General features: G+C 31.6%; 54 protein-coding genes and 1 tRNA gene (2 of these 55 cut by a window edge). 11 read left to right on the top strand and 44 right to left on the bottom strand.

All coding sequences use genetic code 11. The annotated features are described in order from the left end of the window. Nucleotides 1-787 carry the 3' portion of an MBL fold metallo-hydrolase gene (locus ACQYZ7_RS14605; protein WP_430730456.1) on the top strand. 95 nt of this gene lie to the left of the window's left edge, so the window shows 787 of its 882 coding nt (coding positions 96-882); its start codon lies beyond the left edge, outside the window; its stop codon occupies nucleotides 785-787. 34 nt (nucleotides 788-821) lie between these two features. On the opposite strand, the gene ACQYZ7_RS14600 is transcribed toward ACQYZ7_RS14605, so the two are convergent. Then, nucleotides 822-895: transfer RNA gene (locus tag ACQYZ7_RS14600), tRNA-Met, on the bottom strand. 104 nt (nucleotides 896-999) lie between these two features. On the opposite strand from ACQYZ7_RS14600, the gene ACQYZ7_RS14595 reads away from it, so the two are divergent. Together ACQYZ7_RS14595 and ACQYZ7_RS14590 are read left to right on the top strand one after the other, a co-directional pair. Further along, nucleotides 1,000-1,383: an START-like domain-containing protein gene (locus tag ACQYZ7_RS14595; protein ID WP_430730455.1), complete on the top strand. Its 384-nt coding sequence runs from the start codon at nucleotides 1,000-1,002 to the stop codon at nucleotides 1,381-1,383. Between the two features lie 104 nt (nucleotides 1,384-1,487). Then, nucleotides 1,488-2,318, top strand: a complete 831-nt coding sequence (locus ACQYZ7_RS14590) for an aminotransferase class IV (RefSeq protein WP_430730454.1) — start codon at nucleotides 1,488-1,490, stop codon at nucleotides 2,316-2,318. Nucleotides 2,319-2,320: 2 nt separating this feature from the next. Here the strand turns inward: ACQYZ7_RS14590 and ACQYZ7_RS14585 are convergent, their stop codons facing one another. From ACQYZ7_RS14585 to ACQYZ7_RS14540, 10 genes are all read right to left on the bottom strand, one after another. Next, nucleotides 2,321-2,878, bottom strand: a complete 558-nt coding sequence (locus tag ACQYZ7_RS14585; RefSeq protein WP_430730453.1) for a YqgE/AlgH family protein — start codon at nucleotides 2,876-2,878, stop codon at nucleotides 2,321-2,323. 95 nt (nucleotides 2,879-2,973) lie between these two features. Then, complete coding sequence (locus ACQYZ7_RS14580; RefSeq protein WP_430730452.1) at nucleotides 2,974-3,723, bottom strand: LytR/AlgR family response regulator transcription factor; 750 nt, start codon at nucleotides 3,721-3,723, stop codon at nucleotides 2,974-2,976. Between the two features lie 6 nt (nucleotides 3,724-3,729). Further along, complete coding sequence (locus tag ACQYZ7_RS14575) at nucleotides 3,730-4,566, bottom strand: metallophosphoesterase (RefSeq protein ID WP_430730451.1); 837 nt, start codon at nucleotides 4,564-4,566, stop codon at nucleotides 3,730-3,732. A gap of 18 nt (nucleotides 4,567-4,584) precedes the next feature. Further along, entirely contained in the window at nucleotides 4,585-6,615 is a 2,031-nt protein-coding gene (locus ACQYZ7_RS14570; protein WP_430730450.1) for a sensor histidine kinase, read from the bottom strand. A 146-nt stretch (nucleotides 6,616-6,761) separates the two neighbouring features. Beyond that, the gene (locus ACQYZ7_RS14565; protein WP_430730449.1) at nucleotides 6,762-7,856 is read right to left on the bottom strand and encodes a hypothetical protein; all 1,095 of its coding nucleotides are present in this window, start codon (nucleotides 7,854-7,856) and stop codon (nucleotides 6,762-6,764) included. A gap of 31 nt (nucleotides 7,857-7,887) precedes the next feature. Next, complete coding sequence (locus ACQYZ7_RS14560) at nucleotides 7,888-8,103, bottom strand: hypothetical protein (RefSeq protein WP_430730448.1); 216 nt, start codon at nucleotides 8,101-8,103, stop codon at nucleotides 7,888-7,890. A gap of 213 nt (nucleotides 8,104-8,316) precedes the next feature. Then, on the bottom strand, nucleotides 8,317-10,494 hold the full coding sequence (locus ACQYZ7_RS14555; protein ID WP_430730447.1) for a PepSY domain-containing protein: 2,178 nt from the start codon (nucleotides 10,492-10,494) through the stop codon (nucleotides 8,317-8,319). A gap of 28 nt (nucleotides 10,495-10,522) precedes the next feature. Next, nucleotides 10,523-10,996 carry a DUF2271 domain-containing protein gene (locus ACQYZ7_RS14550; RefSeq protein ID WP_430730446.1) on the bottom strand — a complete coding sequence of 158 codons (474 nt, stop codon included), beginning with the start codon at nucleotides 10,994-10,996 and terminating at the stop codon, nucleotides 10,523-10,525. Between the two features lie 11 nt (nucleotides 10,997-11,007). Further along, nucleotides 11,008-12,501, bottom strand: a complete 1,494-nt coding sequence (locus tag ACQYZ7_RS14545; protein ID WP_430730445.1) for an ankyrin repeat domain-containing protein — start codon at nucleotides 12,499-12,501, stop codon at nucleotides 11,008-11,010. Nucleotides 12,502-12,508: 7 nt separating this feature from the next. Next, nucleotides 12,509-13,411, bottom strand: a complete 903-nt coding sequence (locus ACQYZ7_RS14540) for a DUF6607 family protein (protein WP_430730444.1) — start codon at nucleotides 13,409-13,411, stop codon at nucleotides 12,509-12,511. Nucleotides 13,412-13,506: 95 nt separating this feature from the next. Between ACQYZ7_RS14540 and ACQYZ7_RS14535 the strand changes: the two genes are divergently transcribed. Continuing rightward, nucleotides 13,507-15,642 (top strand): TonB-dependent receptor plug domain-containing protein, encoded by a 2,136-nt coding sequence (locus tag ACQYZ7_RS14535; protein ID WP_430730443.1) that lies wholly within the window; start codon nucleotides 13,507-13,509, stop codon nucleotides 15,640-15,642. Between the two features lie 11 nt (nucleotides 15,643-15,653). Beyond that, a complete protein-coding gene (locus tag ACQYZ7_RS14530; RefSeq protein WP_430730442.1) occupies nucleotides 15,654-16,739 on the top strand; it encodes an HmuY family protein in 1,086 nt (361 codons plus the stop codon). A gap of 74 nt (nucleotides 16,740-16,813) precedes the next feature. Here ACQYZ7_RS14530 and uvrA read toward each other — a convergent pair whose 3' ends face one another. Beyond that, nucleotides 16,814-19,606 carry an excinuclease ABC subunit UvrA gene (gene uvrA / locus ACQYZ7_RS14525; protein ID WP_430730441.1) on the bottom strand — a complete coding sequence of 931 codons (2,793 nt, stop codon included), beginning with the start codon at nucleotides 19,604-19,606 and terminating at the stop codon, nucleotides 16,814-16,816. 233 nt (nucleotides 19,607-19,839) lie between these two features. On the opposite strand from uvrA, the gene ACQYZ7_RS14520 reads away from it, so the two are divergent. Next, the gene (locus tag ACQYZ7_RS14520) at nucleotides 19,840-20,421 is read left to right on the top strand and encodes an RNA polymerase sigma factor (protein WP_417786276.1); all 582 of its coding nucleotides are present in this window, start codon (nucleotides 19,840-19,842) and stop codon (nucleotides 20,419-20,421) included. 240 nt (nucleotides 20,422-20,661) lie between these two features. Here the strand turns inward: ACQYZ7_RS14520 and ACQYZ7_RS14515 are convergent, their stop codons facing one another. Continuing rightward, nucleotides 20,662-21,318, bottom strand: coding sequence for an endonuclease III domain-containing protein (locus tag ACQYZ7_RS14515; RefSeq protein WP_430730440.1), 657 nt, complete (start codon nucleotides 21,316-21,318; stop codon nucleotides 20,662-20,664). A 109-nt stretch (nucleotides 21,319-21,427) separates the two neighbouring features. Here ACQYZ7_RS14515 and bcp point away from each other — a divergent pair, with 109 nt between their 5' ends. Continuing rightward, nucleotides 21,428-21,880: a thioredoxin-dependent thiol peroxidase gene (gene bcp / locus ACQYZ7_RS14510; protein WP_430730439.1), complete on the top strand. Its 453-nt coding sequence runs from the start codon at nucleotides 21,428-21,430 to the stop codon at nucleotides 21,878-21,880. 39 nt (nucleotides 21,881-21,919) lie between these two features. On the opposite strand, the gene ACQYZ7_RS14505 is transcribed toward bcp, so the two are convergent. Genes ACQYZ7_RS14505 through ACQYZ7_RS14485 form a run of 5 tightly spaced genes read right to left on the bottom strand, consistent with a single transcriptional unit; the run spans nucleotide 21,920 to nucleotide 27,089 of the window. Further along, a complete protein-coding gene (locus tag ACQYZ7_RS14505) occupies nucleotides 21,920-22,870 on the bottom strand; it encodes a sterol desaturase family protein (RefSeq protein ID WP_430730438.1) in 951 nt (316 codons plus the stop codon). A 55-nt stretch (nucleotides 22,871-22,925) separates the two neighbouring features. Next, nucleotides 22,926-23,564, bottom strand: coding sequence for an alpha/beta hydrolase (locus ACQYZ7_RS14500; protein WP_430730437.1), 639 nt, complete (start codon nucleotides 23,562-23,564; stop codon nucleotides 22,926-22,928). Between the two features lie 3 nt (nucleotides 23,565-23,567). Further along, complete coding sequence (locus ACQYZ7_RS14495) at nucleotides 23,568-23,894, bottom strand: hypothetical protein (RefSeq protein ID WP_430730436.1); 327 nt, start codon at nucleotides 23,892-23,894, stop codon at nucleotides 23,568-23,570. A 4-nt stretch (nucleotides 23,895-23,898) separates the two neighbouring features. Continuing rightward, entirely contained in the window at nucleotides 23,899-25,158 is a 1,260-nt protein-coding gene (locus tag ACQYZ7_RS14490) for a dihydroorotase (protein WP_430730435.1), read from the bottom strand. Continuing rightward, nucleotides 25,155-27,089 carry a BatA domain-containing protein gene (locus ACQYZ7_RS14485; protein ID WP_430730434.1) on the bottom strand — a complete coding sequence of 645 codons (1,935 nt, stop codon included), beginning with the start codon at nucleotides 27,087-27,089 and terminating at the stop codon, nucleotides 25,155-25,157. The genes ACQYZ7_RS14490 and ACQYZ7_RS14485 overlap by 4 nt, the downstream gene beginning before the upstream one ends. 121 nt (nucleotides 27,090-27,210) lie before the next feature. Between ACQYZ7_RS14485 and ACQYZ7_RS14480 the strand changes: the two genes are divergently transcribed. The 3 genes from ACQYZ7_RS14480 to rlmF are packed head-to-tail and all read left to right on the top strand — an operon-like array spanning nucleotide 27,211 to nucleotide 30,325. Beyond that, on the top strand, nucleotides 27,211-27,876 hold the full coding sequence (locus ACQYZ7_RS14480) for a class I SAM-dependent methyltransferase (RefSeq protein ID WP_430730433.1): 666 nt from the start codon (nucleotides 27,211-27,213) through the stop codon (nucleotides 27,874-27,876). Further along, nucleotides 27,876-29,471, top strand: a complete 1,596-nt coding sequence (gene bshC, locus ACQYZ7_RS14475) for a bacillithiol biosynthesis cysteine-adding enzyme BshC (protein WP_430730432.1) — start codon at nucleotides 27,876-27,878, stop codon at nucleotides 29,469-29,471. Before ACQYZ7_RS14480 ends, bshC begins: the two co-directional genes overlap by 1 nt. Then, nucleotides 29,471-30,325: a 23S rRNA (adenine(1618)-N(6))-methyltransferase RlmF gene (gene rlmF, locus ACQYZ7_RS14470; protein ID WP_430730431.1), complete on the top strand. Its 855-nt coding sequence runs from the start codon at nucleotides 29,471-29,473 to the stop codon at nucleotides 30,323-30,325. Before bshC ends, rlmF begins: the two co-directional genes overlap by 1 nt. 114 nt (nucleotides 30,326-30,439) lie before the next feature. On the opposite strand, the gene ACQYZ7_RS14465 is transcribed toward rlmF, so the two are convergent. The 24 genes from ACQYZ7_RS14465 to ACQYZ7_RS14350 all read right to left on the bottom strand — a co-directional run bounded on the left by ACQYZ7_RS14465 (nucleotide 30,440) and on the right by ACQYZ7_RS14350 (nucleotide 53,721). After that, nucleotides 30,440-31,207 (bottom strand): carboxypeptidase-like regulatory domain-containing protein, encoded by a 768-nt coding sequence (locus ACQYZ7_RS14465; RefSeq protein WP_430730430.1) that lies wholly within the window; start codon nucleotides 31,205-31,207, stop codon nucleotides 30,440-30,442. A 432-nt stretch (nucleotides 31,208-31,639) separates the two neighbouring features. Next, nucleotides 31,640-33,484: a cystathionine beta-synthase gene (locus tag ACQYZ7_RS14460; RefSeq protein WP_430730429.1), complete on the bottom strand. Its 1,845-nt coding sequence runs from the start codon at nucleotides 33,482-33,484 to the stop codon at nucleotides 31,640-31,642. Between the two features lie 142 nt (nucleotides 33,485-33,626). Then, nucleotides 33,627-35,069 (bottom strand): hypothetical protein, encoded by a 1,443-nt coding sequence (locus tag ACQYZ7_RS14455; RefSeq protein ID WP_430730428.1) that lies wholly within the window; start codon nucleotides 35,067-35,069, stop codon nucleotides 33,627-33,629. Between the two features lie 115 nt (nucleotides 35,070-35,184). Then, entirely contained in the window at nucleotides 35,185-37,323 is a 2,139-nt protein-coding gene (locus ACQYZ7_RS14450) for an amino acid permease (protein WP_430730427.1), read from the bottom strand. A 394-nt stretch (nucleotides 37,324-37,717) separates the two neighbouring features. Then, nucleotides 37,718-38,254 carry an HD domain-containing protein gene (locus ACQYZ7_RS14445; protein ID WP_430730426.1) on the bottom strand — a complete coding sequence of 179 codons (537 nt, stop codon included), beginning with the start codon at nucleotides 38,252-38,254 and terminating at the stop codon, nucleotides 37,718-37,720. Nucleotides 38,255-38,289: 35 nt separating this feature from the next. After that, the gene (locus tag ACQYZ7_RS14440) at nucleotides 38,290-38,802 is read right to left on the bottom strand and encodes a hypothetical protein (protein ID WP_430730425.1); all 513 of its coding nucleotides are present in this window, start codon (nucleotides 38,800-38,802) and stop codon (nucleotides 38,290-38,292) included. Between the two features lie 74 nt (nucleotides 38,803-38,876). After that, a complete protein-coding gene (locus ACQYZ7_RS14435; RefSeq protein WP_430730424.1) occupies nucleotides 38,877-39,287 on the bottom strand; it encodes a hypothetical protein in 411 nt (136 codons plus the stop codon). Further along, nucleotides 39,284-39,619, bottom strand: coding sequence for a hypothetical protein (locus ACQYZ7_RS14430; protein WP_425659229.1), 336 nt, complete (start codon nucleotides 39,617-39,619; stop codon nucleotides 39,284-39,286). The genes ACQYZ7_RS14435 and ACQYZ7_RS14430 overlap by 4 nt, the downstream gene beginning before the upstream one ends. Before the next feature lie 39 nt (nucleotides 39,620-39,658). Continuing rightward, on the bottom strand, nucleotides 39,659-40,198 hold the full coding sequence (locus tag ACQYZ7_RS14425; protein ID WP_430730423.1) for an SMI1/KNR4 family protein: 540 nt from the start codon (nucleotides 40,196-40,198) through the stop codon (nucleotides 39,659-39,661). A 111-nt stretch (nucleotides 40,199-40,309) separates the two neighbouring features. Further along, nucleotides 40,310-41,029, bottom strand: a complete 720-nt coding sequence (locus tag ACQYZ7_RS14420) for a suppressor of fused domain protein (RefSeq protein ID WP_430730422.1) — start codon at nucleotides 41,027-41,029, stop codon at nucleotides 40,310-40,312. Nucleotides 41,030-41,363: 334 nt separating this feature from the next. Continuing rightward, nucleotides 41,364-42,452 carry a serine hydrolase domain-containing protein gene (locus tag ACQYZ7_RS14415; RefSeq protein WP_430730421.1) on the bottom strand — a complete coding sequence of 363 codons (1,089 nt, stop codon included), beginning with the start codon at nucleotides 42,450-42,452 and terminating at the stop codon, nucleotides 41,364-41,366. A gap of 70 nt (nucleotides 42,453-42,522) precedes the next feature. After that, on the bottom strand, nucleotides 42,523-43,101 hold the full coding sequence (locus ACQYZ7_RS14410) for an NAD(P)H-dependent oxidoreductase (protein ID WP_430730420.1): 579 nt from the start codon (nucleotides 43,099-43,101) through the stop codon (nucleotides 42,523-42,525). A gap of 4 nt (nucleotides 43,102-43,105) precedes the next feature. Continuing rightward, the gene (locus tag ACQYZ7_RS14405) at nucleotides 43,106-43,447 is read right to left on the bottom strand and encodes a hypothetical protein (protein WP_430730419.1); all 342 of its coding nucleotides are present in this window, start codon (nucleotides 43,445-43,447) and stop codon (nucleotides 43,106-43,108) included. 58 nt (nucleotides 43,448-43,505) lie between these two features. Continuing rightward, on the bottom strand, nucleotides 43,506-44,087 hold the full coding sequence (locus ACQYZ7_RS14400; RefSeq protein ID WP_430730418.1) for a Crp/Fnr family transcriptional regulator: 582 nt from the start codon (nucleotides 44,085-44,087) through the stop codon (nucleotides 43,506-43,508). A 76-nt stretch (nucleotides 44,088-44,163) separates the two neighbouring features. After that, the gene (locus tag ACQYZ7_RS14395) at nucleotides 44,164-44,895 is read right to left on the bottom strand and encodes a GNAT family N-acetyltransferase (protein WP_430730417.1); all 732 of its coding nucleotides are present in this window, start codon (nucleotides 44,893-44,895) and stop codon (nucleotides 44,164-44,166) included. Next, nucleotides 44,892-45,341, bottom strand: a complete 450-nt coding sequence (locus tag ACQYZ7_RS14390) for a DMT family transporter (protein ID WP_430730416.1) — start codon at nucleotides 45,339-45,341, stop codon at nucleotides 44,892-44,894. Before ACQYZ7_RS14390 ends, ACQYZ7_RS14395 begins: the two co-directional genes overlap by 4 nt. Before the next feature lie 48 nt (nucleotides 45,342-45,389). Next, nucleotides 45,390-45,995, bottom strand: a complete 606-nt coding sequence (locus ACQYZ7_RS14385) for a Crp/Fnr family transcriptional regulator (protein ID WP_430730415.1) — start codon at nucleotides 45,993-45,995, stop codon at nucleotides 45,390-45,392. A gap of 7 nt (nucleotides 45,996-46,002) precedes the next feature. After that, nucleotides 46,003-46,947, bottom strand: coding sequence for an XdhC family protein (locus tag ACQYZ7_RS14380; protein ID WP_430730414.1), 945 nt, complete (start codon nucleotides 46,945-46,947; stop codon nucleotides 46,003-46,005). Between the two features lie 7 nt (nucleotides 46,948-46,954). Next, nucleotides 46,955-47,368 (bottom strand): hypothetical protein, encoded by a 414-nt coding sequence (locus ACQYZ7_RS14375; RefSeq protein ID WP_430730413.1) that lies wholly within the window; start codon nucleotides 47,366-47,368, stop codon nucleotides 46,955-46,957. A gap of 86 nt (nucleotides 47,369-47,454) precedes the next feature. Continuing rightward, complete coding sequence (locus tag ACQYZ7_RS14370) at nucleotides 47,455-48,030, bottom strand: GNAT family N-acetyltransferase (RefSeq protein ID WP_430730412.1); 576 nt, start codon at nucleotides 48,028-48,030, stop codon at nucleotides 47,455-47,457. A gap of 1 nt (nucleotide 48,031) precedes the next feature. Then, nucleotides 48,032-50,284, bottom strand: a complete 2,253-nt coding sequence (locus ACQYZ7_RS14365) for a xanthine dehydrogenase molybdopterin binding subunit (RefSeq protein ID WP_430730411.1) — start codon at nucleotides 50,282-50,284, stop codon at nucleotides 48,032-48,034. Nucleotides 50,285-50,292: 8 nt separating this feature from the next. Continuing rightward, nucleotides 50,293-51,690: an FAD binding domain-containing protein gene (locus tag ACQYZ7_RS14360; protein WP_430730410.1), complete on the bottom strand. Its 1,398-nt coding sequence runs from the start codon at nucleotides 51,688-51,690 to the stop codon at nucleotides 50,293-50,295. Nucleotides 51,691-51,852: 162 nt separating this feature from the next. Then, nucleotides 51,853-52,623, bottom strand: a complete 771-nt coding sequence (locus ACQYZ7_RS14355) for a zinc ribbon domain-containing protein (RefSeq protein WP_430730409.1) — start codon at nucleotides 52,621-52,623, stop codon at nucleotides 51,853-51,855. A gap of 3 nt (nucleotides 52,624-52,626) precedes the next feature. Next, nucleotides 52,627-53,721, bottom strand: a complete 1,095-nt coding sequence (locus ACQYZ7_RS14350; RefSeq protein ID WP_430730408.1) for a Nif3-like dinuclear metal center hexameric protein — start codon at nucleotides 53,719-53,721, stop codon at nucleotides 52,627-52,629. Nucleotides 53,722-53,823: 102 nt separating this feature from the next. Here ACQYZ7_RS14350 and lpxK point away from each other — a divergent pair, with 102 nt between their 5' ends. Continuing rightward, nucleotides 53,824-54,858, top strand: coding sequence for a tetraacyldisaccharide 4'-kinase (gene lpxK, locus ACQYZ7_RS14345; protein WP_430730407.1), 1,035 nt, complete (start codon nucleotides 53,824-53,826; stop codon nucleotides 54,856-54,858). Here lpxK and ACQYZ7_RS14340 read toward each other — a convergent pair. Both ACQYZ7_RS14340 and ACQYZ7_RS14335 read right to left on the bottom strand, forming a co-directional pair. Then, complete coding sequence (locus ACQYZ7_RS14340) at nucleotides 54,855-56,840, bottom strand: GTP-binding protein (protein WP_430730406.1); 1,986 nt, start codon at nucleotides 56,838-56,840, stop codon at nucleotides 54,855-54,857. The genes lpxK and ACQYZ7_RS14340 overlap by 4 nt on opposite strands. Nucleotides 56,841-56,879: 39 nt before the next feature. Continuing rightward, nucleotides 56,880-57,671, bottom strand: the 3' portion of a protein-coding gene (locus ACQYZ7_RS14335) for a mannose-1-phosphate guanylyltransferase (protein ID WP_430730405.1). The gene runs 270 nt beyond the window's last position; only the last 792 of its 1,062 coding nucleotides appear in the window; its start codon lies beyond the right edge, outside the window; the stop codon is at nucleotides 56,880-56,882.

The following is a 57,671-nucleotide window of genomic DNA, read 5'->3' as shown; positions in this document are numbered from 1 at the left end:
AACAGAGAATATATATGTTTTAAAAGGACAAGGAGGTAATATAGGAATTTTTATAGGAGAGGATGGGGTATTTATGATTGATGATCAATTTGCTCCTTTAAGTAAAAAGATACTAGCTACCATCAAAACGATTACAGACAAACCTATAACCTACTTGATTAACACGCATTGGCACGGAGACCATACAGGTGGAAATGCTAACTTTCAAAAAGAAGGTGCTGTGATAGTATCTCATAAAAACGTACGTAAACGTATGAGTACAGGTCAGGTTATTAGAGGTAAAAAAAGACCTGTATCACCAAAAGAAGCGTTACCAATCATTACATTTTCAGAAGATATACAGTTTTATATTAACGATGAACCGATTATGATTACACATATTCATAATGCACATACTGATGGTGATGCGTTAGTGTATTTTGGAAATAGTAATGTGTTGCATGTAGGGGATGCTTACTTTCAAGGAAAGTTTCCATACATAGATATAGACTCTGGAGGATCTATTGATGGATACATAGAAGGTATTCAAAAAATGATAATGCTAGCCGATGATGATACTCAAATAATTCCTGGACATGGAAACGTGTCGTCAAAAAAAGAGTTGAAAGTATATTTAGAGATGTTAAAAGACTTAAAAAGCGTTGTAGTGTCAGAAATTAAAAAAGGAGCAAGTTTAGAAGAGATTAAAAATAACCTTACAATAACGGAAAGTTATAAAAATTATAATGGCTGGATTACAGAAGAAAAAATAAAAGAAGCGATTTATAAAAGTTTGAAAATGAAGTAAAAGTAAAAACCCAAATCGAATGATTTGGGTTTTGTAGCGAGGAGCAGATTTGAACTGCCGACCTCAGGGTTATGAATCCTGCGCTCTAACCAACTGAGCTACCTCGCCTGATTGCGGGTGCAAATATAATTACTTTTTGGTTTTAGGCAACAAACATTTAAATTTTTTTTTAAAAAATAATTATATATATTGGCACTTAAAGAAAAAAATAAATGAGCAAAGTTAAATTTGAGTTAGAGTTCCCTATTCATGCATCTCCAAGCATGTTATATCAATATTTTGCAACACCAGCAGGTTTAGAAGAATGGTTTGCAGACAGAGTGAATTCACGAGGAAAGCTTATTACTTTTATTTGGGATGATTCTGAAGAAGAAGCAAAGATTATTACCAAGAAAGCAGACGAGCGTATTAAGTTTAAATGGACTGAAAGTGAAGGTGATGATAGTTATTTTGAGTTTAAAATAGAGGTAGATCCATTAACAAAAGATGTTGCTGTAATTGTTACAGATTTTGCTGATGATGAAGACGATGCAGAAGAAGCAAAAATGCTTTGGCAAAATCAAATAGAAGAATTAAAGCATACAATAGGAGCTTAACATACAAGGAGAAAAGAACTAAAAGATAAACTCGGCAATTTTGTCGAGTTTTTTTGTGGCTAATATTCACCTAAATTGTAAGTTTGCAATTAAAATTTTAAGAAATGGTAAACTTTAATGGAACTTTAATTTCTGATAACGAAGTACAAATTTCAACAAAGAATAGAGCTTTTAAATATGGAGATGCTATTTTTGAAACAATCAAAGTATTAAATGGTAAAGTTGTTTTTGTTGAAGACCACTATTTTAGGTTAATGGCATCGATGCGAATGCTTCGTATGAAGATACCTATGGAGTTTACCCTTGAGTTTTTACAAGATGAAATTCTCAAAGTAATAAAAGAATTACCTAAATCTTCTACTTACAGAGTACGATTAACTGTTTTTAGAAAAGATGGAGGTTTGTATGCTCCAGTTACAAATGAGATAGATTATATAATTGAAGGAACTCCATTAGAGTACACGGAAAAAGAGGTGTATAGAATGGATGTTTTTAAAGATTTTTATAATTATTCAGGATTACTTTCAACGATTAAAACAACAAATAGAATGTTGAATACATTGGCTGCTGTTTTTGCTGAAGAAAATGATTTAGATAACTGTATTTTGCTAAATGAACGTAAAGGAGTCGTTGAATCTATTAACGGAAATATTTTTATAATAAAAGGAGGTGTCATAAAAACTCCTGCTTTAACTGAAGGCTGTATTAAAGGAATTATCAGAAAAAAAGTAATTGAAATTATAGAAAAGCACCCAGAATATACAATAGAAGAAACTACTATTTCTCCTTTCGAAATTCAAAAAGCAGACGAAGTTTTTATAACCAATGCTATTGTTGGAATTCAGTCAGTTACCAATTATCGTAAAAAAGAGTTTTCAACAGAAATAACGAATAAAATAAAAAGTAGCTTAAAGCTTGCAATAGTAACTAGCTAGAGCTAGTTCATTTGAATATCGCTAGGAGCATTAGCCCAAATTTTATACTTACCACCTCGCTGCAATAATTTGTCTTTCCAGAAATTCTGGTCATTGGTGGTTAAAATATTTTCGTAGTCATTCTCTGCTATAAACCAAGAGCTCATTAATAACTCTTCTTCCAGTTGGTTTGTTCCCCAACCAGAATATCCTAGAAAGAAACGAATATCACCAGCCTTTAACTGTTTACTGTTTAATAACTCTTTTAAAAGATCAAAATTTCCCCCCCAGTAAATACCGTTTGCAACTTCAATACTATCAGGAAGTAAGTGTGGAACTTTATGGATAAAATATAAGTTATCCTGTTCTACTGGTCCGCCTTGATATACTGTAAAATCACAGTCTATCTCAGGAACTAAATCGCTAAGTACGTGGTCTAAAGGTCTGTTTAAAATAAAACCCACCGAACTTTTCTCATTATGTTCAGTAAGTAAAACAATGGTTCTTTTAAAAGAACTATCATTTAAAATTGCTGGTTCAGCAATTAACAACCTACCTTTTTCCGGTTTAAATGCAACCATAATTTTTTAGTTTATAAACACTAAGGTAAATAAAATTTTAATAAAATTTTAACAAAAGTGTTAAAAAACCAGAGGAAATAGGAAAAAAACGGTAATTACATTTTTTCTAAAACGCTAATAACTTCATTTTTTTTACGAACTGAAACAGGAACCGTTGTTTTGTTTTTTAAAACTAAATAACCACCATCAGATTTTATGAATTCTTTAATGAATTGAATATTAATAAGATGGCTTTGGTGTACACGTAAGAAATCATATTCTTTTAACATGTCTGCAAAGTGTTTTAAAGTTTTTCCAACCAATATTTTTTGCCCATCATTCATAAAAAACTCTGTGTAATTATTATCTGACTGACAACGAACAATATCATCTAAATTTACTACCATTATCTTGTCAGAAGTGTTTAATGATATCTTTTTAGGACGTTGATTTGGTTTTGTAATGGATTGTTGAAGTACAGTTAACTGTTCTTTATCGGGTTTAATTTGATTTTTTGCTTTGCTAATAGCATTTGTTAAATCGTCATTTGAATATGGTTTTAGTACATAGTCAATAGCAGCAAACTTAAAAGCTTTAATAGCATACTCGTCACTAGCTGTAACAAAAATAATTTTTGAAGATAGGTTTGGATGAATTTCTAAAACATCGAAACCTGTACCATCACCTAACATAATATCTAAAAATAAAATATCTGGTTGTTGTTTACGTAAAACTTTTGAAGCTTCAACCACACTTTTAGCAGTGCCAATAATTTCAATTTCTGTATGAAACTGAGTAAGGTCGTTTTGCAACATATTTAAAGCTGTAGGCATATCATCTACTAAAATTGCAGTAAGTTTTGTCATAGTGTTTTAAATTAACTCGAAAAGTGTTATTTCTGGTCTTACATTAAATCGTACCTGCCATAAGTGACCTAATGCTCTATTTATATATAAAGTTCTACCGTCTTCTAAATCTATTTCTCCAGAAGCATATTTTTTGTTTTTTACAGGGATCATAAATGGAGGTAAAAAAGGAGGTTTTACTTGTCCTCCGTGTGTGTGACCAGCAAGAATCCACCCTTTGTAATTGTTCCAAACATCTAAATCACAAACGTCAGGGTTATGGCATAATACAAGGTTTGCTATTTTGTCGTTATATTGACTCATAATTGGTTCTGGATTAAAATTTGTTCCCCAATAATCGTCAAGCCCTATAAAATTTAAACCGCTATATTCTTTTTGTTCATTCCTTAAAACTGTTACTCCCGATTGTTTTAATAAGTCGGATATTTTATTAGATACGTTCGTTTCTTTCCAGTTTTTTCCATAGTCATGATTTCCTAAAATACCAATTGTAGCAATTTTTCCTTTCACCGAAAAATTTAAAACTTCTTTTAATTGTTCAAACTGTTCTTCGTTATCATAACTAACATAATCTCCTGTGTAAACTACAAAATCAGGATTTAAATTTTGTGCTTTTTTAAAAGAGTCTATAATGTAAGTGTAATCAAATCGGTTTCCTATATGAATATCACTTATTTGCATAAGTGTTTTACCTGTTAGACTTTGAGGTAAGTTTTTAATAGGCATTTTTTTTTTAACAAACTCTAACCAGTTGGGTTCTATTTGCCAACTATAAAGACCAGTTAACAAACCTGTTCCGATAAGACTAAGTAGCGATTTTTTAACGAACTTTCTTCTTTTCATAGTTTAATTACTGAGTTTTTAAAAATCGGTTTTTAAAGGAATTTTAAAAAGCACTTTAGTTCCTGTTATTTCGCTCTCTTTGCGTATTTCACTTATAGAAAAAGTACTTTTGTTTGATAAATTTTGAATTCGCTCTTGTGTAACTTTTAAAGCTACCGATTTATGTGAGCTTACTTTTTTTAGTCCTTTTGATTGATGAATTCCAATCCCGTTATCTACTATTTCACAATGTAAAAGGTCTCTATTTACAGAGAAATTAATCTCAATTTTTCCATTTTCTACAGAAGAAATTCCATGTTTTATACTATTCTCAACAAAAGGTTGTATAAGCATTGGCGGAATTAAAATTTCTTCAGAATCTATGGTAAGGTTTGTAGTTATAGAATACTCAAAAGTGTTTGAGTTCATCTGTTGTTCCAGTTCAATATAGTTTTTTAACGTTGTAATTTCTTCTGCTAAACTAATTTCTTCTTGTCTAGAGTTGTGTAAAACACCACGTAAAAGTGTGGCAAACTTACTAATTGTAGTATTTAATTCTGCCGACTTACCCGAATTACCTAATGCCTTAATTCCATTTAAAACATTGAAAATAAAATGTGGATTCATCTGTAATTGTAATGCTTTTTGCTCTAGTGATATTAAGTGGTTTTCCAGCTCTAGCTTCGCTACCTTAGCTTTATTCTTAGCTTGAATTCTTCGAATGTATAACCAAATAGTGAGAGTTAAAATTAAACAGGCTAATCCAACGCTAGACCAAATAAACCAGTTTTTCTTATAGATAGGTGTGTCAATAAAAAAACTAAACTCAATAGGATTACTTTCTGTTTTTCCTACTCTTGATTGAGCGGAAAAGGTGTAGTTTCCTGGAGATAAATAAGCTAAATCAATTGTACTCTTGCTACTCCAAGGACTTGCTTGGTTGTTAAGCTTGTATCGATATTCTAACTTATTAGAATTACTAATATTGATAGTTTTGTAATAAAACGAAATATGGTTTTTATCAGCAGGTAGCTGTAGCGTTTTTTTGTAGTTGTTAATATTAATACTATCTAGAGAAGTAAAAACAACCTCGATGTTTTCAAAATAAATAGTAGGCTTTTTCTGTACAGGTTTATCACTTTTAATGAAGTAAACCCCTTTGTCTTTTGTAGAAACCCAAGTGTTTTTTTCGTTGTCTTGAAAAGCACTAGTAATTTTATTGGTGGTTAAGGTGTTGTATTTATTAATGTTTCTAACAAAGTTAAAATTAACATCTAAAACTTCAATACCTCCATCATCTGAAATAATCCAAAACTGTTCATCTATTTTTTTGATGCCAGTAATATTTTGTGTGGTGATGGTTTGTGTTTCTACTTCATCGTTTGTAATAAACTTAAGACCTTTATTGTAGGTAGTTGCAACAACGGTTTCACCATTAATTAAAATGGAAGTATAGTTATTTACATCAATTCTTTTTAGAACTTTCGGATTGATAAGTTTGTCGAGTTTCCATAAAGACTTGTTCGTTGCTATCCAGTAAAACTCTCCGTCGAATAACATATCATTTACACGGTTTAGGTCAATTTGAAAATTGGTACGTAAGGGAGAGAGGTAGTCTTCACGAACCCTAACAATTCCTTTGTCAGTGCCTAAAAAAGTGTGATTTTTTGTAATTAAAATACAGTTAACATTGTTGCCTTCAAAATTAGTAATCCCACGATGATTTTTTATACTTAAACCTTTGTTGGTGCCAATAAAAACGGTGTTTTCTTTTGTGGAAACAGTATTGATACTGTTAGAAACTAGTCCACTTTTTGTAGTAAATGTTGTAAACTCATTTCCATTAAAACGTATTAACCCGTTGTTAGATGCTAACCATATATAACCAGTTTTATCTTGAATACCGTTGTTTATATGTAAGCTAGGTAACCCGTTGTTTTTTGTGTAGGTTTTTAAAGGGTGGTTTTGGGCAGAAATACTTATCAGGCCATAAAAAAAACAGCAAAGTAGTAAAAAAACAGAATTTTGTATTGAGTGTTTTTGAGTACTCAATACAAAACTGTTTTTCATAGTTGTTTTTGTAATATGATGTTGGGTTTTCATTATAACAAACATACTTAAATTAAACGTCATTACGAAGGGAAGGAGGTTGAAGTAATTACTTTTATTATGAGGTTTTCCTAAGTTCGTAATGACGTTTGTTCAACAATTATTAGTTACTTCATAGCGTATAAACGTTTGTTATTGGTATCTGGTTTTACATGCTCTAACTCTCCGTAAGGTTTAGTTAAAGGTTTTAAAACACATAGTGCAGAAGATTTACCTTTTATAATTAATTGACTGTTTTTTACAGTATACGTCCATCTAAATTTTTCTACAGGAATATTTGTTTTCTCAACTTCCTCCATTAAACCTTCTTCGCTAGCAATGAAATCCATGATTTCTTCTTGCATTACAAAGTGAGGAATTTCGTTGTCAGAGTTATGATAATCTAATTCTAGATTTACAGGAATGATATACTGAATAGTATAAGGCTCTCCTACATAACGCTCTCTTTCATTGTTTAAAGCATCGTACCAAGCAATTTCCTTTTCTTCTGGATATTTTTTAGCGATTTCTTTTGATAAATCTACTTTCCCAGGTGAATTAGCAGTTGGATAAAATACATAGTACGGTTGTGCTAAATAATGGTTCGAAAATTCACCTCCAAAAACATTATAGTATGGTGATACAACTACTTGAGGGATTTTATTTTTGGTTATAAAAGCACTTTTTAAAGTGTTTACTAAATCAGTGTTTTCTGCCAATTGATTGGTGTGAAAAATAATTCTAGTATCATCTGTAATAGCTTCACTTTTTACAGAGGGTAATGCACCTTTAGTAATTGTTTTTTGTAAAGTTTCAGTGGTTACTTTATCTCCATTAACTACAGTTTCTAAGCTCATTGCTTGGAAAGGATTGTTGTTATTTACGATGTGAACTTCTCCGTAAGGATTTTCAGTAGTATTCTTATTCATCCAAGAAATAATTTCTTCTACTGAATATTTACCATTGATTATTTCATAGTTTTTTTCTTTAAAATATACTCTGGCACTGTCGTAAAAATGACTGTTTCCTTTGTCGTTTCCTGTAATAAATACCACGGGCTTTCTGTATTCTACAACTGATTTTTCAATTGTTTCTTCAGTGGTAGCAATGTTTCCCAGTTCTTGATTTTTATTGTCGCTTTTTGTGTTGTTGCAACTTGAAAATACTCCGATTAGTAGTAGTAATCCCATTACTGTACCTACTTTTAAAATGTTTTGTTTCATAGTTTTTGTTTTAAGGTTATTATAGTTACTATTATTGTTGTAAAATGATGGTTACATCCTTTCCTAAATTCATACTAGTTGATAGTTTATTTAAGATGTTAGGAAGGTTTCGGTCATTAATCCATTGACCGTTTTCTTGTTTTTCAACAGAAGCGATTAATCCGCTTGTGTTTATTTGTAATTTTAAACTTGTGTATTTTCCTAAATACATTTTTAATACTGATGAATAATTGTTGTTAGACCACATAATTGTTGTTTTTATATGATCAAAATTACCACAGATGTAGAGGCTAATTTGGAGTAAATTAGAATTCGTAGTAGATAAATTAGAATTCGTTGATTTTTATATGAAAGGTAATTAAATGTAGAAAAAATATACCCAATTATCCAGTAGGAACCTGATAATTGGGTAATCTAAATATCTTGATTGTATTCTAATAGAAAAACTATTTTTAATCTATTAATAACAATCCGTTTTAATTTGATTATTCTTTTTAAAGTGATCTAAAGATGTGTTTAGTTTATTTGAAGTTATCTGTTCTAATACCTTCTCAACACCTTTTAGCATTTTGATAGAACCACAAATCATGATGGTTCCTCTGTTTTGTAAAACAGTAGTAATTGTAGTCTCTTCTTTTAATAATAAATCTTGTACATACTCTTTCTGTTGTTCTTGAGAATAGGCAATATGAATATTGTTGTGTTCTATGTTTTTTAACAAAGGAGTATACATTCTTAGAGACTCTTTAGTTCTTCCTCCCCAGAATAAATGCGCTTTTGTACCATTTTTATGTTGTAACATTCCTAAAAAAGGAGCAATACCTGTTCCGTTAGCAATAAGGACTACTTCTTTCTTTTTCTTGGGAAAATAGAAGTCTTTATTTTGTTGAATATTTGCTTGAATTGGTTCGTTTTCTTCTAGTTGATAGAGTAGGTTAGAGCATACTCCAAGTTCATGTTTTTTTATACTAAGTATAATATCATCATCTATTTTACCAACAGAATATAAACGTTCAATATTGTCTTCTTTTGGTGTGATAGCTAATAAATCACCAGAGTTAAAACGAATTTTTTTAGTTGGTTGTAAGCGGACCAAAAAGGAATCGTCGTTGTTTAAGTCAGTTTTAGAAACTGTGGTAAAAGTTTGTTGTTTTTTTTGCTTTTTTACCTCTTGTGTCAATTCAAAATTAATTTCAGTTTTTTCGCTCCATAAATGTCCCCAAGTTTTAAAATCTTGAAAGGATTGATTATTGATTTTATAAACAGGTACAAGAGTTTTAAACTTAGGAAGTTGCTGTAGTGTAATATCTATATCAATAGCAAATTGACAAAAATGAGGGTATGCCCTAGAACCAAAACCTACAACCGAATAGTTAACTGTATTTTGAATAGTTGTTTGTTGAGCTAACTGTGTGAATTTATTAGCATTAGAAGGAGCTTCACCTTCTCCGTAAGTTGAAGTTAATATGATTAGATGTTTCGCACCCTTATACGAAGCATAGTTGTTTAAGATGTCAATGAAAACAGTTTTATTGCTTTTAATTAAAGCATTGTGTAAAGACGAAGCAAAAGGGTAGGTATTGTTTGTTTCTGAACCTACTAAAATAATAATTTCGGCATTGTCTTTAGTAGTTTTATTTTTTGGAAGCGTTTTTTTCTGTGTTCTATTTAAGGTCATCGAAAACCCTGAATAGATAAAAAACAGGATAGATATTGAAGAAAGTAATAATACAATTGACCAAATAATTGTTCCGTTTCCTGTGTGTAATAATAAACTCCAGTTTAAGAGTATACTTGTTAAAGAAAGGTTTTCTTTACTAATGATCGTTCCTGTATACTGATGAATTAGTAGCTCGCTATCGGTTAGTTTTACAAAAAAGTAATCTTCCTCATCTTCAGAAAAAGGGAATTCTACGCTTTTTACTTCGTTTAGAGAGGTGTTTTTAAATGTAGGGAAATCAGCAACTGCTATTTTTTTGTTAGAAGAAGCTGAAGAAAAATTATAAGAGTGATTAATTTTTTCTTTGGGTAAAACTGAAAATCTATCTAGTGATAAATACACTCCTGTTAGTGTGATGATAATTATCGGAATAAATGTGTAACGACCAATTATAATATGATAATACTGTTCAAAATTTTCTTTTACAATTTTAGAAAAAAATTGTTTGAATCCACCTTGTCGTTTAGCAATTAGTATGAGTCCAGTTACCGCAATTAAACAAAGTAAAAATGAAATAAAGCCAACGATAAATCTTCCTGTAGATTTTAAAAATAAAGATCTGTGTAAGCTAGTAGCAAACTGAAAAATAGGTTTCTTTTTTTCCATATTACCTAATTTTTCTCCTGTAGTTGGGTTTACATAAAATGTGTCACTTTTTCCTTCTTTGGTAACTACCGAAGCTGTTACAAAATCATTCTCATCAATAGTGATAGAAATTATTTCGTCGTATTGTTTTTGTAGTTCAGAAATTGTTTGAGCAAGTGTAATTTCTTCAGTATTAGAAATACTGTAGTCTGAAAGCTGTTTTGAGATAGGTTCAAAAGATAAAACAATACCTGTAACGGCAGCAACGAGTACGAAAAGGAAAGAAGATATAGCCAAAGTTAAGTGGCTATATCTCCATATAGAAGTGGTCATTTTTGTTAGCTATTTCTATTTAGTAAAATTATTGAGGCATTAAGCGGATGTAACGAATAAACCCATTTCCTTCAAATTTACCTTTAAGATTATCGGTAGTTAATTCAAATTCTACATCGTTTTTGTAGTACTCTTGATCTTCTACAGCCGATTCAAATCTAATTTTATATCCTTTGTTAATTTTATCGTTATCAATTTTTAAAACGGTAATTGCTCGGTTACCTCCGCTAATGGTTGCACCAGTAACAGCGTCAATATCTGTACGAACCTTTCCTTGGAATTTCCACCATTCAGTAATATCAGAGTACCATTCTTCATCATCACCTTGAACGTACAATGTTTGTTCGTATTCTCCATTAGGGCTTAATAATGAAATAGCGATGTAAGCACCTTCACCAGTATAATTTTTCATCTGAATCATACATTTGTATGTGGCGCTATCATTTGTATTAAAAGCCATTAATGTTAATACAGTTATAAAAAGAGCTATGATTTTTTTCATTTTATATTGATTTATTTTAAAAAGCTAATATCTATTTTTTTCTTGTTTAAGATTTCATTTTCTTTAGCTAAATCGTGTACTGTTTCATCAAAATCAGTAGTAATTGATTTGTTAGCTCCAATACTTAATAAATATTTTATTACTTTGGTATTATTAGCCTGCATAGCAGCTAAATGTAATGGAGTTAAGCCTTCGCTATTTTTTGCATTTACATCAATTTTTAAAGTATTTACTTTTTTTAGTAAATCGATGCTGTTTTTCTCTACCGCAATATGAAATAAAGTATTGTTATTAGCTTGGAGTTGTGTTAAGTTTAATCCATTATTAGCTAAAAGACTCATTTTTTCATTAAAATCATTAACTTTCTTCGGATGATAACTTTTAATTAAATAATATGCTAATGAATTTTCATTAGCATCTTTTACTTGAATATTAGCTTTATTTTTTACTAAGTAATCTACAACAGTTTCAGAGTTGTATTCAACAGCATAAGTAAGTGCTGAATTCCCTTTTTTGTTTGTGTGATTGATGTTCTTTGTTTTTTCTGATAATAACTGAACAATTTCTAAAGAATTTCTACTAGCTGCGATAATTAAAGAAGTGTTACCGTTATCGTCAACTTGATTAGCATTTACACCTTTATCAAGGAAATAGTTGAAGGTATTTGAATCTTTGTTGCCACGAGCTAAATTATGAAGCGGTGTTTTTTCTTCTTTGTTAGTAATGTTAGGTTTGATACCTAAACTCTCTAAATATTTAAAAAACTTTAAAGTGTTGTAGCCACTTCGAGAACCTTGCGTAGCTAATAATATAGCGTTACCACCTTTTTTATTAAGTTTTTTATAAGGCAATCCTTTTTTTATTAGGAGTTCTAACATTTTTTTGTTGCCTTTTTTAGCAGCATAATTAAAAGCGCCATTACCATCACTATCAACACTGTGTAAGCTCAACCCTTTAGAAGTAAGGTATTTTGCAAAAGATAAATTTTTTAAGCTAGGTAATACTAATAGTAGGGCATTGGCTCCGTGTTCATCAACATCTGTTTTGATGTCAATTCCGTTTTGAATGCACAACTCATAAATTTCTTTATTAGTTTGTCCTGCATTTGCAGCAAAAGTCAACGGAGATAATTGATGAGAATCTTTTAAGTCCATACGAGCATTGTTAGCTATCAAATGCTTCATAATTTCAACATTGTTTTTATAAGCAGCCCAAAAAACATAGGTTCTTTTATCGTGTGTAATTTTGTTGACACCATTTCCTTTTTTAGTAAGTAAATGTTTGATTGTTTTATTAGGTGCATTTGCAAGAATAGCATAAGTAACAGAATCAAATCCATTCGGATTTAATGCTATCGCACTATTCCCTTCTTCTATTTTTTGTTCAACAAGTTCAATGGTAGGTTTTTCTTGCCAAAAAGACCTTTCAAAAAAGATGTTTTTTGTTTGTGCTTGAATTGCACTAATAAAAAGTACAAGAGCAAATGTTATGTGTTGTTTTTTCATGTGTATTCTACTTTTTTACAAAAGATTCTATTGCTTTATCAATTTGTTCTTCTTCTGAAGTCTCTTCAGAAAATAAGTGTTTGTATAAAGGTTTGTTATCTACTTTTTGTTCTAAAGAAAGGTTGGTATTTCTGCCATAAACTTCAGCCCATTTATTTCTAACTAGTTGCCATTTATTAGTGTTCTTTTTCCACCAATCTTGTGCAGCTTTACATTTTCTATCAGCTACTTTAACGTAGGTGTTATAACCTTTTTCGTGGGCTATAACAACATCTTTTTTACCAGTTTCTCGTATAATTTTTTTGTTATCTTGATCGTGTAACCAACCGTAACTCGTAATTTCATGGCGATTTCCTCTTTCAGTTACATTATAATCGCTTCTTTTAGTGTATTCTCTTCTTGGTAATGGTGCATCAGTAGTGTTTTCCCAGTAGCTTTTTCCATCTACATGAACCCAAGTAGCAGAGCCTTCATATCGTGGACTATCATCTACTTGATACACTTTTTGAGTCCATTGTTTCTTAACTTCTGATTTTGGTTTGGTTTGATATAGCCAGTTGTTATCGCCATTATACATGTAAAAATCAGTGTTTTCGTATAACCAATCTTGTCTCCAGTGTTTAACTATATGCGGATTTGAAGGATTTCCTACTTGTAATAAATGTTGAATTGAAATTTTGTTGTTTTCGTCAACAACTAATTCTGCCCACTCTAAAGCTTTGTCTTTTTTTGTTTTAGAAGGCTTATAAAGAGAGTCTTTACTGTTGTTAAAAGTCTCAGCAAAATTGAAAGTTACTTCATAACAACCACACATTTCTTTTATAGCTGCTCTATCTTTTTTCTTATTATTTTGAGCATTAATGGTAAGTGCAGATAGTAGTAATAAACTACCTAATAGTATTTTTTTCATCGTGAGTTTTGTTTGATTTTATTTTTCGACAAAAATATAACTTTTATTTAGATTGATTAAAAATAAAAGATATATTTGCAGGAAAATTATTAAGAATGTTTCTAAATAAAATTATTAGAATTTTATTATTGTTTGTTACGTTATCCTCTTTTTCACAAGAAGAGAGTAAGCAAGACAGTATTTATTACAATGAATTAGAAGAGGTTGTAATTACAGGGCAGTACAATCCACAATCAATAAAAAAGTCTGTACATAATGTAACAGTTATAGATAAAAAACAGATAGAGAAACAAGCAGCAAACAATTTAGCAGATTTATTAAATTTTAATCTAAACCTAACTGTTGTCCCAAACTCTCAATCAGGTAAGTCTACCGTTTCTTTTTTTGGATTAGACTCACAATATTTCAATATTTTGATAGATAATATTCCATTAGTTAGTGATAATGGATTGGGAAATAATATAGATTTAACTCAAGTTAATTTAGATGATGTTGAGCGTATAGAAATAGTAGAAGGAGCAATGGGAGTGGAGTATGGAGCTAATTCAGTATCTGGGGTAATTAATATAATTACCAAAAAATCAGTAAGGAGTAAATGGAATATCAGAGCAGCTTTGCAAGAAGAAACAGTTAGTGATGAATTTTCTTTTTTTGATAAAGGAAGACATATTCAAAGTGTGAATGTAGCACATAATATATCAGAAAATTTGTTTACTAGGGTTAGTTTTAATAGGAATGAATTTGCTGGTTTTTTTGATAATAGAAGAGGAAGAGATTATTATAAAAACGATGGTTTAAGAGGATATAGTTGGTTGCCAAAAACACAAATTAATACAAATGGTTTCTTAAACTATAAAAAAGAAGGTTTTAATATCAGCTATAGACTGAACTATTTTAATGAGTTAATAAACTTTTACAACGCTAGTGTGCGAGCCAATATTGATTCAGAAACTCAAACTAGTAACCCATCAGCAACAGATAGATTTTTTAGAACAAACAGGTTTGTTAATAGCTTAAATTTAAACGGTCAATTTAAAACAGGGATTACTTATTTTTTATCAGCTTCTTACCAAACTCAAAAGCGGTACTTAAATGAATTTAATTATTATATACTTAGTGGTAAAAAAACAAATGAAATTGACGAGGTTTATCAGTCAAGTGAAGTGTTCTTTTCTAAAGGAGCCATTAATGACTTTATAAAAAGTGATAAGCATAACTTTCAATTAGGTTATGAAACACGCTATATAAGTGGTTTTGATACACAAGCGTCTGGAGATGTTACTCAACAAGATAAGAAACAGACTCAAAGTAACTATGCATTGTATGGTTCTTCTGAAATAAATTTTTCAGATTCTTTTATGGTGCGCCCAGGTTTGAGATATGAATATAACTCTTTGTTTTCTTCAAAACTCTTAGGAGCTTTAAGTGTTTGCTATCTACTTAAAAATGGTTTTGAGCTTAGAGGTAATGTAGGGACTTCATATAGAACCCCAAATTTTGAAGAGTTATACTATTATCTTGTAGATTCTAATCATGATATGAGGGGAAATGAAAATCTAAATCCAGAAAATGGATATTCAGCCTCATTAAACTTAAAGAAAAGAAGTTGGTTTGATAAGACAAATGTATCATTACTCAACAGTATAAAAATTAACTACATAGATGTTAAAGATAAAATTGATTTAGCTATTGTGAATTCATCCCCTTTACAATATCAATATATAAATATTGATGCATATAAATTGTGGGGAATTTCTTCTACTAATAAAGTCAAAGCGGAAAATTGGGTATTTAACTTAGGAGCAACTTTGCAAGGAGTTTCTCGGATTGCAAATAATGAGACAAATGCAGAAAATGATTTCTTGTACTCATTTCAATTAAATACGAGTGCTACTTATGAAGTTGAAAAATGGCAAACAGCATTTACTTTATTGTTAAAGCATAATGGTAAACAACAAAATTATATAGCATCAGGTACAGATAATGAAGGGAACTCAGTTTTTTCAAAATCTACAACAGCAGCCTACAATTGGTTAGATGCTTCAGTAAAGAAATCATTTTTAAGGAACAAATTACAAGCAACTTTAGGAACCAGAAATTTATTTGATGTTACGAATGTAAATATAAGTAATGCAAGTACTGGTGGAGTACACTCGGTAAATAATAATTCTCTTTTACTGGGATACGGACGTTCATACTATTTAAAACTATTATATAATATCAATTTTTAAAATTAATAATCATGAAAAACAAGATTTTATCATTTATGTTACTAGCAACTATATGCTCATTTGTAAGTTGTGATAGTGATAATGATTTACCTTCAGACCCTATAAAAGTAGTAATTGAAGGAGCAACTGTTGCCCCAGAAGTAGGAGGGCCTAATCAACCTAACCAAGTGTATGTAGATTTAAGTACAAGTACGACAACAAAAATAAAAAGAGATTCTTGGGATTTAGGGTTTTATTCTGGAGATAAATTTAGGGTTGTTATAAATGGTTCAGTTTATATGGCAGCAGCTCAGTTATCATCTACCGATATAGATGCTGTTAATTCTTCAGATCAAGAGGTAAAAGATTTACAACCAAAAGTAGCTATAGGTACTTTTGATGCTACAAGTTCAGCATATATAGACGCACCAAGTGGAGATTTGAACACTACAGCAATTGCGGAAGTTTCAGATACTGAAGCTAATAATAAAGTATACTTAATAAACTTAGGAGATGAAATAGGTACGGAGAACCCTGCTACTGGAAGTGTAGACATCTCTGATGACTCTCGAGGTTGGAAAAAAGTTAGAATTTTAAAAGATGGAGATGCTTATGTTTTACAGTATGCAGATTTAGATGCGACTACACATAGTGAAGCAGTAATAACAAAAGCAAAAGATAATAATTTTTCTTTTTTCAGTTTTGATACAGAAAAAATAGTAAGTGTTGAACCTGCTAAAACTGAGTGGGATTTAAATTTTACGGTTTTTACAAATGAAATAGAAGGTTATGGTGCTTATGGTTACTCAGATTTTGTAATAAATAATATAAAATCAAATGTAAAGGTATATATGATAAATACAGAAACAGAAGATTTTACATATGAGGCTTTTGTCTTGGCAGATGTGAGCACAGAGCTTTTTTCAAACGATCAAAGAGGTATTGGTAGTAGCTGGAGAAATGGAGGAGGACCAGGAAGTTTACCTTCTCTTAAAGAAAATGTTTTTTATGTATTAGAAGATACCGATGGTAATATATATAAAATTAAATTTTTAGCTATGACAAATGACGCTGGAGAACGAGGTTACCCTGAGTTTGTATATAGTTTATTGAAATAATAATTTCGTTATTAAATTTTGTTAATTTTTGTTGTGAAAGGCTGTCCGACCGAGAGGTTGGGTGGCTTTTCTCGTTAAAAATGTAACTTCTCTTTTAAATATTTAGAGGTATATGATTTTTTGTTTTTAGCTAACTCTTCAGGAGTCCCCGCAAAGATTAAATTTCCACCTTTTTTTCCACCTTCTAATCCAAGATCAATTATATAATCAGCACACTTAATCAATTCAATGTTATGTTCAATAACAATAATAGAATGACCCCTTTCAATTAGCGCATTAAAAGATGCTAATAACTTTTTAATATCATGAAAATGCAATCCGGTAGTAGGTTCATCAAAAATAAACAAAGCTTTGTCTTTAGTATTTCCTTTTACTAAAAAGGAAGCTAGTTTTATACGTTGCGCTTCACCACCAGAAAGGGTAGAAGATGATTGTCCTAACTGCACATAACCCAATCCTACATCTTGTAAAGGCTTTAATTTTCGGGCTATTTTGGTTTGTTGATGCTCTGTAAAAAAAGCAACAGCATCATCAATAGTAAAGTTTAAAACATCATCAATAGATTTTCCTTCAAAAGTTACTTCTAGTACTTCTTTTTTAAAGCGCTTACCACCACAGGTTTCACACTCTAAATGTACATCTGCCATAAACTGCATTTCAATGGTAACTTCCCCTTCACCTTTACAAACCTCACAACGACCACCATCAACATTAAAAGAAAAATGTTTCGGTTGGTAATTTCTTATTTTAGATAGTTTTTGTGAAGCTAATAATTTACGAATATCGTCGTAAGCTTTGATATACGTTACAGGATTAGATCGAGAAGAACGACCAATTGGGTTTTGATCGATGAACTCCACGTGTTTTAACAAGTCAAAACTACCAGTAACATCTGTATGTTGCCCCAGTTTTTCACCATACCCAACTAGCTTTTTTTGCATAGCAGGATACAATATTTTCTTAACCAAGGTACTTTTACCACTACCTGAAACTCCAGTAATAACTGTTAAGTTATTAAGAGGAAAAGAAACATCGATGTTTTTTAAGTTATTTTCACGAGCACCAATAATATCAATAGAATTTTTTGATGTTCTTCTACTAGTAGGGATTTCAATTTTTAATTCTTCTGATAAATATTTAGCTGTAAGTGATTCAGATTGTAGGATATCTTCAAAAGTTCCTTCAGCAACTACATTTCCACCATAGGTTCCTGCTTCAGGGCCAATATCAATAATATAATCGGCTTCTTTCATAATGTCTTCATCATGTTCTACCACAATTACGGTGTTACCTAAATCGCGTAAATTTTTTAAGACACCAATTAAGCGTTCTGTATCTTTAGGATGTAAACCTATACTAGGTTCATCTAAAATATACATTGAACCTACTAATGAACTCCCTAGCGAAGTAGCTAAATTAATTCGTTGACTTTCTCCACCAGATAAGGTGTTTGAGGTTCTATTTAAAGTAAGATAATTTAAACCAACATCTGTTAAAAACTGTAAACGATTATTAATTTCGGTAAGTAACCGTTTACCTATCTTTTCTTCGTATTTGTTTAATTGAATATTATTGAAAAATACAGCTAACTCATCTAAAGGTAAGGTTACTAATTCATCAATAGTTTTACCGTAAACTTGAACGTAGTTGGCTTCTTTACGCAAACGTTTCCCGTTACATTCAGTGCATTTTGTTTTTCCGCGGTAACGAGAAAGCATTACACGGTTTTGAATTTTGTAACTTTTTTCTTCAAGTTTTTTGAATAGATGATTAATTCCTTTGAATTTTTTGGTTCCGTTCCAAACTAGGTTTTTTTGCTCTTCCGAAAGTTCAAACCATGGTTTATGAATAGAAATTCCGAATTCCTCAGCATTCAGAATTAAATCATTTTTATATTTTTTGTAACTATCTGTTTTAAAAGGAAAAATAGCATTTTCGTAAATAGAAAGTCCTGTATTAGGAATTACTAAATCTTCATCAATACCAATTACATTTCCATAGCCTTCACAAGTAGGACAAGCTCCGTAAGGATTGTTAAAGCTGAATAAATGTGTGTTAGGCTCTAAGAATGAAATCCCGTCCATTTCAAATTTATTACTGAACTCACTAGTACTATTATCTGATAAGTTTTGAATAAAGCAAATTCCTTTCCCTTCAAAAAAAGCTGTTTGTACAGCATCTCCTAAACGGTTGTAAAAATCTTCTTCGTCTTTTACAACAATTCTATCAACAACTAACTGTAATTCGTTTCCTTTAAAGTCTTTTATAGGGAACTCATCAATTCTGTATACAGTGTCTTGGTATTTTAAACGAGCATATCCTTGCTGGGTTAATACTTGCAAAACAGTTTTTAGGTCTCTATCTTTACTAATATGTATTGGAGCGAGTAATAATAACTTAGTACGTTCTTCAAAATTTTTTACATGCTTAATAACATCAGAAACTGTATGTTTTTTTACTTCATCACCCGAAATAGGAGAAAAGGTTTTACCAATACGAGCAAATAGTAACTTGATATAATCGTAAATTTCAGTAGAAGTACCAACTGTTGAACGTGGATTGGTAGAGTTTACTTTTTGTTCAATCGCAATTGCGGGAGCAATTCCTTTAATATAATCTACTTTAGGTTTGTGTAGCTTTCCTAAAAACTGGCGTGCATACGAACTTAAACTTTCTACATAACGACGTTGCCCTTCGGCATATAAAGTATCAAAAGCCAAAGAAGACTTTCCTGAACCAGAAAGTCCAGTAATTACTACTAATTTATTACGAGGAATAACTACATCAATGTTTTTTAAATTGTGCAGTTTAGCCCCTTTTATTATAATATTTTCCTTTGGATTAACAGTTGAAATATCAGTCTTCATATACTCAAAAAAATAAGCGATAAAAATACCAAATTCAAGTGGTTTTAATGAATAAACAATAGTGTTTTTCTCTTTTTTTATAGTTTTTTTTGTATTTATTAATAAAATACATCATATTTGTAACTCATTATTAATCAATAAATAAAAGCCTATAGCTACATAATTACTTTTATAACTTAATATCCCCTAACAAAAAGAGAACTAGTGAGTTACTCTTTACAAAAGTAATTATTATGCAAAACATAGTAGATGATAGTGTTTTAGTAAAAAACTACATTAATGGTAATGAATACGCCATAGAATTATTGATTAAACGCCACCAACAACGTCTTTATAGCTTTATTTATAGTAAAGTTCAAAATAGAGATACTACAGAAGATATTTTTCAAGACACCTTTATAAAGGTTATTCGAACGCTAAAAAAAGGTAATTATAATGAGGAAGGTAAATTTTTACCTTGGGTTATGCGTATTGCTCATAATTTAATTATTGATTTTTTTAGAAAAAACAATCGTATGCCTACATTTAATAATACAGAAGAGTTTGATATTTTTTCGGTATTAAGTGATGGAGCGTTAAATGCAGAAGGAAAAATAATAAAAGAACAGATTTTAAATGACGTTAAAGAATTAGTTGAAGAACTACCTGAAGAACAAAAAGAGGTTTTAAAAATGCGTATTTATAATGATATGAGTTTTAATGAAATATCAGAAAATACTGGAGTTAGTATTAATACAGCACTAGGTAGAATGCGTTATGCTTTAATCAATTTGAGAAAAATAATTGAAAAAAATAAAATTATCTTAGTTAGTTAGACAATATTTGAAAAAAAGCATCGTTAAATCATTGATAATAAGTAATAATAAGGGATTATATATGATGCAAGTTTACTCTAAGAAGTCTCCGGACTTTAAAATGGAACCTAAACAAGAAACAGTTCAATATTTGATTAATTTTTCTAAATCGCTAACAGTAGTTAAAACAAAATCAAACTATCTCATTGAATTGAATTTGAATTAAGAGTGGAAAAAGCTTCAACAAGGTTGGGGCTTTTTTTATGCTTTCTTTTTATTGTAATCGTCTATAACCAATTTTCTTCCAACCGTTTTAGTAATTATGTCGTTTTCTAACTTCCAACCACGAGCAGGTGAGTATTCTCGTCCGTAATAAATAATTTGTAAGTGAAGCTTGTTCCATAATTCTTTTGGAAATAAACGCTTTGCGTCTTTTTCGGTTTGTGTAACATTTTTTCCGTTGGTTAAGTTCCAACGGTACATTAATCTATGAATATGCGTATCTACAGGGAAAGCAGGAATGTTAAAAGCTTGCGACATCACTACACTAGCAGTTTTGTGTCCTACTGCAGGTAATTCTTCCAAAGCATCCATATCAACAGGGACTTCACCATGATGCTTTTCAATTAAGATTTTAGATAAACCGTGAATTCCTTTCGATTTCATAGGTGATAAACCAACAGGTTTGATAATTTCTCGAATTTCATCAACGGTAAGTTTTACCATGTCGTACGGATTATCAGCTTTTTCAAATAATAAAGGTGTAATAGTGTTTACACGTGCATCTGTGCTTTGAGCAGACATTAATACAGCAATTAACAATGTGTAAGGATCTTTGTGGTCCAAAGGAATTGGAGTTTCAGGATATAATTCTTCTAAAGTATCTATAACAAATTGTACTTTTTCTGTTTTAGTCATCGCTTTATATTGTTTGAAAAAATCAAAGGTACAAAGAAGCTTTGTATGTTTTATGGATAATCAAAATCAACTTTGTAACTTTGACTTTATAACTTTGAAGCAAAATAATATGACAACACTAAAAATAGGAGATAAGGCACCAAATTTTGAATCGGTAGACGAAAAAGGAAATGCAGTAAAACTTTCTGATTATGCAGGGAAAAAACTAGTATTATTCTTTTATCCAAAGGCAAGTACGCCTGGTTGTACAGCAGAAGCTTGTGATTTACGAGATAATTACAAAACTTTTTTAGCAAAAGGATATGATGTTTTAGGTGTAAGTGCAGATTCAGCAAAACGTCAGCAAAACTTTATTAATAAAAATGAATTACCTTTTCCTTTGTTAGCAGATGAAAGTAAAGATGTAATTAATGCTTTTGGTGTTTGGGGACCAAAAAAGTTTATGGGTAGAGAGTATGATGGAATTCATCGTACTACTTTTGTAATTGATGAAAAAGGAGTGATTGAAGATGTGATAGCAAAAGTGAAAACAAAAGAACACGCAAACCAGATATTAAAGTAATAGATATAAAATATCATAAAAAAGAAAAAAGTCGAGTATTTACTCGACTTTTATTTTTTGTAACTTCAACTCTTCTAAAGGAGTAGTTTTAAGTTCTTTTTGTAATTCTTTACTTGTTTTAGTACTACCATCATGACTCCACCCTGGAGGCATAAACACATATTTTAATCGTGTTGTTAATGGTAACTCTTTTTTTCGTTTGAAGAAGTCTTTAAAAATTTCTTTCCACTCGTGAAATATAATATTAATAGGTCCTTTATCCTCTAAAGGTTTCGTTAAACCATAACGTAGTTTTTCATATTCAGTTTCATCTTCCTCTGCCTGAAAAGTACCAAAAATACGATCCCAAATAATCAAAACCATTCCCATATTTTTATCTAAATACTTAGTGTTAGAAGCATGGTGAACTCTATGGTGAGATGGAGTAACAAAAATATATCCCCACCATCCTAGTTTACTTTTAATAAAATTAGTATGGCATAATGTTCCGTAGTTTTGATTCATGGCGTATGCAAACATAATATGTAGCGGCATAACTCCAAGAAAGGCTAATGGTAAAAAAAACATATACCTAAATAAAGGCTGTAAAACTGGAGATCTGAAACCTGTTGAAATATTGTAATACTCAGAATTATGATGTGTTACATGAACAGCCCAGAAAAATCTCGAATGATGATCTACATAATGGTGTATATAATATAAAAAGTCTTGACCAATAAAAGCTAACAACCAATATGCCCACGACATGTTACCTTCCCAGTCAATAATTCTGTATTGATAACAAAAGCCCATAATGGCAAATGAAACGACCTTCATTAATAGGTCTAAGCTAAAATTGACTAAGGCAAAGTAAACATTAGTAGCAGTATCTTTAAACTCGTAATTTTTTGCTTTAGCTCTATAGCTAAAGTACATTTCGAGAAAAATTACTGAAATGAAAAAAGGAGCACTCCAGTAGTATAATATATCTTGATTAAATATGTTGCTCATGCTATTTTTTTAGGGTGCAAAAATATTTAATTTTCCCCAATTTAACTGTTAAAGTTTATAGTCTTTCCTCAATCCAGCTTTTAAAACTATAAAAGTTTTGAGGAGCTACACCATGCCCTACAGGGTATTCAGAATATTCATTAGCTAACTTAAAGTCTTTCAATAAAACAGGAGCTTTTCGGGCCCAATCTATCGGAAGAACTTGGTCAACAGTTCCGTGAGAAATATAGTAATCTGTTGTAATAGAATCATCTATTTCAGCTGGTAGTAATTCTTCATTAACATACCCACTTAATGCTACGACGTGTTTTACCTTATTAGGGTATTTAAAACTTAGTGCATAGCTTAAAATAGCACCTTGGCTAAATCCTAATAAAAATGTTTTATCAGAATTTGTATTATATTTTACTTTTATTTCATCAATAAACGAAGCAATCTTGTCAACAGATTCAGCTGCTTGTGCTAGATCTGAAAATTTTCCGTTAACTGAATCAAAATTTATAGCATACCAAGCATACCCCCCATAGCCCATATCATGAGGAGCTCTAGCACTTACAATTAGTAAATCATCAGGTAATTCTTCAGCAAATGAAAATAAATCTTGTTCGTTGCTACCATACCCGTGTAATAAAATTAATAATGGGGGGGTAGGGTTTGAAGTTTTAGGTTCTCTTACAATATATTGTAAACTCATGTATTAAATTCCTTTAAATAGGTTTTGAAATTGTTCTCCAACAACTGGTACAAGCTTCTTTTCTCCTTTTAAAACAGCTAAAAGGCTAATTAACCAAAGTACAAATAGTAGTACTCCAACAATCCATCCTATTGTGCTTCCTAAATATTTATAAACAACCCAAATATTTATCATGTACAATATATTTAAACCAAGCATTTGTCTAATATAAAAGCTAGCAAAAGCGTTTTTGTTGTTCATGTTTAAAACAAAAGCAATGATAAGCCCTATAACTGTGAAGTGACTGATAATTGCAGGAGTCTTTCCTTCGTTTACTGTTTGGTTTTCCATGGTTTTATGAGTTTAAAATTAGTTGATTGTTATTGTAAATACCGTATACTTTTCCTTCTAACTTTTTCCCTAGAAAGATACTGTTTTTTGAGGTAGATACAATGTTTTGCTCTGAAAAAGTATATTCTCCATCAGGATTAAAAATAGATAAACTAGCTTTTTCATTTTCTTTTATGGAAGCTAATTCAATATTAAAACGTTTTCTTGGATTGTTAGATAAACAGCCTATAATAGTTTCTAAATCTAATACTGTATTTAAAGCTCCAAAGGCACTTTCTAAACCTATGGTTCCGTCTTTTGCAGTAGAAAACTCTACTTTTTTATGTTCAACATCAATAGGATTATGATCTGAGGTAATTACATCAATAATACCTTCTTTTAAACCTTGTATTAAAGCTTTTTTGTCTTCTTCTGTACGTAGAGGAGGATTTACCTTTTTATTGGCATCAAAGCCATGTAATTCATCATCTGTTAATACTAAATTATGTATAGCAACACTACAAGTTACATTTAAACCTTTCTCTTTTGCTTCTTTAATTAGTTGAACAGATTTGGCTGTAGAGATTGTAGGGATGTGTAATTTTCCTCCTGTATATTCTAGTAAAAATAAATCGCGAGAAATTTGAATTTCTTCAGCAAGTGCAGGAACTCCTTTCAATCCTAAAAGTGTGCTATTCTTACCTTCGTTTGCAACACCTTCACCAGCAATTAAATTATTTTTAGGGAAACTTAGTACCAGCCCGTCAAAATTTTGAGCATATAACAATGCTATTTTTAACAAATTGTCGTTGCTAACAGGTTTGTTATAATCACCAAAAGCAATAGCACCTGATTGTTGCATGTCATACATTTCAGACATTTCAGCACCTTTACTTTGTTGAGTTAAAGCTCCAATAGGATGAATGTTGGTTGCAGCTCCATTCACTTTATTAATTAAAAACTCAATAGCCGATTTATTATCAACAATAGGGTTTGTGTTTGGATTGACTGCTACATTGGTAAAACCACTTTTAGCAGCTACCTGTATACCATGTTGTAACGTTTCGCGTTCTTCATAACCTGGTTCACCAAAAGAAACACTAGTGTCAAACCACCCCGGAGATACGTGAAGGTTATCAAGCTCTACAACATTATAGTTTTCTTTACTAGTAATGTTGTTGTCAATTTTGGTAATAATACCGTCAGTAATTAAAATATCTTTAGTTTGTTGGTGGTAAGGACTAGAAGCATCTATTATTGTTGCCGATTTAAGCAGCGTTGTCATGGTTTAAAGAATTTTAAAATCAAAATTTCTAAAAGCAAAGATACAATAGCTAAGCCCAAAAACCATTTCCAAAGCCATTGAATTTTGTTTTCATTATTAATATTTTCTAAGGTGTTTTTAACCGAAGTAGATATGGTTATATCGTTAGCTTCAGAAAGCGTTAAAAAATCTAAGTGACTTTCACTTTTATCGTAATTAAAAGCAATATTTCTAAGTACATTGTTTTGTTGTTGTACTTTATAGAACCCAGCAACTAAAGGTAGATCTTTAGTTGTGATGCGCGTTTTGTTTTGAAAAGTTTGTTGTAAAGGAATAAAAGAACCTTTATTGGTAGTAATACTTAAAACTTCATCTTTTCCTAATTGGGTATCAATATCAATAGTATTTTGTTTGTCTATGGTATAATACAATTCAGAAAGTTGTAAACTATGTTTCCCAATATTATAAAAAACAGGAACAATTAAAGGAGAGTTTGTAAAATTACTATTGTCTTTATTTAGAGGGGCAGCTACCCAATACATAGAAGCATTTGGTAAACTAACCTGTTTAATAAAGCCTTGTTTGTTCTCAAAAGAAATAATATTGCTAGCATTTTTAAACTCAGTATTAAAAGAGGTTTTTACAAACGGATATTGAAAGTTGGCAACTTTCTTTTCGAAAACATTTTTAAAAAGAGGATGATTATAATTAATCGTAGTAACTTTTAAGCTGTCACTTTTTAGTGAAAATAACTTTCCTGTATTTAGTTTATTAAAAAAGTTATTATAAGAGGGAAGAGTTACTTTATTACTTGGAATTACAACTATATTTCCACCTTTTGCTGTATAGCTTGCTAAGCTATTTATAAGTGTTTCAGGAATATTTTCTAACTCATTTAAAACAATAAGGTGTTGTTTATCTATCAAATTATAATTTATACTTTGTAGCGAAGAGGAAGTAAAGTTAAACTCTTCTTTGGTATAAATTCGTTGTAAGAAGTTGTTCGATTTTCCAATAGCTAGTACATTAATTTTTTCGTTTGCATTAATGGTGAAATAAAATGAATTATCAAACCCGTAGGTGTCGTTAAAATTAATAGCTACTTTACCTAAAAACACAGGTGTTTTTACAACAGAAAAAGTAACCTCCGTAGTCTTGTTTTTCTCAATACTAAAGGTTTGTTTATTCAACAATTTGTCATTATTGTATATAGCAATAGGAATGTCTTTTTGGGCGTTTCCTTGATTTTTAATAGTAATATGGACGTTAAAATTAGAGCCACCATTATCATCAACAAAAATACTATCAATAGAAACATTACTTTTTTGTCCAGGCACTAACTTTACAAAAGAAGTATTTTTAGGAGCGTTGTCAATTTCCTCTTTTTTAATATTTTGAAAATCAGAAATTACAATGTTTTTGGTTGGAGAATTTATAGATTTATTCTCATTAGTCATTCTTAAAAAAACATCAGCAAGGTTGCTGTTTTTTGCTGTATTTGTTGTTTTTAATAGCTTTTCTTTTAGTTCAGAAGCTGTTTTATTAGCGTAGAAATGATTATTTGTTAGTAAAGAATAACTTGTTTTTTCTGTTGAATTCTCAATAATTTCTTGAGTAGCAACTTGCAGTAAATTACCCTTTTCTCCAACAGTATTAGTACTTAATGAATTATCTAAGTATATAAAGAAATGTTGCTTTTCATTCTCTTTATAATTGCTAAAATACGGTTGTGCAAAAGCAAAAATTAGGGCAGTAAGTAGCAGTAAACGCGTGGCTAAAATCAACCATTTTTTTATACGAGAACTTTTACGTGTTTGCAACACTAACTTTTGTAAAAAAGCTACATTGGTAAACGGGACTTTTACAAATCGCTGTAGTTGGAACAAGTGTACCAAAATAGGAATGAGTAAAAAAGCTAAGAAATATAAAATCTCAGGATGTTTAAACTGCATAATTGTAATTTACTAACTGTAAAAATACCTAAATAGATGGTTAAAAAAAGAATGTAGTTAAAAATCTGTTAGAAGTCTGGTAAGTTTTCGACAAAGGATTAAATTTTCCTATTTTTGGACTATGACTACAAAAGAGAGTGAGTGTAACATTCCGGAAGAAATTAATTATAAAAAACACTGGAATGTTGCCTACGTAAAAAATCCAACAGAAAAACTAGGCTGGTTCGAAGAGAGTTCGAAAGAAACTATTCAATTACTAAAAGAATCCAAAGTATCTAAAGACGCTAAAATCTTAAATGTAGGCGTTGGTTCATCCATGTTAATTGACGAGCTAGTAGCTGATGGATATTCAGGTTTAATAGCAAATGATTTATCTGAAAAAGCTTTAACCGATATACAAAATCGATTAGGAAAAGGTGCATCAAAAGTTAATTTTATAGCTGATGATTTAGTGACTCCAACCAAGTTACATGAGCTTGATGAAGTTGACGTTTGGAATGATAGAGCGGTACTACACTTCTTTTTAAAAAACGAAGAACAGAACGCCTATTTTAATTTATTAAAAAAGCTTGTAAAAGTTGACGGATTTGTAATTATTGCTGTTTTTGCTTTAGACGGAGCAGAAAAATGTTGTGGACTGCAATTACAACGTTACAATGCGGAAATGCTACAAGAAAAATTAGGAAATGATTTTGTTTTAGTTAATAGTTTTAATCACACATTTGTAAATCCGTACGAGGGAGAACGTCCGTATGTTTACACCTTATTTCAAAGAACGCACAAGTAATGAACGTAACTAATATCCCTTATAAAAACACAGGATTCTTTTCTAAAACAATGGAAGACTATTTAAAGGCTGATGAAAATATTCAACTTTTTTATAACCGTTATCCGAGTTTACGAAACTTTGAAAAGCAACTAGAAGAAAAGAAAGAAAATCCTATTTCAAGCACACAAAGAAAAAGGTTAGTTGAAGTATTGAGAAAACAATACAAAGACGTTGACTTATCTTTTGAGACACAAAAAAATATAGAAAGCTTACTAGAAGAGAATACATTTACTGTTACAACAGGACATCAGCTGAACTTATTTACAGGACCGTTATATTTTCTGTATAAAATTATATCAACCATAAACATGTGCGAGCATTTGTCAATGCAATTCCCGAATGATAATTTTGTACCTGTGTATTGGATGGCAACTGAAGACCACGATTTTGAAGAAATCAACTTCTTTAACTTTAAAGGGATAAAAGTACAGTGGAACTCTGACCAAACAGGACCTGTAGGACGTTTTACAACCGAGGGATTACAAGATGTTTTTGAAGTATTTGCAGAGCATTTAGGAACTTCAAAAAATGCTATTCAAATAAAAGAGATATTTGAAAAAGGATACTTGCAACATAAAACATTAGCAGATGCAACCAGATATATAGCCGATAAACTTTTTGGAAAGTATGGTTTGGTAATTTTAGATGCTGATGAAAGAGAATTAAAAAGAGCACTAACACCGTATGTAGAATACGATTTGTTACACAAAACCTCTTATAAAGAAGTATCGAAAACAATTACAGAACTAGAGAAATCATATAAAATACAAGTAAATCCGCGTGAGATAAACTTGTTTTATATCACCGATAGGATTCGCGAACGTATTGTTCTTGAAAACGGAATTTACAAAGTAAATAATACTGATATTTCTTGGACAAAGGATGAAATTCTAGATCATTTACATAGTGAACCAGAATGTTTTTCACCAAACGTAATTATGCGTCCACTATACCAAGAGGTAATTTTACCGAACCTATGTTACATAGGTGGAGGAGGAGAGTTAGCCTATTGGTTAGAATTAAAGGCATATTTTGATAAAGTAAATGTTCCGTTTCCTATTTTGTTATTAAGAAACTCAGCTCAAATACTTTCAGAAAAACAATTAGGAAAGTTAGAGAAACTAAACGTTTCAGAAGAAGAGTTGTTTTTAAAGCAAGATGATTTGTTGGCAAGAAAGGTATTAGCTAACGGTGAAGCCAAAGTAGATTTTACCAAACAGAAACAGTTGTTACAGCAACAGTTTGACGATTTACGTGAGCTAGCTCAAAAAACAGATGTTTCTTTTGTAGGAGCAGTAAATGCACAAGAAAAAAAGCAGATAAAAGGATTAGAAAACCTTGAAAAAAGATGGTTGCGTGCAGAAAAACGACGTCAAAAAGAAACAGTTGAAAGAATTGTAGCTTTGCAAAACGAATTATTACCTAATCAAAGTTTAGAAGAACGTCAACGTAATTTTTCAGAGTTCTATTTAGAATATGGAGCCGACTTTATTAAAGTTCTAAAAGAAAATTTACATCCGTTACAACTAGAGTTTACAGTTATTACACTTTAATGGCAGATAAAAAAGGATTACACAGAAAAAACAAACACAAAAACGGATACGATTTTAAACTCTTAAAAGAAAAATACCCAAAAATAGAGGAGTTTGTTATTGAAAAATTTGAGAAGGAAACCATCGATTTTTCTGACCCAATAGCAGTAAAAGAGTTTAATAAAGCATTATTAGCTGCTCACTATAATATTAAGCATTGGAATTTTTCTGATGATAATTTATGTCCGCCAATACCTGGAAGAGTAGATTATATTCATCATTTAGCCGATTTGGTAGTAGATGGGGAAAACGTAACGGTGTTAGATATTGGTACAGGGGCAAGTTGTATTTATCCTTTATTAGGAATTGCAGAGTATGATTGGAATTTTGTTGCTACTGATATCGATTTAGATTCACTAGATTATGCTCAGGATATTATAGACGATAATGGTTTTACTGAAAAGGTTGAATTAAGGCAACAGTTTAAAGAAGAGCATATTTTAGAAGGTGTCATAGAAGCAGATGATGCATTTACAGTAACGATGTGCAATCCACCATTCTATAAATCGGCAGAAGAGGCGAGAGGAGCGAATCGAAGAAAGTCGAGGAACTTAGGAAACAATGCTGTCCGTAATTTTGCAGGGAACTCTAATGAGTTGTGGTATATAGGTGGAGAGAAAGCTTTTTTACATACGTATTTATATGAAAGTTCTAAATTTCCGAAAGTAAGTAAATGGTTTACGAGTTTGGTTTCTAAAAAAGAAAACGTAGAAAGCTTACAAAACTCAGGTAAGAAATTAGGAGTTAAAGAATTTAAAGTAATCCCTATGCACCAAGGGAACAAGGTAACACGTATTGTGTGCTGGAGGTTTTAGAGAGTTTTGTTAGTTGTATAAATCACGAGTTATAAAATATAATTGTAAAAACTAAAAAATCGACTTTGATTAAGTATCAAAGTCGATTTTTTATATGTTGTTTTTGTATACTTTTTAAGGTATAACAAAAGATACTGCATTAGCTGAAGTTGTATTTAAATTAGGAAATATTTTCCTGCTTAAATCAGAATCGTCATATTCACTACTCCAAAACGAATCACCATAAACTTTTACATATACAGTTTCACCTGATGTAAATCCAGCGTTAGATAAATCACTTGCTGTAAGCGTTATTTCTTTTGGGTTTATTTTAGAAGTTAATCCAGGAGAAAAGTAAGTATAATTTACATCGCTCACATCTGAACTAGTTGAAAGGAAGTATCTAACATATCTAGTATTTCCAGCATTTCCTACTGGATTTGTTGATACAGAGAGTACTACATCATTTCCATTTACGTTAGCACTTAGATTGTCTACCTGAGTTGTTGATACCTGTCCTAATGATGGTGTTCCAATAATTCTTGTTGAAGCTCCAGTATTATTGTGTTCAATATCAAATCTTTTATAGGTTCCGTATCCTACTTTTTCATATACGATAGTGTAAGTTCCAAAAGGAACATCAGTTAAAGTGAAGTTTCCATTGGCATCAGTTGTGGTTGATATGGTTGGTGAAGTACCCTCAACTTTAACTGTCATATAAGCATTATCAACTTGTGTAATACCCTCATCATATAAACTAACAGAGCCAATAATATTAGCTTTAGTAATTGGTTCCGGAGTAGAATCATCATCACTACTACATGAAGTAAGACTTAATACGGTCAATAAAACAATAGCTAAACAGCTTAATTTTACGATTTTATAATCTTTAATGTTTAACATTTTTTTTTTGTTTTTTATATTTAATATGTTAAGATACTTTGTTGTTTTGAGGGGAAGTTTTGAAGCGGCAAAGATACTGAAAATCAGATATGAAACAAAGTAAGGGTAACGAAAAGATAGCCTTTTTTAATAGTTGACTTTAAGGTTAATAAAGTGATATGAATTGAGTGCTGGAGGTTTTAGAAAAGGAAAGAAACTTTCTAAAATAATTAATAAACGTCATTTCGAGTGATAACGAGAAATTTCAATAATCAGGGTTACTGCCCTTGGTGAGATTTCTCCCTTCGGTCGAAATGACAAAACAAAACGTCATTTCGAAGGAGGTTACGACTGAGAAATCTTAACGATGGGAGTTATTACTGCCCTTGATGAGATTTAGCATCGCCAAACCCTGCGGTTTCTCCCTTCAGTCGAAATGACGTTTTACTATTCTTAAATACTTTTTACAAAGTCTAAGAATACTTTTTTATGAAGCTCCAAATCCATATTAGGAGATAGCGCTACACGAGCAATATAATCTTTATCGCCTTCTTTTGTAGTTCCTTGGGTTGAGGTTGCAGGAATCGTCCAGTAACAACCTTTTAACTGTCCGTAGCTTACACAATACTTACTTTCATTAGGTATTTCAGTAATCATTAAATTGATAAGCTTTAAGTTTAAGGCTCTTTTATAGGCTTCTTTTTCTTCCGCAGTATTTCCTTTGGTAGGAAGATCTAATGAAAATACCGATGGCGTAAATCCTTGTGCTGCTAATTCCTCAGAAACAAAATTGATTTTAGCATCTGGTAACACTTCATGAATAAAGTTTACAAACTCACGAGTATTCTTATAAGCATCGCTAATACGTTGCGTCATAGAAGGCATTTGTGCAGCTAATATTTCATATTGAAGCGGTGTAGCCTCGTTATCGCAAATGTGTAAGTGTTTTTCTATTTTTTCTATTAAACCATTCGTTGTTTTATTTCCAACACAGTATCCAGCAGTACATTTTCCACCACTAGGGAATTTTGATCCACTAGCAAACGAAATAGTTCTAATATTGGCTAACATATCTGTATCTCCTAAAAAGTGAACATTCGGACAGAAAGTTTGGTCTAAAATAAATACAGGATCAATCGCTGTTTCACCGGTAGGAGTCGTACGCTTTTTACTCAAAACATCTCTTAAATCAGTAAGATTTGGTACTTCTACTCTTGGGTTGGTCGGAATTTCAGCAATGATATAAGGAATTGCATCTTGTGCTGCAATGTTGGTTAACAGGGTGTCAATGCTTTCAACCATATCGTTGTCTCCATCAACAGGTAAATCAACAACATCTACATTATCCAAACAAGCAGCAACACGTCTCGCTTGGTCGTTTGTACCACCATAACAGTTTGGAGGCACTACAATTTTAATAGCTTTTCCTTTATGGTTTTCAAGAGCATCGTCAATCAATCCCATTAAAATAGCATATTGTATTGAAAGTCCACTTGATGCTACTAACGCTTTTGTGCTGGTGTTGGTAATTTCATTGATTAATTTTTCAACCTTCGCTTTGTTTTGTGCTACGTCAGTTACTGTAACCTCATACGGCTCATCGATAAGACTTTTTAATGCTTTTAACGAATTAGCAGGAGTCATGGCAATAGTTTCTCTTCTTCTTACATGTTGAATGTCTGAAATATAAGCGTTGTTTTGTGCACCGTTTACCAATAAAAGGCTTCCTAATTCTGGGTGTGTGTTGATGTAAAGATCAACATTTGGTACAATGGTAAAGTTGCAAATAGCTTCTTGTTCAACAATGAATACGGAGCTACCATCAAACTCAGGAATAGCTTCAACACTATCCACCTTTTTTAATTCAAATTGATATCCGTATACGCTCTTAATTACCTCTGCATCAAAAAAGCTAGGGATTTCATTGGTGTACACTATTTGCGTGTTTTTATTAGCAAACAAATTCGCTCTTAACACAGCCAATACAGGAACCGTTTGTGACGAAAAACTAATTACATTTGCTGCTTTAGTGTTGTATAGTTTGGCAATCGTCCACTCTAATACAGACGATAATGGATGTCCTAAACGAATATAATCGTACGCAGTTGGTAACTCGCTTAAAGCAGCAGCAGCAGCAGTATTGTTGTTTTTATACAAATCTTCGAACTGCTCTAAAAACTGAGTTTTAGCTAGCTTTTCTACATAAATATCCAGACGGTGAGTGGTTAGGTTTAACCAATCTGCTGGCATATTTTCTACAACATTTTTTATATACGTATGTAAGTTTTTGTCTTGCATTATAGGTGTCTTTTAATAAGACTGCAAGATACGTTAATTAGATTTTTTTAGAAAGAGAGTAGAGGGGAGTTTTGTTGAACTTAGTTATAGCAAAATTTGTATATATAGCGTTTCATAAAACGCTATACTTTTAAATACAGTGTTAATCGTCTTTTTCTTTTTTTGTTGATAATATGTAGTTTAAAATAGGTCTTTTGGTGTGATCTTCCTTTTCTAGTCGTATCAAACCACCTTTAAAATTCCAATCAAAAGTAACTTCTTTATCTCCATAAACAAATTCATTTTTCTTAAATTCCAATTCTTCATCATTGTCATATCCAAAATATTGTGTAATTGTATCAATTAGTGTTTCAGATTCGGTATAATAAATAAATCTTGAAAAGTTTTTGAAGACCTTTTTAAAGGTTAAAACTAACCCCTCTTGTTCAGGGTAATTGGAATAGATTACATAGTTGAAGTAGTTAAAGTAGAACTTTGGTAATTTAAAGGCGTACCTTTCAATGGCTTCTTCACCCTCTTTGGGATATGATTGAACTAATAAATTCTCATTACAAAAGCCAATTGCTTCATTAAGGAAATTTTCTTTATTATGAATATCGTCAAGTACTATTGTTAACTCGGAAATTAAATCTTTTGGTTCAATAATTTTTGTAGGGATATTAAACTCGTTGTAAAGAACTTTTGACTTAATTCTTAATTTTTTATCCATTGCAATTAAATAGTCACAATGTGCTCCATAAAAAGAATGCTCTCCATCAGCTTGAATGTTTTGCATATTATCTGTTGGTTTAGGTAGTTTATCAATCTTATATCCTATCATATCCAGCATTAAGTATGCAGTAGTATAGTATTCATATTGATTTATAGGTTCTTTTCTGTGTTTAAATGCTGTCTCTACATATTCTAGATATGTCATTTTTGTTCCTAGTTTTAATAGGAAATTATCAATGTTCTTTATAACTTCATCATAATTCCAGTTACCAGAGTTAGATTCAAGTTTAAAACCATAATCAGACATTGTTTTTCTAAAGTCTTTATAGTACTCACCATCTTGTAAGAATTTTTGAGAAAATGGTCCCATTTCCTTCATTAAATCCCACATTGTTGAATCAGGTTTAAGATTTGGAAACATTTTTTTTATGAAATCTTTATTATCATCAGTTATTTCAACTCCAGAAGGTTGTAGTTGAAAAAGTGACTTCATCAAATTACCTAATTTTCCAGAGCCAATATCTTCAAGTGATTTGTCAAGATCTTCAAAGACTTTTTCAATATTCATTAACTCGGAAATATCATCTTTGTTTTTCTCATATTCAAAGTATTCACTTGGTGGGCCAAACAAAGGTTTGACACTATCTTTCTCCCATCTTAGGAAATGTTTTTCAGATAGAAATTCTAAAGTTTCCAAGTCAACATTGAAAAGGTTATTATTTGGATTGTAGCTTTTCATTAAGTCGGTAAAGTGAGCTGGGGTATAAGGGAATTGTAAATGTTTTTTATGTTTGAATATAAAATCTTTTATTTCTTTAAACTCAGGTCGTTTAAGACTACTAATTACATTCCAATCTAGGTAAATACGAATCATTTATTTTTATTATAGTTAATTATTGCTAATGTGATAAAGGAAGTAGGCTCATACTAATGTTTAATATTGATTAATAACAAATTATTTAAAATAGCTTTAGAAATCAAACCAAAAATTAACTAGCCTCTTCCGTATCCAATTTATCTATTTCATAACTCATGTATTCCTTATACAGTTTTGCGATGGATTTGGTTTCTCCAAGTATGGTGAGTACATCATCCATTACTAAAACAGTTGAACCATTAGGCGTAAAGGTTTTGTCGTTCCTTTCAACCAAAGCCACTAAAACATCTTTTGGTAACTGAATTTCCTTTAGCTGTTTTCCTATCATGGTGTCTTGCGGAGTTCCTTCGAGTAGTTTGATGCTTACAAATCGCTCGTTTTGTAGTAAAAACTCTTTAATTTCTCTGTGGCTATTCATTTTAAGCAAGGTTTTTACGATGTGCTCTCGCTCTAAAATATCAAGAAGTCTCGATAGCATACGTAATTGCTGTTTTGGGTTTTCATCAGAATTAATTAGAAAAGCACAGATTTGTATGGGCTTTTTAAACTCATAGCCTTCAGACGGAAATGCGCCTTTAATTGGGTTTTTAGAAATCACAATTTTCATGGAAGGATGCGAAACGCTCTTAAACTTGGCATGAAAAACTAAAATACCAGGTAACGCTATCACAGATTCATCGGGTATAGATTGGAAAAACTTGTGTAGTACTCCTTCTTTGTTGAGGTCTAACTCCCTACAAAAGTAATCGGAAGCGATATTTAAGACCTTGTCAAAGTTAGTCGTGTCCTTAAGTATTTTTATTTTCGATGTAATTACGGTTTCATCAAAAGGATCCCCTTCACGAAGCCCTTTTTCTTTTAAAATGGTCATTAATTCATTTTCCAATTCATCGTATTGATGCCTTCCTAAAAGCGCAAACCAATGAAAAATAGCACCTTCTCGTTTTACTTTTCCTTTGGAATAAAAGTGATACCAAAGTAGGCCTATTACAATAATACCTGAGGTGAAAAGTATGGGCATCCATCCCAAATAAATAATAAGGATGAATGAAATAACAATTCCAATAACCTGCATAAAAGGGTATAGTGGAGATACATAACCAGGGTCGTACGATTCTATTTTACTTTTTCTAAAAACGATAACAGAGAAGTTGATAAAGATAAAAATCAACAACTGGAAGGTACTTGCAAGCTTTACAATACCTTCTTCTGATAATACTAAAATGAATACGATAATTAGCGCTGTGGTTAAAAATATAGCGACTACAGGGCTTCCTTTTTTACCAATTTTAGCTAAAATAGCAGGAAATAATTTATCGCGTCCCATGGCAAACGGATATCTTGATGCTGATAAAAGCCCTGCATTACCTGTGGAAGCAAATGCAGCAAGCGCTGCTACTGACATTAACAATACTCCCACATTATCAGGTAACCACTTAAAAAGATGTTCTGCTGCTGTAGCCGCAGGAGCTAATTCGTTAGCAAAGGCAGTAGGCTCAATAAGAGTTACCATAATAAAAACACCCAAACCATAAATTAATCCTGTAACGACTAAAGAGAGTATCATACCTAAAGGAATATTTCTTTCAGGGTTTTTAATTTCTTCTGCAACGCTTACTATTTGAGTGAGCCCTAGGTAGGAAACAAAAACAAAACCTATGGTGGTAAACATTCCTCCAAATCCGTTTGAAAAGAAGGGAGTAAGTTGTTTGTTGATAGATTCGTTGGTGATATTATCTGAGGTGAAGATGGAAAAAAGTCCATCAGCAATAAAACCAACTAAAATGATTAAAAGGAATATGACAAACACTTTTTGAAAAGCAGAGGTTTTTTTAGCGCCTACAAGGTTTAACGCCATAAAAAAAAAGGTGGCTACGATAGCAACTATTTTTGTGGGAACTTCCCAAAATATAGCGGCATAAGCACCAATACCAATAATAGCAAAGGCTGTTTTAAGCATTAAAGCAAAATAGGTACCCAGTCCGCCAATGGTTCCCATGAGTGGACCTAAGCTTCTGTCTAAAAAAAAGTAAGCACCTCCTGATCGTGGTAAAGCTGTTGATATTTCAGCAATACTAAACATGGTGGGTAGTATTAATACACCTGCAAGTAAGTAGGCTAAAAATACAGAAGGCCCTGTGTAATGTGAGGCGATTCCTGGTAGTAAAAAGAAACCAGAACTAAACATAGCTCCAGTACTTATGGCAAAAACATCAAATAATCCTAAGTCTTTTTTTAGTTTGTTCCTCATGACTTTTGCGTTTAAGGCTTATTATTAAGTGGTTAGACCATGAGAAGATATGAAAAAAATTACACTTTTTAAGCGTGGTTTGATTAAGGTAGTGTTTGTAATATGCTCTTTTAGAGTGTTTTTTGTTAGAAAGGCTAGCTTTTGTTGGTTGTTTTATTATTTAAAGATAATATCTAAATTATTATTGGGGTGACACCCCAACGGTAATGGAAATGGCATTTCCTGCCTAAGGGGAATGACTCTCCCATAGTAAGGGGAGTTGTTTTAAACAGTGGTATATGTTACCGTGTAGAAAAATGTTAGTAAAGAAATGTAGTTTAAGGATATGGTAGCAATTTTTCAGAATAGGGGGGAATTGGCTACTTATACTAAGGGTTGGTAGCGTGGAATGTTTTTATTCAACATACTTTTTGTATTCAGTAATTTTATTCTCTAATCTTTTATTTAAATATTCATTCTTGTTATTTAGTGCTTCATTAATTAAGGTAGCTTCAGATAAATAGCTTTGAATTTTATCTTTTTTCCAATGTTTAGGAGGTTCTTGAAGGTTTGTGATTCTGTCTGCTAATTTTACCATTCCAACTTCTTTTTCAAGTTTGTTTATTCGGTTCAAGCTGTCTATCATTTTCTCTTTTTTAGAATCAAGATTTTTATTTTTAGTCAATGCTTGAACTCCAATAGCAACTTTTTCTCCAAACATGTTCAATAATTCTGAAAAGTCGGTATCAGTATCTTCTAACGTATCGTGGAGTAGCGCTAATTGAACAGCATAATTCAAATCGAAATTGTTATTTGCATTATGTGCTATGATTATTTCCATAGCAACGTTAGAGATGTGTAGCAAATAGTTAGAGTTTGTTCCAGGAACTTTTTGATCTTTATGTTTTTCTCCAGCAAACTTTATTGCTTTTTGATATAGTTCTTGTGTCATTTGAGGTGTTTTTCTGTTAATTAGCTATAATTTGTTTAATCTTTATAGTTTTCTAAGGCATATCTTACATTTTCATTTCCGCTGTCTATTAACTCCTTAATTATTTGATTGCTTTTAGGGGAGTTTATAGCTTTCAATGCATGAACACATTTTCTTAAAGTTGATTCGTTTTCATCATCGTATTTTCTGTAAATCTCTTCTTTTACAGCAATTTCTTTTAGAGACTCAGTAAATCTATCATCTTTAAAACTTCTAACTATATCAACAACATCTTCATGTTCTTCATGCCAGTCAGCTAAAATAATTTCTTCAAAAAAATCTATATACTCATTATCAGTACCATCATAAAAGCACACAGTAATACAAAAGGCAAGTTTATCATTATCCTTGTTCTCAATAGCTTCTCTAAATAGTTTTAAAACTTGAGTTTTATATTTTTTTCTGTTAAGAGTAATGCCCTCAAAAAAGTCTTTCCCTTGTCGTAGATTTTTTTCGTAATTAGAATAAATATCAGATAGTTTCTTTTTATGAAAGAGTTTTTTTAGCATAGTATATTATTGTTCAAGATGATAAAAAGTAGTTGAGAACAAGCAATTACTTATAATAATTACTGTAAGTGGCTCTATTTAGGGTTGATAAATAATATTTTTCGGTTAAGCTCTTCTTCAAACTCATACAAAAAATCTAGTTCTTTTCCATATTCATCGTATTTCTCCCAAGGGGTTAATTTTTTTTCAGAGTCAAGAAAGCTTTTAATTTTTGCTAACACTTCTTTACGAAGCTGTTCAGGTATGGTATCCTCGAAATTTTCAATCCGATTGTTTTCTTCATAATTAATCAAAACATTGTAAAACTCTAATAGTTGATTTCGGAAGTTATTTTTTATAAATATTTCAACAGAAAATTCAATATCAGATAATTCTTGTGATATTACCATATCAAATATTGGGGTTACAACTAAATATGGTTCTCCCCAAGAAAATTTCTTCTCTTCTAATGAGCATTTAGGTAGTGTATCGGTGTCTATTTTCATTTGTTTTGATTGAGTATAATATAGTTAATGTCTTTTTTGTCATAAAGCAAGTAAATAATATCCTTTACTTTATACTTTTTGTAGATGTTTTTATCCACACTCAATTCACTTATGTTTATTTTGTTTTTTACTTTATATTCAACTGTGAAATAATATCTATAGCTTATAGGTTTACCACTTAATACTTTTTCTTTATTAATAATGGTTCCTGTAGATTCAATTCCATTATTAGCTACATGATTATTTTTAATAATTATATATAATGGAAATCCAATGATTATGATTAAACCTAATAGTAAGAAATACGACTTGGTTTTTTCTGTAGTGTTCAAGGTTTTGTTTTTTAGATATTTAATGAGGTAACTATACTGTTAGCTAGCATTTTCTTTTGCGTCACTATTCAATTCATTAATCATCGCTTCAAAATTAATATACTTTGGTTCAAACTCATCAAACATTTCATGATCCCACAAAACTATGGGGTATTCATTATTTGTGTGTTTATTATTTGTATCAAAACATAATAAGCCCCAATCACTCCAATTAGCAAAAGGTATTTTTCCTTTATCTAACAAAAGTTCACGAGGATATCCATTAAAAATCATTTCAGATAAAGAAGCTCTCCAAATACCTAAGGGATGTTCACAGAAGGAACACTCACTAATTTGAAGCTCATAAAAGTGTTTATACTTTAGAAATTTTATATATGACTTTGGAAGTTTATGCCCAAGTCTTGATTCAAACTCTTCAATTTCAATGTCAGTTACTTGGCTTTTAACTGGATTCCAAATTCTCCACTCTTCGTTTTCATCCTGATGTGGGGCAGCCATTTCTGTAACTATTTTGGTTGGTAGTTTATTTAATTGAAGATCGGTGAGTTCTTTTAGGTATTCATCAATTATTTGCTCCATTTTTAATTGTAGTTAAAGGTTTGGTTATGAGTTATTCGTGTTAAATTCTAATTTTAGAGAGAGGTTGTTTAAATAAAGAAATGTGTAAGTAATGTTTTTATATTACTTAGTTTAAAACAACCCAAAAAACTTTTTCTTTTTTACTGTATTTGGTCTATTTAAGTCCAAGACATCATTAATACCAAACTTATCAAATCCATCAAATAAGGCTTCTACACCTTTTTTTAGTTTAAGCTCTACTTCTTCGGTATATAGAGGAACTAAAGTGTAAAAATCTATTGATTTATTTTTAAGTTTTAAAGTATGAAATTCTTCTCCAAAAATTACTGAAGGTAATAAGGCCATCGTGTTCAGCTTTGTGTTTTCTGTAAAAGGCTCTGCTGGATGTCCATTAGGTATGGTGTGTCCATAGCTTAACCAAGTATTGTATTCATGCGGAAATCTGGCTAGAAATTTTAACGAACGTATAGGCCAATAATTATTTTCATCGTTAAAATCTTCTTCAGAAACCTTCCATTCTTTAGGTAAACAAATACTTAGTTCACAAAAGTCACAGTCTTCAATACCTTCTGGTGTTTGCATGGGTTTATCACTCATTCCCGACGTAACAAAGGTATGAAAAGGTTTTTCTTCAGTTGGTTTTACCCAGTGAATATCAATGTGAACTTGATCAGAGATTATTTCGTGAAAAACTAGGTCGATTTTACCTATATGTTTCTCAATATGATTAGAAATTTCTTCAATTGAAGGCTCACCCGATGCTATTTCAAAGTTTCTTTTATCTTTTTCATTGCACTTATAAATTGGTGCTCCAGATTCTGACTTTTCCATTTTTTGATTATTAAAGCTTTTACTAGTTTATATACATAATAAAATCACTATTACATTCCTATAATGGTAGAGTAAGGAGAAGTTTTAGCAATTTTTTTTCCAAATATAAAAAAAGGAAGATAAAAAAGTGTAACTTTTTTATCGGGTCAACACACGAAGCCTAAGGAAAGTGATACCATACACCTAAGGGGAACGATGCTCTCCGCCTAAAGGGAGTGATACCAAACAATAAAAGATGAAATATCGTATTGTGTAGAAAAATGTTAGTTAGTATGTTAAATGTGTAATTTTGGTTTTAAGAAGCAAGAGTATGTATAGTATTACACAAAGTGTTTTACTCACCTTCAAGTATTATAGTTGCAATTTGTGAGTTAATTTGATTTGGTCTAATAGTCCAGTTTAAAGCACCGTTAGTTAATAAAATAACTGTAATATTTTGATTGGTTTTTTCGTTCCAGTAATGTCTGAAAGAGGAAATACCAGCTCCTCCATGTCCAACCATTCTATAACCATCTTGAAGTCTGTAAGACTCCCAACCTAATCCAAAATAGCCATCTTTTCCATTTTTTAACTTTACAGGTGTCCAAGCTTTTTTGAGTTGTTCTTTTGTGATGATTTTTTCTTCCTGAATAGCTTGAAACCATTTAACTAAATCATCTATTGAGATATTTAAACCAGCACCAGCATACATAGGAGAAGAATAATTTAGAGGAAACATTTCTAAACTCCCATTTCTTTTTTGGTAACAAGTAACCCTATTAGGAATAACTTTTTTAAACCCACCGTACTTAGCTGTACTTAAATTAAACTTGTCAAAATATTCAGTTTGCATATAGGATTCAAAATCCTGATTTGCTAATTTTTCAATTATAGCACGAACTAGTAAAAAACCTGTTGCATTATATTTTGACTCCGTTCCTGGCTTAGAACTAAATGGTTTATCTCTAAGAGCATCAATAACACTTTTTTCACTATCAGGAGCTAAATAGATTTGATAATCTATTTGGTCTGGAATACCAGAAGTATGAGATAATAATTGTTTTAGAGTTAATTTTTTCCAAGACTCAGGTAAGTCGTTTCTATTAGGAAGAAAATCTTCTAAAGTTTCATTTACATCACGTTTATGAATGCTTAATAATTTATGAAGTGCAATTGAACTGAATAATTTGGATATTGAAGCAACAGGAAAAGACTTATCTATAGTCATAGGTACTTTAAGCTGCGCATGTGCTAAACCGAATGATTTTTTATGTACTACTTTATTATCAATAAGGATTACATAGTTTAACCCAATAATATTTAGGCTATCTATGGTACTTTCTAAATAGGCATCAGTTTTACTATAAACACTTTTATCATTTTTTTGAGCATAAGATTTACCTATTAAACAAGTAATTAGTAATAGTTGTAAAATTAGTTTCATTAGTTCTGTTTTTTTCAATGACAGATGAGATTCGAAATTGTTACAGTTTATAATAAATAACAGTTATTTTTTATTTGTTCATTGTTCCAAGAGTTGCTACTTTTTTCAACCATTTACTTCTAAACTTTTCTTTTGAGAGTCTTATAGGACCAATAGTAGTTATTCGTACTTTTTTTACTCCTATATAGTTTAATGTTAGTTTTTTCATAGCATTATGGCTTGGGCTTCTATAAAACCATTTATAGTACCAAGCAGGTTGATCTAACGTGCAAATTATTCTGGCTGTTTTTCCTGTAAAGTATTTATTCCACCATAAAGAGTTTTCTTTTTTATTAAAAGCGAAACCAGGAAGTAAAACTCGGTCTAAAAAACCTTTCATAATTGCAGGTAGAGAACCCCACCAAATAGGATACACCAATACAAAATGGTCTGCCCATTTTAGTTTTTCTTGTGCTTCTAGTAAGTCGGGTTCAAGCTCTGTTCGTTTTCGATAGCCAAATTGAAGATTGGGGTTAAAGTTTAATTCTCGGATGTTTATTTCTTGTATTTCAGCAGTCGATTTCTTTGCTCCTGTTTTATAAGCTTCAGAAAGACCAAAATTAAAGCTTTCCTTATCAGGGTGTCCGTTTATAATGAGTATTTTCTTCATTTATTTAAAATAGAGGTTTCATTTTTGCTTCAAATTGAGAGCCTGTTAAGTTTTCTGTTTTGAAAAACGTATACAGTATAAAACAGGTAGGTATTGTTAAGAAGATTGTGCAGATTAAAAAAGTGCTGAGGCTACAAAATATACCTAAAATTAGGGTGCTAGCTTCTCCTATATAAGAAGCGATATTGTTTTGCGGATTATTAAAATAAAGGAGAACCGATTGGGCGTACTCATAAAACCGAATTGAAGTTTCATAGATTAACCAAGCAGGATAAAACCATTTTCTAATAGGTTCCCACCATTTTCCCCAGATTGACTTTAGTTGTTGTTTGTTGTTATCTTCCATTGTTATTGTATTTGCTTACAAATGTGCTGCAAACGGAAGATTTACCATTTGATATAAATCAAATTCGTTTTTTGGGGTTTCTTATCCTGCTCAACGTTTCAAGAGTTATTCCTAAATAAGAGGCAATATGTGTAAGGGGAATTCTGTTGGTTATAAAAGGATAAATACTTAGCAGGTGTTTATACCTTTCTTCTGCTTTGTTGAATTGAATGGTGTATAATCGTTCGCAAAGCCCCAACATGGTTTCAGTGACTATTTTACTAATTAAGCGTTCAAAGTCGTGATGTTTTTGAGAAAGCTTATCAACAGTATCTTTTGAAAATTCCAAAACGGTTGAATCTTCAATAAATTCAACATAATGTGGACTTGGTTCATTGCTAAAAAAGCTAACGATGGAAGCCATAAACTGATTTTCGAAAGTAAACCAATCTGAAATGTCTTTACCATCTTTTAAGTAATAAGCTCTTGAACATCCTTGTACAATGAAAAAGACTTTTTTAGAGAATTGTCCTTCTCGTACAACAATGTCACCTTTTTTATATACACAAACTTTTGATCTGGTAATTAATTCTTGTTGACACTCAGTAGATAGAGGAGTGTATGCTTCTTCAATCGTTTTAAAGACTTCTTTATAATTCATTCTTTCTCATTAATGGTCTCAAACCTACTATTTTTTTACCAAGTTCAAAAGTTATGTATGTTAATATGCTGTGCCTTTAAGAAAGATTGGCAACACCATAATTTTTCATTAAAAAGTCTAAAGAAAAACCTAGTTTTAAATACATTTCTTTAGCCATTTCTGAGGCTTGAAGTGTAGCTAAAGACAAATTTTGGTCAATAGCTTTGTTAAGTGTATGACGCATAATTTCGGTAGCAAAACCTTGTTTTCTTTTTTCGGGTATAATACCTAAGCTGTGCAAACCAGCAATCGTATTTGTGGTGTATAAAATTACGGTTCCAATAAGTTCTTGTTCAAAATAAACAAGATAGTAGGGTATGTTTTCTGCTGTTTTTAAGACAATTTCTGAGTTTATTTCATAGCCAAATGCTTGCTGAAAAGAACGACTCCAGAGTTGCGCATTTTCTTTATTTTCTACTCTTTTAAAATCGATGTTTCTTTGCGTTTCAAACTTTTCTTTTAGTTCTAAACTCATTCCATATTGAGTTGACTTTAACTGGATTTTACCGTCAAGCTCCATATTGTTTTCTTGATTGGGAAGTGTAAAGTAAGAAAATGTAAAACGGTTGTTTTTACTAATCATTTGCTGTTGTACTTCTTTTAGTTGGTTTTCAGAAGGAGAGAGGTTGGTCCAAATTCTATTAGGCCATTGAGCATTTTCAATGTAAGCGCTTTCAAAAGATGTTTCTTTACGATAACCTTGATATGGAGCTGCAGCAGTTTTCCATAAAGAAGTTAAATTATTAATATTTGATACTATTTTTTTCATTTTGAGTTGATTAAAAGAATACTAATTGCCATGAAAACAATTCCAATACACTTTTTGGTAGTTATAGGTTCAACAGGTAAATTTAACCAACCAAATTTTCCTGCGAATAACGAAAAAATCAATTGACCGCATAAGCCAAAAGCAATCATTTTTGAGATTCCTAATTTGGGTATGGTGTAAAAATAAAGAGAAATACCAATCATACTAAAAAGTCCGCCAATAAACCACAAATACCAAGGTACTTGTTGTGCTATGTTTACTTGAATACTTTCTTCTTTGAATATAAATATGAATAAGCACCCAAAAATAGCACTGGCTATAGAGGTGACTATAACAGCGATGACAGGTTGTTTTACAATAGCACCTAATTGCGTGTTGAAACCTGCTTGAACTGCTAGTGAAACTCCACCAATAAAGGCCAAAAAGTATAAAAAGAATATTTTCATACTGCAAAGATGGAAAGGAAAAGTATCTTTTTTCTTTACATACGTTGATTAGGATGAAGTTTTTTTGATGTTTTTACGAATTCTGCTCAACTGAGTGGGAGTAATGCCTAAGTGAGAGGCAATATAGTGTAATGGTATTCTATTTTCTATGTTGGGGTTAGCGTTTACAAAATCGAGATATCTTTCTTTAGCTTCTTTTAAAACAATATCAATTTCTCGTTTCTCTTTATCAATCACCCAATTCTTTTCAAGATAAGCGATGTAAAAGTTTTGTAAATCTTGTTTTTCCCTAATAAGTTGCCTGTAGGTGTCATACGGAAAGCTAATAACTGTTGAGTCTTCTATAACTTCAAGAGAAAACTGAGAAGGTGTATTAGTAAGTGACGATACGACAGAACCTACAAAACTCTCAGGTAAAAAAATGTTTTTATGGTATACTGTACCATCTTTATGTAAAAAACAAGAAACTACAGCTCCTTTGTAAAGAACATGAACATGTTTTGATATTTTACCAAAAGGTAATAGGGCGGTTCCTTTTTTTAAATCATGAATTTTTACGGTTGAAAACAAAGAAGAAATAGAGTCGTTACTCACCGTAGCATAACGATTAAAAACTCTTGTTAAAAAGGTTTTATATTCATTAGGTTGATTCATTATTGGTTTAGGTGTTTTTAATTTGAATGATTTGTGCAGCAATGCTCACCGCAATTTCTTCAGGAGTTTCACTTTTTATAGAGAGTCCTATAGGAGCATGTACTTTGTTTAATTCTTCTTGAGTGAACCCTTCGTTTTGCAGGACTTTCCACATCGTTTGTAACTTTGCTTTGCTACCCAAAACACCTAAAAATTGATACTTATTTTTAAGGAGTTTACTCAATACTAACTTATCATCAGTGTACTTATTGGTCATAATGGCTACATAGCTTGAAGAAGATTCTTCTATGTAGTTTTCAATATCGTTGTAATCAATAACCTGTTTTTTATGAGCAGTTTGGTTGTTTTCTAAAGTGTTGAGGTTTTCTCTATTGTCAAAAACCACAACATAAAAACCTAGCTTTACAAAAAGTTCTGAAACGGCAACGCCTACATGACCTCCACCCACAATGTACAAGGTTTCTTTAAAGCCGATATGTTCTTTAAAGTACCAATCTTCTTTTGAATTGATGTCATACTCAAACTGACTTTCTAGAACATCAGGAGTAAAATCAAATAGGGTAGGAGATAAATGTAATATTCCTTTTTTACCGTGCTGTAAAGAAGAAATAATGGTTGATATTATTGAACAATGCTTAGTGTCTAAGTAATGGAAGGCAACCGTTTGTTCACCAGAACAAATCATACCCGAACCATCTTTGATATTTCCTTTATGAATTTGTTTTTTACTAAATATTGGCGGATTTTTTTGTTGTAATAATTGTTTGGCTTCTTCAACCAATGAAAATTCCATGACACCACCACCTACAGATCCAAAAATAAAACCATCTTCAGCGATTAACATTTTAAAGCCTTTTCGTCCAGGAGAACTTCCAACGTTTTCAATTACTGTTAATAGATATACTTTTTGTTGGTTTTGAAGTTTAGTATGTAAATGTTGCCAGAATTTCATTAACAAATTAATTAAAAATGGTTTCGCTTAGTGCATAATAAATAGCCATAAGAGCTGAAAATATAGCACTTGCTAAAAAACGCCAATCGAGTTTTACTTTATTTTGAATGATAAAATTAGCGATAAACGAAATAGGAATGTTCACTAAAAATGACCAACAAGCAACAATGAATAAGTTACTGGTTATTTGTTCAAAATTTCCAGAAAATAATTTGATAAACAGCAAATGTCTAAAAATCCAAAATGGATTAAAGTACGCAATGGCTAATATTGTTTTTGCTATAGTTCTTCTTAGTCCGCTATTGTTGGCTGTTTTTCTTTCTATCCAATTAAAATAATTAGGTATTTCTAAGGCATATACAGTAGCGCCAACCACAACCATTCCAAGGAGTCTGTATATTGAGAACTCGTTTACTAACAAGGCAGCAATAGTATCACCAGTGCTATAAATAAGTGCCCCACGAATTATATTTTGTTTGGTGTATTGTAGTTTGATACTCTTCTTATTTATTTTGAATTAAAATCTGATTTTAATAGCGAATAAATCTCGCTATCTAAAAACATCCCATTATAAAAATAATTTTCTCTAAAATAGGCTTCTTTTTGAAACCCTAGTTTTAAAAGAATACTTCTTGAGTTTTGGTTTTTAGGGTTTATATTAGCTTCTAAGCTATAAAGATTGAAGGTATGAAAAGCAAAGTGAATTAAGGTCTTCATAGCTTCTTTCATATATCCTTTTCCCCAATAATCAGGGCTCAACACATAGCCTATTTCACCTCTAAAATTTTGTTTGTCTAATTTCCAGATACCAAAATCACCAATAAGTTTGTTATTTTCTTTGTTGATGATAGCCCAAGTAATTCCGTTTTTATCTTTAAAAGCTTGTTGAATGAGTTCTATTCTTTTTTCAATGTCTTGTGGAGATTGAGGCGTGTCAGAATCTAAATACTCACAAACTTTTGGGTGAGTTCTAATATTAAATAATTCTGAAGCATCTGTCTTTGTATATTCACTAAATAAAAGTCTGTCACTTTCTAATTCAGGAAACGTATCAAAAACACATTCATTTATTGCGTATGTCATTTTACTTTTCATACAATCCCATTAATACTTTTTCAGGTGTAAAAGGAGCGTGGAATTTTAATTTATAATTAGGGTTAAAGGCTTTAACGGCTTGTTGAATGGCAAAATAGGTTCCGATACCATACATTAAAGGAGGTTCACCAACTGCTTTCGACTTTTTAATAGCCATTTGATTTCCTGCTGTTTTTAAAGGAATGGTTTCTACTGTTTTGGGTGCCGAAAAAACATCAGGAACCTTGTAAGTAGACAACGCATTTGAGAGTAATCGTCCGTCATTATTATAGGAGATTTCTTCCATCGTCATCCAACCAATTCCTTGTGCTAAAGCGCCTTCAACTTGCCCCAAATCAATTCCCATATTCATACTTTTACCAAAGTCGTGTACAATTTTTACACTGTCAATTTCATAATTACCACGGACACAATCTACAGTAACCGTTGTGATGGCTGTACCATACACATGGTAGGCAAACGGATGTCCTTTTTCTTTGGTCTTGTCAAAATGAATTATAGGAGTAGCATAATGGGCATTTTCAGACAATGCTACACGACGCAGCATCGCTTCAGCAATTAAAGCTTCCCATGTTAACTCTGATTTATGATCATTTATAAAGACAAAATTCTCTTTGAAGGAGATATTTTTTTCTTCGGAAGAAAGCATGTCAGCGGCAACTTTTGTTAGTCGTTCAACTAACGAATTACAAGCCATTTCAACTGCTTTTCCGTTGAGGTCGGCAGTTGAACTCGCAGCAGAAGGTGAGGTGTTGGCAACACGCGTAGTGTTAGTCGTTTCCAGTTTAACCTTATCTGCCGAAATTCCTAAAACACTTTGTGCTACTTGCAACATTTTAGTGTTTACACTTTGTCCCATTTCCACGGCAGCTGTAGAGACACCAACACTTCCATCTTGATAAATATGTATCAATGCACGTGCATGATTCATTGGGGTATTGGTAAACGAAATACCAAAAGCGATAGGCATTAATGAAAGACCTTTTTTGTAATGGTCATTTTTACTATTAAAATCCGCAACTTCTTGCTCTAATTTTTCAAGCTCAAACTTATCTTTAGCAGTGAACCATGAATTTTGTGCTTGTACTTCGGTAGCAATTTGTCCGTAAGAAAACTCATCATTTTCAGCTAATAGATTGGCTTCTTGAATTTCTCTTTTGTTAATGCCTATTTTATTAGCGGCATCGGCAATAGCACTTTCAATCACAAACATTCCTTGCGGACCACCAAATCCACGAAAGGCAGTATTAGGCGGTAAGTTGGTTTTACAGCTATACACGGTGGTATGCACGTTTGGAACGAAGTAACTGTTAGTGGCATGAAACAAAGTTCTCTCGGCAATGGCTGGAGATAAGTCAGCTGCAGCACCAGAGTTTTGCAAGAACTCAGCTTCAAAAGCTTTTATTTTTAGGTCTTTGGTTAGACCAATTTTATAAAATGATGAATATGGATGGCGTTTCCCAGTCATACGTAAATCGTCATGGCGATTCAGCATGTATTTAACTGGGCGGCTTAGGTGTTGTACTGCCACAGCAGCCATAACAGCCCATGGAGTAGCTTGGTCTTCTTTTCCTCCAAAACCACCTCCTAAGCGAATTACATCTACTTCAATTTTATGCATTGGTATGCCTAACACCTTTGCGGCTGTTTTTTGAACAGCAGTAGGTCCTTGCGTAGAAGAAGTAATTTTTATACTCCCGTTTTCTTGCGGAACAGCATAACAACCTTGTGTTTCGAGGTATAAATGTTCTTGTCCGTTAGAAAAAGTTTCGCCCTCAAACACATATTCACATTCGCTAAATGCGTTTTGAGTATTCCCTAAGTTAAATGAGCGAGGAGCATTGATAAAACTACCTTTTTCTTTGGCTTCTTTGGCTGTTGTAATCACAGGAAGTTCTTCAATATCTATGGTAATTAAAGTTCTCGCTTTTTTAGCAATCGCTTCACTTTTAGCTACGATAAAAGCAATAGGTTGTCCCCAAAAATGGACTTCATCTTCTGCCCATAAAGGTTCATCGGGAATAATACCACCAATTTGATTTTCGCCTAAAACATCTTTATAGGTAAATATTTTTACAACGCCGTCTAGCGCTTCAGCTTTGGAATAGTCTACCGACTTTATTTTTCCGTGCGCTTTTGGCGAATCAAAAACCAATCCGAATAAGGTGTCTTGGCGTAGCATTAAATCGTCAACAAATAACGATTCTCCTCTAACATGTGTAAAACTGTCTATGTTTTTCATCGTTTTCATTAAGCAATCAGTTTTTTAAGTTCAACTTGATTTGGAAATAGCTCGATAAAATGTGCAAAAAATAATTGTTTTGCTAATAAACGCTTATATGATGAGGCTCCACGAACGTCAGTGATTGGTGAAATTTCTGATTGTAAAATAGTTTCTGCTTCTTTAACTGTTTCCGAACAGATAGGTTTTCCAAGTAAAAATTCATTGGTGTTGAATAAATATTTAGGAATGGGAGCAACCCCTCCAACAGAAAAGTGAGCATTGGTAATAATATTATTTTCAATAGAAATTCTTCCAGCGGCATTTACGCTAGCAATATCTAAATGCGTACGCTTGCTTACTTTTTCGAAATTAAAAAACTCTTTTTCTTCTAAAGTTTTAAAAGCGATTGATTGTAGAATTTCACCTTCTTGTAAATCATACTTTTTATAGTTTTGATGAAACTCTTGAAATGAAACTTGTCGCGTACTTCCATCTTCTTTTTGAATGGTTAACGTTGAATTCAATGCTAAAAAGAAAATAGACATGTCACCAATAGGAGAGGCGTTTACAAAGTTTCCACCAATGGTTCCCATATTTCTGATTTGTTCAGAAGAAACGAGTTTTAAAAATTGTTTTAGTTTAGGGAAAAGTGTTTGTAGTTTTTTACTTTCTGCAATTTCGGTAACGGTTGTATTAGCACCCAGTGTACAAAATCCTTCAGTAAAAGAAATTTCTTTTAAAGCATTTTGATCGGTTAATAAATGTACATCCTCTTCAGCCATTTTATCTGCATGCTGTACATATATATCGGTTCCGTTGGCTATTTTTACTCCTGTTTTCTCAAAAGTTTTGGGTTGTAATAGTGCTAGTTTCTCTGGAATTGTTTCAAAATAATTTGGAATAAATCCTTCTTTTATCAGCCACTCAATTTGATGATTGTTATCTTTTTGTTGCAGTTTTTGTTCTATTTCAAAACCTGCTTTTTCAATTGATTTATAGCCTGTACAACGACAAATATTTCCACTAATAGCATCGTTGCAAGAGGTTGTTTTATTACCATCGAGTGCATAACCAGTCATAGAAACCACAAAGCCAGGCGTACAAAATCCACACTGGGTAGCATAATTATCGGTCATCGCTTTTTGAACAGTATTTAGTTCTTTCGGTAAATTGATTCCTTCAACCGTAACAATGTGCTTTCCGTTAGCATTTCCTAAAGGAGAAATACACGAAGTAATGCTCTGGTAAGTAACAGAATTGCTTTTTAGTTCACCAACTAAAACGGTACAAGCACCACAGTCGCCTTCGCGACATCCTATTTTTGTGCCTTTTAATTGTTGGTGTTCTCGAATAAAATCGAGTAAGGTAATACCAGCATTTGCTGTAGTTTTTATTACCTGATTATTTAATATAAATTGTATCATAAGCAGAATGCAAGATACGAAAATGTAACGTTCGGTGAAAAGTTGAAAATGAAAAGTGAGGAGTTCAAGCTTTTTAATGACTTAATAATCTAACGGTCAAAATATGTAGCAATAAAAAAGCCTCCAAGAATTGGAGGCTTTGTGTATATTTTAAGAAAAATATTAAGCAAATAAGCTGTCAATTTTGTCTTTTTCTTCTTGTGCTAAAGCTGGATCTACTAAAATACGACCACTGTGCTCATCAATTGTAATCTTTTTACGATTGGCAATCTCTAATTGTACTTGTGGTGGAATAGTAAAGAAAGAACCTCCAGCAGCTCCACGCTCAATAGCAACAACTGCTAATCCGTTTCTTACTTTAGTTCTAATTCTTTTATAAGCAGTCAATAAATGTCTGTCGATAGACTGTGAAAATTCTTCAGACTTTTCTTTTAATAATTGCTCTTCTTTTTCAGTTTCTTTTAAGATAGCATCTAATTCACCTTTTTTGTGAGCTAAATGTGCTTCTTGTTGAGCTAATTTTTCTTTAGTGTTATCAATAACCTCTTTCTTTTGAGCAATCTTAGCTTTATATTCTTTAATTCTCTTTTCAGATAATTGAATTTCTAGCTCTTGGTACTCAATTTCTTTAGATAAAGAATCGAATTCACGGTTATTACGAACATTTTTTTGTTGTTCTTCATACTTAGTAATTGAGTTTTTAGATTCTTCAATCGCTAACTTTTTATTACTAATATCAGTTTCTAAATTTTTAACATCTTCAGCTAAATTAGAAAGTCTTTTGTTTAATCCGGCAACTTCATCTTCTAAATCTTCAACTTCTAAAGGTAATTCACCGCGAACGTTTCTAATCTCGTCAATTCTAGAATCGATTAACTGTAAATCGTATAACGCTCTTAATTTTTCTTCTACCGTTACTTCTTTTTTTGCCATCTGTTAAATATAGTGTATTGGATTTGTACTTTTTTCGCTTAAAATAATTGCAAAAATACTAATTTTTTTGCTAAGATAATCAACTAAAAGGTTTTTTGTAAACTGCTCGCTTTCATAATGTCCTACATCTGCAAGTAATATTCTTTTTTCCGCTTTAAAAAACTCATGATATTTAAAATCAGCACTAATATAAGCATCAGCACCAGCTCGCATCGCATTTTTAATAGCGAAACTTCCTGAACCGCCTAGTACAGCTACTTTTTTTATAGGTTTAGATAGTAATTCTGAATGTCGTACACATTCTGTTTTGAACGTTTTTTTTACAAACAAAAGAAAGTCTTTTTCCGTCATTGCTGATGGAAGCTCACCAATCATTCCCATACCTACGTGTTGGTTTTGATTGTCTAATGTAATGATTTCATAAGCAACTTCTTCATACGGATGATTTTTAAACAGTACTGAAAGTATTTTCCCTTCTAAAAAACTATCAAAAGTTACTGTAATACACGTTTCTTTTTCAAACATTAATGTTCCTTTTTCACCTACTGTAGGGTTAGAATTTTCGTTTCCTTTGTAACTTCCTTTTCCTTCGGTATTAAAAGAACAATTTTCGTAATTACCGATGTTACCAGCACCTGCTTCAAATAATTTGTTACGAAGATCATCTGCATTTTTTGAAGGAACATAAGTCGTTAGCTTCTTGATAATTCTTTTCTTAGGTATTAAGGTCTTCATGTTTTCAAGGCCTAAAACTTCCCCCATTTTCGAAGAAACTCCATTGTTTACATTGTCTAATGCGGTATGTGTAGCATAAATAGCAATGTTATTTTGAATAGCTTTTAATACGACGCGTTCTACATAATTGTTGCCGTTAATCTTTTTTAGTCCGCTAAATACAATGGGATGAAAACTTACAATAAGATTACAGTTATTAGCAATTGCTTCATCTACAGTTTCTTCAAGAGTGTCTAGTGTAACTAAAACTCCTGTAACTTCAGTACTGTAATTACCTATTAATAAACCAACATTGTCAAAATCTTCAGCATATGAAAGTGGTGCTAGTTGCTCAATATAGTTGGTGACGTCTTTTATTTGCATTTGGGTACGTTTTCAAAATATTACTATAGCAAAGTTACAAAGTAGAAAAATGAAAATAAAAGTATCCTGTACATTAATGCTTAAATTATTACTTTTGGTGTAATGAAGCTACTTCGATTTTTATTATTTCCGTTTGCTGTTTTGTACGATGCTATTACGAGAATTCGTAATTGTTTTTTTAATCTAGGTGTTTTAAAATCAACTTCTTTTGATATCCCAGTGATTGCTGTTGGAAATTTAAGTGTTGGTGGAACGGGAAAATCTCCGCAGATTGAATATTTGATACGTTTATTGAAGGATGATTATAAAATAGCGGTGTTAAGTCGTGGTTATAAACGTAAAACAGAAGGGTTTCAACTGGTAAACGATACACACACAGCTGAAGATGTTGGAGATGAACCGCTGCAGTTTTATAAGAAATTTAAAAATGATATTACGGTGGCTGTGGATGCTGATAGAACAAATGGAATTCAGCAGTTATTACAGACTCATAACCCACCAGAAGTAGTATTGTTAGATGATGCTTATCAGCACAGAAAAGTAACTGCAAGTAGTTATATTTTACTGACTAAATATAATGACTTATATGTTGACGATTTTGTGTTGCCAACAGGGAATTTACGTGAAAGTAGGAGAGGAGCTAAACGAGCGAGTGTAATTGTGGTTACTAAATGTCCTGAGAATTTATCGAAATCGGAGCAAGGAAAGATAGTACGCAAGATAAATCCGAAGTCGTATCAAAAAGTATTTTTTACAACGATTGCTTACGATGAAAATTTAAAAGGAACAGATGATAAATTAGCAATTGCTGATTTGCAGCATAAAGAGGTATTGTTAGTAACGGGAATTGCGAACCCCAAACCATTATTGAACTTTTTAAAGGAAAAGAAAGTAGGTTTTAAACACCTAAACTTCCCAGACCATCATAATTTTACCCAGCAGGACATTTCAAATATTAAGAAATCTTTTGATGAGTTACCATCTGAACAAAAAATAATTTTGACTACTGAAAAGGATTATATGCGATTGGAGGGTAAGATTGATCAACTAAATTATATTTCTATAAAAAGTAAGTTTTTAAATGAAGACGAAATTTTTGATTCTTTAGTGTTAGAAGAAATAAAAAATAAGAATTAAATTACTCGTTCGTCTGCTTTATAAGCGCCACGACGATGCAATATCCATTGGGCTTCGTCTAATGGATTAACTCCTTTAAAATCTCTCGATTTACCTTCTCCTTCAGGACATATATCGTAGCCGTGAAAAACCATTCGTAAACGTAAACGACCACTACAAATAGTATTTAATTTAATACTTAAATCTAAAGATGTTGCTACTGGAATAGTTCCTGTAAGATGCATCAATTCGTTTTGAAAAGAAGGAGAATTAATTGTAGCTCTTCTGGTAGTGAGTTCTGAAATGACTTTACTTAAGAATTCTTCATTGGTTTTTATTTCAAAGCGAACTAAAGGTTCTAATAAATGTGTTCCTCCAGCTTGCAAACCTTTCATAATTCCCATAGGAGTAGCTAAATTAAAATCACCGGGTCTTGAATGTACATTGTGATCTTCTCCTTTGATTAATGTTATTTTTACGTCGGTTACTTCCCAGCCGAGTAAACCTTGTTCTAAGGCCTTTGGAATAGTTCTGGCTATTTCGTTTTGATATTTATTATGAACATCGTTTTTGGAAACAATAGATTGGTAACTAACTCCTGAGTTTAAAGGAGTAGGTTCAATTAAAAAAGTCATAATTGCCCAACAGGGTTTAGGCATCCAATAACGAACATAACCTTCAGCAGCTTTGCTTATAGTTTCCTTGTATACAATTTGAGGTTCAGTAAAACGAACTGGTATTGAAAACCGTTCCAGTAATACATGGGTTAGTACTTCAATTTGCATATCTCCCATTAGTAATAGCAACAATTCTTTTTCAGGCTTATGCCATTTGAATTGTAAAGAAGGATCTTCTCTGTCTATAATCTGTAATGATTGTGCTAATGCATTATAATCTTTATCGTTATCAGGTAACACTTGTACACTCAAAACAGGTGTGTTTAACTCGGGGAGTTTAGGAATTCTTTTAGGAGTTCCTAGTATGTCTCCTGTTTTTGTACCAATAATTCCTGTAATAATTCCAATATCACCAGTTTTTATAGTTGTATCAATATGTTTGGTTTGATGAAAAACTTTGGCTTGGTTTATTTTAGTTTCTAGGTTTTGTGTATGATTGTATATAACCGATTTAGAAGATAATTCGCCTGAGAAAACTTTTACATGTGCCATAGCGCCATGGACTTTATGATGTTCTAGTTTATAAACATAAGCAGAGGTTTCTTGTGAGATTTCATTTTTATTAGGCTTGATAAAACTTGTCAATCCATCTAATAGTTCTTTTACACCGATATTGTTTTTAGCAATTCCTGTAAACACAGGAGAAATTAAAGCTTTAGAAGTGTTTTTTATAATGGATTTTATGTAAGCTTCATCAGTAATAATATCTCCGTTTAAGTACTGTTCAAACAAATCTTCATCAGTTTCAATCAATTCCTCTACAATGACTTCTTTTTGTTCTTTAGTAACGGAGCTGTTATTAAAAACAGGGCTGATGGATGTAGTGTCTAATCCTTCATTATGACCTGTATAAATGGATACCGTTTTAAATTGAAGTTCATTTTTTATTTGTGCTAAAACATTCTCGGTATCAGCACCTTGTCGGTCAATTTTATTGATAAAAATTATAGTAGGAATTTTTAGCTTTTGTAGAGCATCTGTAATGGTTAGTGTATGTGCTTGCACACCTTCAACTGCTGAAATTACTAAAACAACCGCATCTACGACACATAATGTTCTTGCAACTTCACTAGAAAAATCTACGTGACCTGGAGTGTCAATTAAGTTAACTTTGGTGTTATTCCAAATAAAAGAAGTAGTTGCTACTTTAATAGAAATTCCTCTTTCTTTTTCCAGCGTTAAACTATCGGTAACAGTAGAGCCTTTGTCTACGCTTCCTATATTTCTTATGGCTCCTGTATGGTATAATAAATGCTCTGTTAAGGTAGTTTTACCTGCATCGACATGTGCTAAAATACCTATGTTAAGAATGTTGGAATATTCCATTAATCAATAATGTGTTATAGAAAAGAGAGGAGTAACTTATTAAAATTTCTCTTTTGCTTTTGTTCGTAGTTGTTTAATGTCTTGTTCATCTTTACGCGGACAAATAACTAACACATCGTCTTTTTCTACAATAATAAAATCTTGTAATCCTTGAATTACTACTTTTTTACCGTTTTGAGTACTAACCATATTCCCGTTGGCATCTTTAAAAATAGTGTTAGCTCCAACAGTTGCATTTTGGTTAGTATCTTTACCAAGTTTGTTATACAGAGATCCCCAAGTACCAAGGTCGTCCCAACCAAAATCTACAGGTAATACATGCACTTTTTTAGAGCGTTCCATAATTCCGAAGTCAATAGAAATGTTTTCACATTTTTCGTAGTTATTCTTAATGAAATCGTCTTCAAAATCGGAATTGTACATATTGTTTCCATCATCTAAAATGTCAACCATTTCTGGAAGATGTTTTTTGAAAGCATCTAGAATACTTTTAGTTGACCAAACAAAAATACCAGCATTCCATAAATAGTCACCGCTTGCTAAAAACTGTGTAGCTTTTTCAATACTTGGTTTTTCGGTAAAGGTTTTTACTTTTTTTATTTCATCAGCCTTTTCTTTAAACTGAATATATCCATATCCTGTATTAGGGTGATTTGGTTGAATTCCTAGAGTCATCAATATATCTTCTTTAGCGCAAGCATTAAAAGAAGTTTCAATATTTTTAAGAAATTCAGTCTCGTTTTCAATCCAATGATCTGATGGAGCAACTAACATCACTGCATTTTCATTCTGCTGGCGAATTTTTAGTGCAGCATATAAAATACAAGGAGC

The sequence above is a fragment of the Tenacibaculum sp. SDUM215027 genome (genome assembly GCF_050566205.1).
GTDB lineage: Bacteria > Bacteroidota > Bacteroidia > Flavobacteriales > Flavobacteriaceae > Polaribacter.
This window is presented reverse-complemented; position numbering and strand designations above follow the sequence as displayed.

Coding starts and splice junctions, on each gene's coding strand:
- ACQYZ7_RS14595 (WP_430730455.1), top strand. CDS start 1,000: ATGAGCAAAGTTAAATTTGAGTTAGAGTTCCCTATTCATGCATCTCCA.
- ACQYZ7_RS14590 (WP_430730454.1), top strand. CDS start 1,488: ATGGTAAACTTTAATGGAACTTTAATTTCTGATAACGAAGTACAAATT.
- ACQYZ7_RS14585 (WP_430730453.1), bottom strand. CDS start 2,878: ATGGTTGCATTTAAACCGGAAAAAGGTAGGTTGTTAATTGCTGAACCA.
- ACQYZ7_RS14580 (WP_430730452.1), bottom strand. CDS start 3,723: ATGACAAAACTTACTGCAATTTTAGTAGATGATATGCCTACAGCTTTA.
- ACQYZ7_RS14575 (WP_430730451.1), bottom strand. CDS start 4,566: ATGAAAAGAAGAAAGTTCGTTAAAAAATCGCTACTTAGTCTTATCGGA.
- ACQYZ7_RS14570 (WP_430730450.1), bottom strand. CDS start 6,615: ATGAAAAACAGTTTTGTATTGAGTACTCAAAAACACTCAATACAAAAT.
- ACQYZ7_RS14565 (WP_430730449.1), bottom strand. CDS start 7,856: ATGAAACAAAACATTTTAAAAGTAGGTACAGTAATGGGATTACTACTA.
- ACQYZ7_RS14560 (WP_430730448.1), bottom strand. CDS start 8,103: ATGTGGTCTAACAACAATTATTCATCAGTATTAAAAATGTATTTAGGA.
- ACQYZ7_RS14555 (WP_430730447.1), bottom strand. CDS start 10,494: ATGACCACTTCTATATGGAGATATAGCCACTTAACTTTGGCTATATCT.
- ACQYZ7_RS14550 (WP_430730446.1), bottom strand. CDS start 10,996: ATGAAAAAAATCATAGCTCTTTTTATAACTGTATTAACATTAATGGCT.
- ACQYZ7_RS14545 (WP_430730445.1), bottom strand. CDS start 12,501: ATGAAAAAACAACACATAACATTTGCTCTTGTACTTTTTATTAGTGCA.
- ACQYZ7_RS14540 (WP_430730444.1), bottom strand. CDS start 13,411: ATGAAAAAAATACTATTAGGTAGTTTATTACTACTATCTGCACTTACC.
- ACQYZ7_RS14535 (WP_430730443.1), top strand. CDS start 13,507: ATGTTTCTAAATAAAATTATTAGAATTTTATTATTGTTTGTTACGTTA.
- ACQYZ7_RS14530 (WP_430730442.1), top strand. CDS start 15,654: ATGAAAAACAAGATTTTATCATTTATGTTACTAGCAACTATATGCTCA.
- uvrA (WP_430730441.1), bottom strand. CDS start 19,606: ATGAAGACTGATATTTCAACTGTTAATCCAAAGGAAAATATTATAATA.
- ACQYZ7_RS14520 (WP_417786276.1), top strand. CDS start 19,840: ATGCAAAACATAGTAGATGATAGTGTTTTAGTAAAAAACTACATTAAT.
- ACQYZ7_RS14515 (WP_430730440.1), bottom strand. CDS start 21,318: ATGACTAAAACAGAAAAAGTACAATTTGTTATAGATACTTTAGAAGAA.
- bcp (WP_430730439.1), top strand. CDS start 21,428: ATGACAACACTAAAAATAGGAGATAAGGCACCAAATTTTGAATCGGTA.
- ACQYZ7_RS14505 (WP_430730438.1), bottom strand. CDS start 22,870: ATGAGCAACATATTTAATCAAGATATATTATACTACTGGAGTGCTCCT.
- ACQYZ7_RS14500 (WP_430730437.1), bottom strand. CDS start 23,564: ATGAGTTTACAATATATTGTAAGAGAACCTAAAACTTCAAACCCTACC.
- ACQYZ7_RS14495 (WP_430730436.1), bottom strand. CDS start 23,894: ATGGAAAACCAAACAGTAAACGAAGGAAAGACTCCTGCAATTATCAGT.
- ACQYZ7_RS14490 (WP_430730435.1), bottom strand. CDS start 25,158: ATGACAACGCTGCTTAAATCGGCAACAATAATAGATGCTTCTAGTCCT.
- ACQYZ7_RS14485 (WP_430730434.1), bottom strand. CDS start 27,089: ATGCAGTTTAAACATCCTGAGATTTTATATTTCTTAGCTTTTTTACTC.
- ACQYZ7_RS14480 (WP_430730433.1), top strand. CDS start 27,211: ATGACTACAAAAGAGAGTGAGTGTAACATTCCGGAAGAAATTAATTAT.
- bshC (WP_430730432.1), top strand. CDS start 27,876: ATGAACGTAACTAATATCCCTTATAAAAACACAGGATTCTTTTCTAAA.
- rlmF (WP_430730431.1), top strand. CDS start 29,471: ATGGCAGATAAAAAAGGATTACACAGAAAAAACAAACACAAAAACGGA.
- ACQYZ7_RS14465 (WP_430730430.1), bottom strand. CDS start 31,207: ATGTTAAACATTAAAGATTATAAAATCGTAAAATTAAGCTGTTTAGCT.
- ACQYZ7_RS14460 (WP_430730429.1), bottom strand. CDS start 33,484: ATGCAAGACAAAAACTTACATACGTATATAAAAAATGTTGTAGAAAAT.
- ACQYZ7_RS14455 (WP_430730428.1), bottom strand. CDS start 35,069: ATGATTCGTATTTACCTAGATTGGAATGTAATTAGTAGTCTTAAACGA.
- ACQYZ7_RS14450 (WP_430730427.1), bottom strand. CDS start 37,323: ATGAGGAACAAACTAAAAAAAGACTTAGGATTATTTGATGTTTTTGCC.
- ACQYZ7_RS14445 (WP_430730426.1), bottom strand. CDS start 38,254: ATGACACAAGAACTATATCAAAAAGCAATAAAGTTTGCTGGAGAAAAA.
- ACQYZ7_RS14440 (WP_430730425.1), bottom strand. CDS start 38,802: ATGCTAAAAAAACTCTTTCATAAAAAGAAACTATCTGATATTTATTCT.
- ACQYZ7_RS14435 (WP_430730424.1), bottom strand. CDS start 39,287: ATGAAAATAGACACCGATACACTACCTAAATGCTCATTAGAAGAGAAG.
- ACQYZ7_RS14425 (WP_430730423.1), bottom strand. CDS start 40,198: ATGGAGCAAATAATTGATGAATACCTAAAAGAACTCACCGATCTTCAA.
- ACQYZ7_RS14420 (WP_430730422.1), bottom strand. CDS start 41,029: ATGGAAAAGTCAGAATCTGGAGCACCAATTTATAAGTGCAATGAAAAA.
- ACQYZ7_RS14415 (WP_430730421.1), bottom strand. CDS start 42,452: ATGAAACTAATTTTACAACTATTACTAATTACTTGTTTAATAGGTAAA.
- ACQYZ7_RS14410 (WP_430730420.1), bottom strand. CDS start 43,101: ATGAAGAAAATACTCATTATAAACGGACACCCTGATAAGGAAAGCTTT.
- ACQYZ7_RS14405 (WP_430730419.1), bottom strand. CDS start 43,447: ATGGAAGATAACAACAAACAACAACTAAAGTCAATCTGGGGAAAATGG.
- ACQYZ7_RS14400 (WP_430730418.1), bottom strand. CDS start 44,087: ATGAATTATAAAGAAGTCTTTAAAACGATTGAAGAAGCATACACTCCT.
- ACQYZ7_RS14395 (WP_430730417.1), bottom strand. CDS start 44,895: ATGAAAAAAATAGTATCAAATATTAATAATTTAACTTCTTTATGGAAA.
- ACQYZ7_RS14390 (WP_430730416.1), bottom strand. CDS start 45,341: ATGAAAATATTCTTTTTATACTTTTTGGCCTTTATTGGTGGAGTTTCA.
- ACQYZ7_RS14385 (WP_430730415.1), bottom strand. CDS start 45,995: ATGAATCAACCTAATGAATATAAAACCTTTTTAACAAGAGTTTTTAAT.
- ACQYZ7_RS14380 (WP_430730414.1), bottom strand. CDS start 46,947: ATGAAATTCTGGCAACATTTACATACTAAACTTCAAAACCAACAAAAA.
- ACQYZ7_RS14370 (WP_430730412.1), bottom strand. CDS start 48,030: ATGACATACGCAATAAATGAATGTGTTTTTGATACGTTTCCTGAATTA.
- ACQYZ7_RS14365 (WP_430730411.1), bottom strand. CDS start 50,284: ATGAAAAACATAGACAGTTTTACACATGTTAGAGGAGAATCGTTATTT.
- ACQYZ7_RS14360 (WP_430730410.1), bottom strand. CDS start 51,690: ATGATACAATTTATATTAAATAATCAGGTAATAAAAACTACAGCAAAT.
- ACQYZ7_RS14355 (WP_430730409.1), bottom strand. CDS start 52,623: ATGGCAAAAAAAGAAGTAACGGTAGAAGAAAAATTAAGAGCGTTATAC.
- ACQYZ7_RS14350 (WP_430730408.1), bottom strand. CDS start 53,721: ATGCAAATAAAAGACGTCACCAACTATATTGAGCAACTAGCACCACTT.
- lpxK (WP_430730407.1), top strand. CDS start 53,824: ATGAAGCTACTTCGATTTTTATTATTTCCGTTTGCTGTTTTGTACGAT.
- ACQYZ7_RS14340 (WP_430730406.1), bottom strand. CDS start 56,840: ATGGAATATTCCAACATTCTTAACATAGGTATTTTAGCACATGTCGAT.